Origin of the sequence: Actinophytocola sp., from assembly GCF_036378875.1 — a bacterium.
In the GTDB taxonomy this organism is placed as follows: Bacteria; Actinomycetota; Actinomycetes; order Mycobacteriales; family Pseudonocardiaceae; genus Actinophytocola.
The window spans coordinates 1-44,210 of sequence record NZ_DASUVO010000009.1; the positions used below are offsets into that span (position 1 = coordinate 1).

Annotated in this window: 31 protein-coding genes and 2 pseudogenes; 16 read left to right on the top strand and 17 right to left on the bottom strand. The window is 69.5% G+C overall.

The genetic code is table 11. The annotated features are described in order from the left end of the window. Together VF106_RS02800 and VF106_RS02805 are read left to right on the top strand one after the other, a co-directional pair. Nucleotides 1-2,309 (top strand): magnesium transporter CorA family protein (locus VF106_RS02800; protein ID WP_524535843.1); only part of this gene is annotated, 2,309 nt, incomplete at its 5' end. A 2-nt stretch (nt 2,310-2,311) separates the two neighbouring features. Then, the gene (locus VF106_RS02805) at nt 2,312-3,058 is read left to right on the top strand and encodes a hypothetical protein (protein ID WP_330837945.1); all 747 of its coding nucleotides are present in this window, start codon (nt 2,312-2,314) and stop codon (nt 3,056-3,058) included. Between the two features lie 519 nt (nt 3,059-3,577). Here the strand turns inward: VF106_RS02805 and VF106_RS02810 are convergent. From VF106_RS02810 to VF106_RS02830, 5 genes and pseudogenes are all read right to left on the bottom strand, one after another. Beyond that, nucleotides 3,578-3,781, bottom strand: a complete 204-nt coding sequence (locus VF106_RS02810) for a cold-shock protein (RefSeq protein ID WP_330837946.1) — start codon at nt 3,779-3,781, stop codon at nt 3,578-3,580. A 132-nt stretch (nt 3,782-3,913) separates the two neighbouring features. Next, nucleotides 3,914-4,322, bottom strand: a pseudogene (locus VF106_RS02815) (helicase-related protein); the annotation flags it as partial. A 203-nt stretch (nt 4,323-4,525) separates the two neighbouring features. Then, nucleotides 4,526-4,861 (bottom strand): hypothetical protein, encoded by a 336-nt coding sequence (locus VF106_RS02820; protein WP_330837947.1) that lies wholly within the window; start codon nt 4,859-4,861, stop codon nt 4,526-4,528. A gap of 231 nt (nt 4,862-5,092) precedes the next feature. Next, nucleotides 5,093-5,449, bottom strand: coding sequence for an HPF/RaiA family ribosome-associated protein (locus VF106_RS02825; protein WP_330837948.1), 357 nt, complete (start codon nt 5,447-5,449; stop codon nt 5,093-5,095). 493 nt (nt 5,450-5,942) lie between these two features. Further along, the gene (locus VF106_RS02830; RefSeq protein ID WP_330837949.1) at nt 5,943-6,605 is read right to left on the bottom strand and encodes a TetR/AcrR family transcriptional regulator; all 663 of its coding nucleotides are present in this window, start codon (nt 6,603-6,605) and stop codon (nt 5,943-5,945) included. Between the two features lie 101 nt (nt 6,606-6,706). Here VF106_RS02830 and VF106_RS02835 point away from each other — a divergent pair, with 101 nt between their 5' ends. The 4 genes from VF106_RS02835 (at nt 6,707) to VF106_RS02850 (ending at nt 9,772) form a co-directional block, all read left to right on the top strand. After that, nucleotides 6,707-7,387: a DsbA family oxidoreductase gene (locus VF106_RS02835; protein WP_330837950.1), complete on the top strand. Its 681-nt coding sequence runs from the start codon at nt 6,707-6,709 to the stop codon at nt 7,385-7,387. A 47-nt stretch (nt 7,388-7,434) separates the two neighbouring features. After that, nucleotides 7,435-8,115: an SDR family NAD(P)-dependent oxidoreductase gene (locus VF106_RS02840; protein WP_330837951.1), complete on the top strand. Its 681-nt coding sequence runs from the start codon at nt 7,435-7,437 to the stop codon at nt 8,113-8,115. A 325-nt stretch (nt 8,116-8,440) separates the two neighbouring features. After that, nucleotides 8,441-9,352, top strand: coding sequence for a S1 family peptidase (locus VF106_RS02845; protein ID WP_330837952.1), 912 nt, complete (start codon nt 8,441-8,443; stop codon nt 9,350-9,352). 252 nt (nt 9,353-9,604) lie between these two features. Further along, nucleotides 9,605-9,772 carry a hypothetical protein gene (locus VF106_RS02850; protein WP_330837953.1) on the top strand — a complete coding sequence of 56 codons (168 nt, stop codon included), beginning with the start codon at nt 9,605-9,607 and terminating at the stop codon, nt 9,770-9,772. A gap of 20 nt (nt 9,773-9,792) precedes the next feature. On the opposite strand, the gene VF106_RS02855 is transcribed toward VF106_RS02850, so the two are convergent. The 8 genes from VF106_RS02855 to VF106_RS02890 form a co-directional block, all read right to left on the bottom strand. After that, nucleotides 9,793-9,972: a hypothetical protein gene (locus VF106_RS02855; protein WP_330837954.1), complete on the bottom strand. Its 180-nt coding sequence runs from the start codon at nt 9,970-9,972 to the stop codon at nt 9,793-9,795. 306 nt (nt 9,973-10,278) lie between these two features. Beyond that, entirely contained in the window at nt 10,279-11,688 is a 1,410-nt protein-coding gene (locus tag VF106_RS02860; protein ID WP_330837955.1) for an amidase, read from the bottom strand. Further along, nucleotides 11,685-12,854 (bottom strand): MFS transporter, encoded by a 1,170-nt coding sequence (locus VF106_RS02865; RefSeq protein ID WP_330837956.1) that lies wholly within the window; start codon nt 12,852-12,854, stop codon nt 11,685-11,687. Before VF106_RS02865 ends, VF106_RS02860 begins: the two co-directional genes overlap by 4 nt. Then, the gene (locus tag VF106_RS02870; RefSeq protein WP_330837957.1) at nt 12,851-14,359 is read right to left on the bottom strand and encodes an amino acid adenylation domain-containing protein; all 1,509 of its coding nucleotides are present in this window, start codon (nt 14,357-14,359) and stop codon (nt 12,851-12,853) included. Before VF106_RS02870 ends, VF106_RS02865 begins: the two co-directional genes overlap by 4 nt. After that, on the bottom strand, nt 14,353-18,828 hold the full coding sequence (locus tag VF106_RS02875) for a condensation domain-containing protein (RefSeq protein WP_330837958.1): 4,476 nt from the start codon (nt 18,826-18,828) through the stop codon (nt 14,353-14,355). The genes VF106_RS02870 and VF106_RS02875 overlap by 7 nt, the downstream gene beginning before the upstream one ends. After that, nucleotides 18,825-24,860, bottom strand: coding sequence for a non-ribosomal peptide synthetase (locus VF106_RS02880; RefSeq protein ID WP_330837959.1), 6,036 nt, complete (start codon nt 24,858-24,860; stop codon nt 18,825-18,827). The genes VF106_RS02875 and VF106_RS02880 overlap by 4 nt, the downstream gene beginning before the upstream one ends. A 79-nt stretch (nt 24,861-24,939) precedes the next feature. Continuing rightward, nucleotides 24,940-25,926 (bottom strand): 3-oxoacyl-ACP synthase III family protein, encoded by a 987-nt coding sequence (locus VF106_RS02885; RefSeq protein WP_330837960.1) that lies wholly within the window; start codon nt 25,924-25,926, stop codon nt 24,940-24,942. Between the two features lie 23 nt (nt 25,927-25,949). Then, the gene (locus VF106_RS02890; protein ID WP_330837974.1) at nt 25,950-27,326 is read right to left on the bottom strand and encodes an FAD-binding oxidoreductase; all 1,377 of its coding nucleotides are present in this window, start codon (nt 27,324-27,326) and stop codon (nt 25,950-25,952) included. Between the two features lie 181 nt (nt 27,327-27,507). Between VF106_RS02890 and VF106_RS02895 the strand changes: the two genes are divergently transcribed. The 10 genes from VF106_RS02895 (at nt 27,508) to VF106_RS02940 (ending at nt 36,105) form a co-directional block, all read left to right on the top strand. Then, nucleotides 27,508-28,524, top strand: coding sequence for a beta-ketoacyl-ACP synthase III (locus VF106_RS02895; RefSeq protein WP_330837961.1), 1,017 nt, complete (start codon nt 27,508-27,510; stop codon nt 28,522-28,524). Nucleotides 28,525-28,554: 30 nt separating this feature from the next. After that, nucleotides 28,555-28,815, top strand: a complete 261-nt coding sequence (locus VF106_RS02900) for an acyl carrier protein (protein WP_330837962.1) — start codon at nt 28,555-28,557, stop codon at nt 28,813-28,815. After that, a complete protein-coding gene (locus VF106_RS02905; protein WP_330837963.1) occupies nt 28,815-30,029 on the top strand; it encodes a beta-ketoacyl-[acyl-carrier-protein] synthase family protein in 1,215 nt (404 codons plus the stop codon). The genes VF106_RS02900 and VF106_RS02905 overlap by 1 nt, the downstream gene beginning before the upstream one ends. An 18-nt stretch (nt 30,030-30,047) precedes the next feature. Further along, nucleotides 30,048-31,883 carry an acyl-CoA dehydrogenase family protein gene (locus tag VF106_RS02910; RefSeq protein WP_330837964.1) on the top strand — a complete coding sequence of 612 codons (1,836 nt, stop codon included), beginning with the start codon at nt 30,048-30,050 and terminating at the stop codon, nt 31,881-31,883. 1 nt (nt 31,884) lies between these two features. Continuing rightward, the gene (locus VF106_RS02915; protein ID WP_330837965.1) at nt 31,885-32,295 is read left to right on the top strand and encodes an acyl-CoA thioesterase; all 411 of its coding nucleotides are present in this window, start codon (nt 31,885-31,887) and stop codon (nt 32,293-32,295) included. After that, nucleotides 32,295-33,167: a fumarylacetoacetate hydrolase family protein gene (locus VF106_RS02920; protein WP_330837966.1), complete on the top strand. Its 873-nt coding sequence runs from the start codon at nt 32,295-32,297 to the stop codon at nt 33,165-33,167. The genes VF106_RS02915 and VF106_RS02920 overlap by 1 nt, the downstream gene beginning before the upstream one ends. Then, on the top strand, nt 33,164-34,228 hold the full coding sequence (locus tag VF106_RS02925) for a branched-chain amino acid aminotransferase (RefSeq protein WP_330837967.1): 1,065 nt from the start codon (nt 33,164-33,166) through the stop codon (nt 34,226-34,228). Before VF106_RS02920 ends, VF106_RS02925 begins: the two co-directional genes overlap by 4 nt. Before the next feature lie 73 nt (nt 34,229-34,301). Further along, on the top strand, nt 34,302-35,021 hold the full coding sequence (locus tag VF106_RS02930; RefSeq protein ID WP_330837968.1) for a beta-ketoacyl-ACP reductase: 720 nt from the start codon (nt 34,302-34,304) through the stop codon (nt 35,019-35,021). Nucleotides 35,022-35,089: 68 nt separating this feature from the next. Further along, nucleotides 35,090-35,773, top strand: coding sequence for an AzlC family ABC transporter permease (locus tag VF106_RS02935; protein WP_330837969.1), 684 nt, complete (start codon nt 35,090-35,092; stop codon nt 35,771-35,773). Beyond that, nucleotides 35,770-36,105: a branched-chain amino acid transport AzlD family protein gene (locus VF106_RS02940; RefSeq protein WP_330837970.1), complete on the top strand. Its 336-nt coding sequence runs from the start codon at nt 35,770-35,772 to the stop codon at nt 36,103-36,105. The genes VF106_RS02935 and VF106_RS02940 overlap by 4 nt, the downstream gene beginning before the upstream one ends. Before the next feature lie 126 nt (nt 36,106-36,231). On the opposite strand, the pseudogene VF106_RS02945 reads toward VF106_RS02940, so the two are convergent. The 4 genes and pseudogenes from VF106_RS02945 to VF106_RS02960 all read right to left on the bottom strand — a co-directional run. Then, a pseudogene (locus VF106_RS02945) lies at nt 36,232-36,459 on the bottom strand (response regulator transcription factor); the annotation flags it as partial. Nucleotides 36,460-36,839: 380 nt separating this feature from the next. Beyond that, a complete protein-coding gene (locus VF106_RS02950) occupies nt 36,840-38,015 on the bottom strand; it encodes a cytochrome P450 (RefSeq protein WP_330837971.1) in 1,176 nt (391 codons plus the stop codon). Between the two features lie 68 nt (nt 38,016-38,083). Next, a complete protein-coding gene (locus tag VF106_RS02955) occupies nt 38,084-38,278 on the bottom strand; it encodes an MbtH family protein (protein ID WP_330837972.1) in 195 nt (64 codons plus the stop codon). Beyond that, nucleotides 38,278-44,193, bottom strand: coding sequence for a non-ribosomal peptide synthetase (locus tag VF106_RS02960; RefSeq protein WP_330837973.1), 5,916 nt, complete (start codon nt 44,191-44,193; stop codon nt 38,278-38,280). The genes VF106_RS02955 and VF106_RS02960 overlap by 1 nt, the downstream gene beginning before the upstream one ends. Between the last annotated feature and the right edge of the window lie 17 nt (nt 44,194-44,210).

A 44,210-nucleotide genomic window follows, 5' to 3' on the forward strand; every position in this document is an offset into this window, starting at 1 on the left:
TCATCAAGGATCTGGTGTCCTACCTGTTGCCGACGATCATCATCGCCGGGATCACGTGGATCGTCTCGCTGCTCAACCCTGCCTCGGCGTTCATCCGCGCCTGCAAGATGATCATCGACATCATCCGGTTCATCGTCACCCAGGGGCGCCAGATCATCGAGTTCGTCAACGCCGTTCTCGACGCGGTGATCGCGATCGCGCGGGGCGGCGCCGGTGGCGTGCCCGCGCTCGTCGAACGCGCCCTGGCCAGGTCGATTCCGGTGCTGATCGGGGCGCTGGCGGCGATCCTCGGCATCGGCGGCATTGCAGGCAAGGTCCGGCAGATCTTCCAGAAGCTGGCGAAACCGGTCAACCGAGCCGTGGACTGGGTGATCGACAAGATCGTCGGCCTGGTCAAGAAGCTCTGGTCCAAGCTGAAGGCCTCGCTGGACAAACGGCGGCCGAGGGACAGGCGCAGACCAGGCCAACGCGGACCCGGGGACACACGGAGGCCCACGGCCAGACGGAGGCCGGAGAGGCGGCGGCCAGACGCCGCGCGCCGCAAGGAGAAGGACCGATCGAACAGGCTCGACGAGGCCATGGCGGCTGCCAGGCGTGTCATGGCGCGCCACGCCCGCAAGCCCGTCGGTCGAGACGAGGTGACCGGACCGCTGTCGGCCATCCGCAGAAAGTTCCGGGTCCGTCGTGTCGACCTGGTCGACGCCGGCCAGGTGTGGGCGGTCGAAGCCGAGGTCAACCCGAAGAAGACGGAGAAGACCGACGCTCTCGTACCCGGGCCGAAGCGTGGTGATCACATCTTCGCCCTGGCCTTCGGGAAACAGCTTGGCCGAGCGCACACGAAGTCGGCGGCCGCTGTCCAAGCGCTTGACCTGAACCGCTCGCCGGCGGCACGGATCCTGGTCGACGGTCTCGCGATAGCCCGCGCCAAGGCCGCGGCGATCCCCGAACTGGTCGTACGCAAGCCACGGCAAGCGAGCGGTTCGGACGCCCATTCCATGATCTACGGCAATGCCTCGCGCGACGCGCTGCTGGCCATCGACACCGTCGCCGTCGCTGTGGCCCGGTACTACCAGCACCGGGACGAGGCCGACCTGCTGGCACGACATCTCGCCGTCAGCGCCATACAGGCCCGTCTTGCCGTCCACCACTGGATCGACGCGGTCATCGACAAGGAATCGTTGCCGTTCGTCCAGGACAAACGCCGCGAACTGGCCCTGGGGCAACGACTTCTCGATCAGATCCGCGCCGATCTCAGCGCCGTGTTCGGCCAGTTGTCGGGCCGCGGCATGGAAAAGGACCGGAGCGCCGAGGCGACTCCGCCGGACGACGACCTGAAACGCCTGGACGCCGCGCTCCGTGACGCCATCGCCCTGGTCCGTACCGGTATGCCGGTTGACGAGATCCAGGCCCGCCTGCCGGCTGTCCAACGCCGCCACCGGTTGACCGCGCTGTCCCTGGTCGTGGAACGCCTGGCCGGTGACCACTACGTGATCCACTTCGTCGCGACCATCAACCCGTCGAAGACGAGCCGTGCGGAGAACTCGCCGTTGAGCCGGAAGAAGGCGCAGGCCGACTACGGGGTTCTCATCAAGAACAGCCGAAAATTCCAACGCTTCGCCGACGCCAACAACGTGATCATCGAGGTGCGGCCCACCAACCCGGATTCGGTGCGCCACCTGATGCGCGGCGCCTGGTACAAACCGGTGGACATCAAGGCCAAGACCATCAACAACGCCGACACTTTCCTGAGTGTCGAGCCGGAGAAGAAGGGTCTGGTCGGATTCTTCGTCAACTCGGTTCCCCAGCCGAAGCGCGGGAACCTCGGGAAGGAGGACATCGAAGCGGGTCGGAAGCGGTACCGCATGCGAGTCGAGGAGCGCCGCGAATACGGTCAGAAGATGCGGAAGCTCGCGCGTAAACACCCGGGTCCCGGCCGGTTCGAGGTGATCGGTTACGTCGTCCACGGCTACGACAAGAACAAGGTCCGCCATCCCATCGCGGGCGATCACGACCTCTATGACATCCGGCGGCCGGATGGAACCGAGATCCCGCAGGACGAGTACGACCTGCTCATCCAGGACATGCGGGACGGCAAGTTCGGCGTGATGCACGGGGCCGTCGTGCGCTGGGACCCGGACGACCCACACGAGAAGGACATGCGCGACAAACTCGTGAGACAACACCAGCGTGGCGGCGGCGAGGGCCTGGTGCGGTTCACACCCGGTCAACCCATGCGGTTCGTCGTGGCGGAGACACCACTGTGGACAGACCGCCGCCCGTGGGTGCCACCCGCGGGAAGGCCGGACTAGCGATGCCGGGTGACCCCACCGCCGAGCGAGCACGGCTGATGGCCGAGAGCTTCCGATTGCTCGCGCAGGACTCGCCGGACCCCAACCGCGTCCGCGACGTCAACCACCGGTACCGGGCACTGCTGCCCGAGGTCGTCGTGGCGCGTAGCCCGGACAGCGGCGAGCCGGTCCGCTGGCCAATCGACGTGTTCGGCCTCGACGGTCGTTTCTGGGACTACCTGAACTCGATCCGCCGCCCGCCGCAGGCGCTTCCTCCGGGCTGGTTGGCGATGACCGGTGCGTTGCGGCCGGCCGACGAACTGGAGCACCCGCCCTTCGCGGTCGTCCCAGGGCCGGACGTGCCGTTCGTGGTGCCCCGGATCCTCGACAACCCGGGCGTACGGGCAGTGATCGCCGAGGTGCGCGTGGGTGGACACACCGGTTGGACGATCAGCTACTTCGGCCCAAAGCCCGAAGGCGTCCCGCTCGTGAACCTCTGGGGAGCCAACACATATCCGGTGTACCGGGATGGGGTCAACCGTGGCTGGGCCAGGGATCGGCCGAGGGTCTCGCAGTACGACTTCGGGCTCGCACCGTGGCTCCGCGCGGGCAAGGTGCTGTGGCTCGAGCCCGGCGACGAGTCGCTGACCTTGCGGGAGGGACTGGAGGGATGCCCGTTCGTCGGACTGGATGGTCGCCGACTGATCACAGTCATCGCGAACGGCGTGATCGAGCATGTGAGTGCTTTCGCTGGGCACGGCGCCGGCTAAGGACCTCAGTGGATGAGGGCGGTGGTGAGGGCTGCCAAATGGCCGGGGTGAGAGTTAGGGTGCCGCGGTCGCGGTCGCGGCCACCTCGACGCAGTTGCCGCCGTTAAATGCTGGACGTGCGCTAGCGAATCAGGAGTTGGTCAGTTCCTGCCATTAATATCACGCCACGGCGTCGTAGGTGGGCGGTCTCGTCGGGTGCGTCGCGAGTGAGATCGCAACGTAGCCAGGTGATCACGGTCGGGTGCCGGAGTTCGCTGGAAAGGCGTACGACCGGTGGAGCGTAGGGTGAGGTGGTAGGTACCCCAGCCCCCGGCGTGGCGCCAGGCGATCGAGGGCCTTGTTACAGCTAAGGAATTCACAGGTTAAAGATCAAGCTTAAGGGCTGTGCTCACATCACCCGTCACCGGGGTGTGCGGAAGCGACCACTGCAAGGCTTTCCTCTGCGCTTTCACAGCCACCGCCGAGCAAGTCGAATATGGGTTCGCATCCGGCGGATGCGAACCCATATTTCAGCTGAGATCAGATGGCGCGGACGCCCTGGGCCTGCGGCCCCTTCTGGCCCTGGCCGATCTCGAACTCCACGCGCTGTCCCTCGTCCAAGGACTTGAAACCGTTGCCCTGAATCTCAGAATAGTGCACGAACACGTCGGCACCACCGCCGTCCTGCTCGATGAAGCCAAAGCCCTTTTCCCCGTTGAACCACTTCACAGTGCCCTGCGCCATGCTGTTCTGACTCCCTGTACTAGAGCCGGGTCCTCACATCGAAGACCACGGTCTCGGTACCCATCCTGCCACCACCTTGCTCGTTCCCTCATCTGCGTCCGCGGTCGGTTCAGAGGCGGGGACGCTGGGCCGTGCGGACCTCCGCGCCGGGTTCGTGTTCGGGGCGATGTGGGTGCGCTCACCAGGCGCGAGTTGGTTGAGCAGCGGATGACCGGGGCGCAGGCGGGTGACGGTGGCGCTGACCCCGGCTTTGCGGGTGAGGTCGCGGACCTCGGCGACCTGCGCATCGGCCATCAAGGTGACGACCGCGCCAGACGCGCCGGCTCGTGCGGTGCGGCCTGAGCAGTGCAGATGTGCCTTCTACTCCATGGGTGGGGTCGGCGTGAATCACCAGCGTGACGTCGTCGACGTGGATGCCGCGGGCGGCAATGTCGGTAGCCACCAGGGTGGCCGCGCTACCTTCGGCGAAGGCGAGCAGGTTGCGGGTGCGCGCCGACTGACCGAGGCTGCCGTGCAGTCCGACGGCGGGCTCAGCAGGTGCTGGCCGCGCTCAACGACCCGTCGGCCCACTCGCTCACCGTGCCGCTCACCCCGGGCGACGCCCAGCAGTTCCTCGTCGCTCAAGCCACCGCCGCATCTCGGCCTCCGCCGTGACCAAGATCGCACCCCGGCACGCCACGTGAACACCCGGAGTTTCGTCGTCGCGCTCACTCCGGCCGGGTAAGCGCGCTGGGCGAACGCGCCTCATGGGATGTCGAAGGGAACTCTCTTCCTAACCTGGGGGAAGCTGGCGCTGATCGGGTTGTTCCAGCTGCTGCGCAGCGAAGTGAGCGGCTGTGCGGACGTCACGATCAGATACGGGTTGCCGGGGAAGATCGCCATGACAGCCGCACTGTCCTGCACCCTCGGTGTCGGCTCGACGCGGACAAGCAGTTCACCGACAGTGGCTTCCCACACCTCACCGTTGTGCTCCCACTGGACCGCCCAGAGCCGCGCTTCCGGCACCGGCACGGACGCTCCGGCGAACCGGGCCAACTCCACGTACCGCTGCTCGTACTCGTCCGCGGATGTCACAGGCAAGAAGAACTCCATAGCCGTCAGCCTCCCACCTTCAGAAACCCAACCTTTGCTCCTCCGACATGCGAGCTACATCAGAACCTGGCTGCACGAACTCGCCACCGCGCCAGCCGTTGTGACTGGACAATCGCATTCTTTGGCACTACCACCCTGGACACCACGGTTTGTCACCCATCCGAACACAAAGGACCGTCGCGTAGCTGATCAATACGCGACAGCCATCAAGCCATGCGGTTAGTTCGAGTCGTCGACGGATTCCATGTGGCGGATGGTGTCGCCGCCCTTGTGGTCGTGCGCGCGGGTGTACTTGGTGTCCAGCACTCGTTCCATCTTCTGCACGGCTCCGTTGTACGCATCATCCACCGAGCCCGCGTGGTGGGTCACCGCGACGGACTGGGCACCTGCTGGGCGGGCCTCGATCACGCAACGCTTGTCGTCGGTCCGCCCGGCCGCGTCCACACTGAAGTGCACCTCCACCCGGGTCAGCCACCGGTCGAACCGCGACAGGCTGGACGCCAGTTCGGTCGTCACGTAGGCAACCAGCTTCGCGCCACCATGGATGTTGTGGTCGGTGTTGACCTGGATCTGCACGTGCAACCCTCCAACGAACTACTACATGTGGATCACGCCACACTACGCGGCCGCAGACCACCTTGCCTGTTGCCAGGCGCACACGTCGCCGCTGCTTCCGGCGATGGCGGTGGCCTTAACAGGGCCTGGGCAATGGTGCGAATACGTCGCATGACGACTTCATTTCCCGGAACACTTCGCCCCGCCCGCCCAGCGACACAACCGGGGCCGGCAGCGGTACGCCATTCCGCACCGGGGCCATACGGGTTGTGGCCGCGTGGGTGAACAGCAGCCGGTCCGTCCTGGCCGCCGCGAAGACCTGGCGCCGCGCGGCGACGGGCCTGGTGCACCCGCTCCATTCGGGCGCGTCGGCGTGGGCGGTGGCGTCTCGGCTGATGTTGATCACCTCGGGGCCGGCACGCACCAGCCGGGGACGAGGAATGTGCCGATATGCCCGCTCCCGCCGACAACCCGACGCGCATGAGAAGCCCATCAATGGCGCATGGCACTGCGGCTATGTCCGCTGGGTGCGTTGCAGAGCCCGCACGAGGGCCTCGCGTGCGGGTGGTGCCGGCAGAGGTTGAGAGTTGTCGGCCGCGAAGGCTTGCAGCATGTATTCCACGTGGCGTTGCCATGCGTCAGGTGCGGTGCCGGCGGTGGCGGCGACGACGCCGGCGTTGGCCATCAGCAGCACGACGAGGTCGTCGGGGTGGAAGTCAGGGCGTAGCCGCCCGGTCGCCCTGGCTTTCCGGACGATCGTGATCCAGTCCCGGAAGGCGGCGTCGCGTCGTAGCTCCAGTTCCTCGACCGCGGGGTTGGCCGCGGCGAAGGTGATGGTGAGCAGGTCGGCGAAGCCACGGTCGCTGGCCTGCATGGCGCATACACGACGCACATAGCCGCAGAATCCTTTCCACGGGTCCGGCTCGGCGAGCGCTTCGGCGGCGGCGTCGGCGTAGCTGGTCATCTTGTCGCAGAACGCGGCGGCGATCAGCGAGGCGCGGTCCGGGAACCGGCGGTGCACGGTGGCCTCACCGACCCCGGCCAGCCGGGCGATCTCGTCGAACGGCACCTGCAGGCCACCCTCGGCGAACGCGCGCTGCGCCGCCGCGACGATCGCCGTGCGGTTACGCGCCGCGTCGGTACGCAGGGGGCGGTCGGAGACCGTTCGCTTTGTCACACACCCACCATCCCACAAGTGGAGGAAAGGCACCACTTCCGTGCTACCTTGAAGTGAAGGAAGGACTCCACTTCCGGTGGAACCGATCGTTGGAGGGCGCCATGTCGAGCGCACATGCTGCTGAAGTACCGCGAGCGGACACGGTCCGGCTCCGCGTCGACGTGTGGACCGATCTGGGCTGCCCGTGGTGCTACCTGGGGATCCACCGGCTCCGCCGGGCAGTGGACGAGGCCGGCCTGACAGCCGAGACCGACCTGGTGCCCCGGTCGTTCGAGCTTGACCCGGGCGCACCGACCGAACCGGTGACGATCACGGAGATCGTCACCCGCAAGCACGGCGTGTCCCCGCGCGAGGCGTTGCAGGCGGAGGCCGGCATCCAGAAGCTCGCGGTGGCCGAGGGGTTGCCGTTCACCAGCGACCGGCCGCACGCCAACTCCTTCGACGTGCAGCGGGTCCTGCAGTTCGCGAACCGGCAGGGCCGCGGCGTCGACTTCTTCGAAACGGTCCAGCGACGCTACTTCGCCGGGCAGATCAACCCCTACGAGCACAACAGTCTGATCGCCGTCGCCGTCGAGACCGGCCTTGACGGCGACCAAGTCCGCGGCGCGCTGACCGGCAACGCCCACTCCAGTGACGTACGCCGCGACGAGGACGCCGGACAGCAACTCGGCATCACCGGCGTCCCGTTCGTCCTGCTCGACCAGCGCTACACGATCGCCGGCGCGCAGTCCCCCGAGGCGTATGCGCGAGCCATCGAACAGGTCATGGCACAGAAGCGATGACCACAAGTTCGCCGTCACCGTCAACTGATCTCCGGAAAGGACGATTCATGCCCACCATCGCCATTGTCGGTGCCGGCCCCGGGCTGGGGCTGTCCATAGCAAGAGTATTCGGCCGCAACGGATTCTCCGTCGCGCTCGTGTCGCGGACCCAGGACAAGCTCGACCGGCTCGCCGCGGAACTGGCGGAGTCAGGCCTCGACGCCGCCGGGTTCGCCGCCGACGTCATGGACCGGCCATCCCTGGCCGCCGCGTTCACCCGCATCAAGGAACGCTTCGGCGACATCGACGTCCTGGAGTACTCACCTGCCCCGCACAACCCGGTCCCCGGCATCACCATGACCGCCGCGCTGGACGCGACCGTCGACAACATCCAGCCCCAACTGGACTACTACCTCTACGGCGCACTCACCGCGGCACAGCAGGTCCTCCCCGAAATGATCAAACGCGACACGGGCACCCTGCTGTTCACCACCGGCGGATCCTCCATGGACCCACACGCGGCGCCACCCGAGTTCGGCACCATCGCCATCGCAGGCGCCGCCCTGCGCGCCTGGGTACTGAAACTGCACGAGTCGACCGCCGGCACCGGTGTGTACGCGGCCCACGTGCCGATCTTCGCCTGGATCGGCGCCGGCGGCCCGGAAACCCACCCGGACACCATCGCCCAGCGCTACTGGGACATCCACACCAAGCGCGACGGCGCCGAACACCCCTACGCCGCCCCCTGAGGTGGGCCGCGTCATGACCATGATTGCGTTTCTCGTCGGATGCCTCACATTCTGACCAATCGCGACCTTGCCGCATTTATGCGAATGTTCAACACAATTCGGATTGATACGCGCCGGCGAGTTGACTGCCGTCGCCGCTTCCTCATTGGCGCGCCGAACTTGGCGGCAACGAAGGGGCCCCGGGCGTCTGACCGCACACGATTCCGGAGAGTGAGACATTCAAGCCGTCATTGTCCCCGAACGGCCGATATCCGAGGGTCACTCGATCATAGTTTGATCAACGCGCTTCCGACTCTCCCACTAGGTAAGAACAAGGAGAACATTAATGAGGCGCAGCACGTTCGCGAGGATGATGAGCGGCCCACTGTTAGCAGCGGGGGTGGCGCTGACCTTGGCCGCACCCGTCAGCGCCGCTCCGGCAGCTCCGACCGTCGCTCAACTCTCCACTGCTCAGGCAAAGCTGGACAACGCGGCCGCCAGCCGCCCGAGTTCCGTCACCGGCTGGTATGTCGACCAGGCGTCGAAGTCGCTCGTGGTGTCGGTGCACGGCAACCACGCCGGAGTCGCGAAATGGGCCGAGAACCTCGGAGCGGGCGCGGTCACGATCGAGAAGGTCGCCGAGGTTCCCCGGCCATACTGGTGGAACTCCATCGGCGGGCAGGGGATCACCAGCACCACCGGCGGCGCCTGCTCCCAGGGCTTCAACGCGATCTCCGGCGGTACTCGGTATGTCATCACCGCCGGCCACTGCACCGCCCTCGGCGGCACCTGGTCCGGCACCGGCGGCGTGATCGGCACCGCCGCGATCTCGTCCTACCCGGGCAACGACTACGGGCTCATCCAGGTGACGGGCCCCGAGGTGGCCTTCACAGCGTGGGTCGACCGGTACACCGCGGGCAGCGACGTCACCATCACCGGTTCCTCCAACGCGACCATCGGCATGGCGGTCTGCCGCTCCGGCGCCGCCAGCGGATGGACCTGCGGCACGGTCACCGCGACCAACACGACCGTCTGCTACCCGGATGGCTGTGTCAGCCAGATGATCCGCACCGACCTGTGCGCCGCACCGGGCGACTCCGGCGGCTCGCTGGTGACCAACCCGAGCGGCAGCGCGAGCGGCAATGAAGTGCACGCGGTCGGCCTGACATCCGGCGGCACCGGCAACTGCACAACCTACTACCAGCCGATCACCGAGGCGCTGGCAGCCGGAACCGCCACCCTCGTCACGGATAGCTGACCCACCCGTGGCGGACGGGCCGGCAGGACGCCGGCCCGTCCGCCGAGCGCTGTGCATGATCGCGCGTGCCGGCCTCAGCAGCCACCGATATAGGCAACCCGCTGCCTCAGGTCGGATTGCCTACGAGCAATTCGGTGGACAGTACCCAAAAGCCGGACGCATACATGCCGGACGTTCAAACGGTGCTGGCGTCCAGTATTTCTCCGTTGCCGCCCGGCGCCGCAAGGATCACGACGCCCTACCGATGGACCAGTGCGTGGCAATCCTGGCCGCGCCGAGCTGCGCGCGGATGCACTGCTGAGACTGGAGGACGTGGCACCGGCCGCAGAGATCGCGCCGTCGCCCCTGTGGGCCTACCTCGCCCGCGACGTAGCCGGCATCCCGGCACCGCAGGCCACCACCGGCGGTCGCAAGCTGTAGTCCCGGCCAGTGGTCAATGACTAGTGGGCTCGGCAGAGGAAACGTGCGCGGAGCTCGGCCCGCGTACGTTCGATGTCGCGATCGTCGGCGTCACTGCTGCCGATCGGCCGCGACGTGAACGTGGGTTGAAGCCGGCGGTTGCGTTCCAGTCCAAAAACGACCGTGGAAACAATGATCAGAACGATGATGTACTCCACCATGAGTTGATGGTGCACCTGTCGCACTGTCCACGCCAGCCCGACGATCGGCTGATATTGAACCGCATCCGCTGTCGCAATAAGTAACGTCGGCGGCCCACTGAATTCACCCTCGCATGGACCACGTCTGCCGTCTCGTCCCATCGCCTGAATGATCAAGATTCAATCGCCATGGACATTCATTTGCTGTTGAATCCGGGATCTCACTCGACGGAACTCGAAGTAATTTGGTCATTGCCATATTCAGTGGTCGGGATTCGAGTTCCTCGAACGACGCGTCCGCGATGCAGTGCTACCGTGTCGTCGGGCTCACCACGTCGGGGGCCTGCGCATGTGCCAGTTCAGTTCCTCTTCCAACTGGTGCGCCAATCCCAGCAGTGTCGCCTCCTGGCGCTGCTTCGCCGCCACCATGACCCCGATCGGCAGGCCGTCCCGGGACCAGTGCGCGGGCACGGTGATCGCGGGTTGACCGGTCAGGTTGTAGAGCGGGGTGAACGGGTTGAACCTCGCCTGCTCGTCGAACTCCTCCTCGGGAGTCGCCAGCGCGCGGAAGTGTCCGACCGGGGCCGGGGGCTGGGCGAGCGTCGGCGTGAGGACCGCGTCGTAGTCCGCCAGGGCGACGGCCACCCGGCGCGAGATCTGCTGCGCGGCCGTGACGGCCCTGGTCAGCTGTACGGCGGAAAGCTGCTCGCCCTGCTCGCGCAGCCACGCCGTGAACGGTTGGAGCGCGCCCACCTGCGCGGGCTCCAACGGGATCGTCGCCGCCCCGGTGGAGAACAGCGTGCGGAAGACCGCCCGCACGTCCGGCGGGAACGGGTTCGGGATGTCCTCCACGTGGTGCCCCAACGCTTCCAGGACCCGGGAGGTCGCCTCCCAAGCCTCCAGGCACTCGCCGTCCACCACCACGTCGGGGATCACCGGCGTCGCGAACCTCGCGATCCTCAGGCGCCCGCGGAAGTTCCTGGCCCGGTCGGCGAAGCCGGGTTCCGCGGGCAGCGCGAACGGGTCACCCGGCATGGGTACGGCGAGCGCGTCCAGCATCGTCGCCGCGTCCAACACCGTCCTAGCCAGGACGCCGTTGGCGAACAGCCCGGTGGTCTCGCCGCTGAGCGGGCCCGAGCTGATCCGGCCCCGTGACGGCTTCAGGCCCACCAGGCCGCACACGCTGGCGGGGATGCGGACGGAACCCGCGCTGTCGCTGCCGTGCGCGAGCGACACCAGGCCGGTGGCGACCGCGGCCCCGGCACCGCCGCTGGACCCGCCCGCGGACCTCGTGGTGTCCCAGGGTGTGCGCGCGGGCGGCGCGACGGCGGTCTCGGTGTAGCAGGCCGCGCCCAGTTCGGCGGTGGTGGTCTTGCCCAGGATCACCATGTTCGCGCGCCGGACCAGTGTGGTCACGTTGTCGTCGAAGTCCGGGACGAAGCCGGGGAACGCCGCCGAACCGAACGCGGCGGGCATGCCCGCGACGAAGTTCAGGTCCTTGATGGCGGTGCAGACCCCGTGCAACGGCGGCACGTCGACGCCTTCCGCGATGGCGCGTTCGGCGTCGACCGCCGCGTTGATGGCCGCGTCGCGCGCGACCGCGGCGAACGCCCCGATCTGGTGGTCGAACTTGTCGATCCGAGCCAGGTAGTGCCGGGCGAGTTCGACCGGGCTCAGCTCACGGGCGCGGATGGCCGCGGCCTGCTCGACGGCGGTCAGTTCATGCGGTTCGGTCATGCCGTCCTCACAGCGCCGGATCGGACAGGGAGCAGGAAGAACAGGGCGCACCACACGACGGCGGCGGCGACCAGGCACAGGACCACGATGCCGTGGCCGTCGACGGCCCACGACCCCACCAGCCCGCCCAGCGCGACTCCGAGGAACACCGACGACGAGTTGAGCGAGGCGACCACCGACCCCTCGGTGGGGTGCACGGCGAAGAGCCGGTGGAGCTGTGTCGGGACGATCGTCCACCCGACCATCCCCCACAGCGACAGCAGGACCAGCGTGGCGACCAGCCCGTCGGCCAGCGGCAGGGCGACCAGGATCGCGCCGACCGCCGTGACGGTCACCAGCAGCAGGGGCCGCCAGTGGAACCGGTCCGACAGCACTCCCCCGCTGATGGTGCCGACCAGCGTGCTGGCGCCGAACACGGTCAGCGCCAAGGCAAGGACGCCGGTCCCCGCGCCGACGTTCTCGTCGACGACCACCGCCAGGTAGGAGTGCACGACGAACTCACCGGTGACCACGACCACCGTCAGCGCGAGCGCGCCGAGCAGGGTGCGGTCGCCCAGGAGCCGCAGCCGGTCCCTGACCGGCACGGGGGTGGGCCTCGGGTTCGCCAGTCCCCCGGTGGCCTGCTGCGCCAGCGCGGACACGAGCCCGAGCACCGCGATGGAGATCAGCACCCACCGCCAGCCCACGAGCGCGGCCAGGTAGATCCCCGCTGGCACCCCGAGCACGGTGGCCGCGGTGACACCCGACAGCACCAACGAGACCGCGCGCCCACTGCGACGTTCCGGTGCCGAGGCCGCGGCGGTGGCCGTGGCGTTGGGCAGGTAGGCGCACGCGCCGAGCGCGGCGACGAACCGGCCGACGCCGAGCAGCGTGATCGTGCCCGACGCGGCCACGAGGTTGCCCAACGCGAACAGCAGCAGGCCTGCCATGCTGATCCGGCGCTGCGACTGGCCGCTCACGAGGGTCGCGACGAGCGGCGCCGCGATCGCGTACGTCAGCGGGAACACGGCGAGGACCTGCCCGACCGCGCCCGGCTCGGCGTGCAGGCCCTCGCTGACCTCCAGCAGGATCCCGGACAGCACGGACGCGTCGACCCCGATCGCGAACGCGCCCGCCACCAGCGGAGAAAGGCGCCACAGCGACACTTCTCGCTCGGACTGGGTCATCGATCACCGACACCCGGGTTCGGCGGCGGCAGTGCGCGGCGGTCCACCTTGCCGTTGCTTGCCAACGGCAGCCGGTCCAGTTCCACGAACCATGTGGGGATCATGTAGGCGGGCAGTCGATCACGCAGGTGTGCGCGCACGGTGTCCTCGGTCCCCGGCCGGTGCGGGACGATGTATCCCGTGATCCACTTCTCGCCGGCGGGATCCGTGTGCACCGCACAGCACGCCTGCCGCACCCCGGGCGCCTCCAGCAGTGCCGCCTCCACGGCGTCGAGTTCGACACGGAAGCCGCGGATCTTGACCTGGTTGTCGCCGCGGCCGAGGAACTCCACCACGCCGTCCGGCCGTCGCCGCACTCGGTCGCCGGTGCGGTAGACGACCGCCGTGGCGCCCGGCACGAGCGGGTCGGGCAGGAACCGCGCCGCGGTCTGCTCGGCGTCGGTGTACCCACGGGCGACCCCACCGCCCCCGATGACCAGCTCGCCCTCCTGGCCGTCGGTGACCGGGCACAGGTCATCGTCCAGCACGTGCACGTACACGCCCCGCAAAGGCCGTCCGATCGGCACCGGTCCCTCGGTGTCGGCCTCGGTGATCCTGCGGTGCACCAAGGTGAAGGTGGTGGCCTCGGTGGGTCCGTAGCCGTTGCTGATCGTCGTGCCCGGCAGTGCCCGCAGCGCGGTCCGCACGTGGCGGTGTGAGAGCACGTCCCCGCCGACGATCAGTTGACGCAGGCCGGTGAGGCCGTCGAGGGCGGTGTCCACGACGACGTTGAACAGGCCCTTGCTCAGGTAGAGCACGGTGACACCGAAGCGCGTGACGAGGTCGGCGATCCGGTACGGATCCAGCAACCCCGGCTTCGGCACGACGAGCCTGCCGCCGGCGCCGAGGCAACCCCACACCTCGAACGTGGCCGCGTCGAACGTCGGCGCCGCGATGGCGCAGTACACCTGGTCCCGATCCGCCAGCGCGAACCCGCCGTCCACCAGGGTGAGCACCGAGCGGTGCTCGACCCGCACCCCCTTCGGCCGGCCGGTCGACCCCGACGTGTAGAGCACGTAGGCGAGATCCGCGCCGTGCGCACCCGTGTCCGGTGGGACCGACGGCAGTCCGGCCAGTTCGTCGCGCACGTCGTCGAGCACGATCACCTCGGTGGAGCGGCCCGGCGCCGACTCCGCCTGGTCGGCAAGCACGAGGGAGCACCCACCGTCGGAGACCAGGAAGTCGTTGTGTTGAGGGGGACTCCCCGGATCCAGCGGCAGGTACGCCGCGCCGGACTGGAGGATCGCCAACTGCGCGATCACCAGCCGCGGGCCGCTGCCAGCGGAGATGCCCACCACGCTGTCCCGCCCCACCCCCCTGCGGACCAGCAGGTGCGCGAGCCTGGCCGCCTCGGAAACCAGCCCGCGGTAGCTCAGCTCGCCGTCCTCCCACACCAGTGCGATGTGGTCCGGCATGGCCTCGGCCAACCCGGCCACCCGCTCGTGGACGGTCTGCCCGGTCACCACGGCGCCGCCTCCGGGTCGGCGAGAAGGTCGGTGAACGCCCGGAAGTACTGCCGGGCCAACGATTCGGCGCCGCCCGCCGGTAGGCAACCCGATCGAGTGTGCAGGGCGAGCACGGTCGTGCCGTCGAGCGGGTCCACGCGGAAGTGCGCCGCGACCGGCTGCGGGAACGGGTCGCGCCCGGACCGCAACCGCACGCCGAACCGCTGCCCGGTGGGCGCGGCGTGCTGGAAGTGCACGAAGTTGAACAGGGCGGTGAAGGGCTCCCGGATGCCCAGCGCTCGCTGGATGTCGGGGAACGGGCAGCCCAGGTGCGGCAGGACTCCCGCCTCGGCCACCTGGACGGCACGCACGAGTCGCCGCCAGGTCGTCGGCTGTTCGCGAAGCACCAGCGGCACCACGTTGAGGAAGTTGCCCACCGCGTCGTATGGCACGTCTTCGGTCCGCCCGTGCAGCACGAGACCGGTCGCCACGTAGGGCGAGTTCCCGATGGACGGTGGCGTGACCACGCTGATGTGCGCGGCGAGCAGCAGCAGCCTGGTGGACACGTGCTCTGCCCTGGCCAGCGCGGTCAGCCGGGCGACCAGGTCGGGGGGCAGCACGTGGTCCACGGCCTCGCTGCGCCCGCCGTCCCCGGGAGAGGCGATCAGCGGAACCCGTTGCGGCACCGCCGACGCCAGCTCGTCCCGCCAGAACGGGAGCGCCTGGGGCAGCCGTGCCTCCTGGCGGGCTGACTCGACGAACTCCGGGTAGGTTTTGTCCACGGCGAGGGCTTCCGGTTCCGTGCCGCGCAGCCGTGTGCCGTACCGCTCGAGTATCTGCGCGAGCAGCGACGACAGCGACATCCCGTCGATGATCGCGTGGTGGACCACCACACCGAACCGGACGCGGTCGGTGCCCGTTCGAACCAGGTGCCAGCGGATGAGACCCGGCTCGCCGACGTCGAATCCCCGGTAGCGCTCGGCGGCCCACCAGAGGTCGTACCGCTCGGGTGTGAGTTCCCGCGTGGTGAACGCCGGTGCCACGTCGGCAGCCACCTGCTGGCTCCACGAGCCCAGCGCGTCGCGCCGGAACCCGGTGCGCAGCGCGGGGTGACGGGCCGTCACGTCGGCCAGCACCCGCCGCAGGACCTCCGGCTCGTAGGGCACGTCGGCCTCGTAGTCCGCCGAGACGACGTAGGTCGCGTCCGCGGACTCGCGGTCCGCTTCGTCCAGCATCCGGCACTGTGTACCGGTCGGCGGCGGAAGGCCGACGGGTTTCGCGGAGCTTGCGGAGCGAACATCAGGCACAGTCGGCTCGGTGGGCACGGCGTCGCCGAGGTCGCCGAACCGGGGGTTGGCGTAGAGCACATCCAGCGGCACGTGGTATCCGGCCGCCGCCAGCCGGGACCGCACCCGGACGAGGCTGATGGAGTCGCCGCCCAACGAGAAGAAGTCGTCGCCGTCGAATACCTCGTCCACACCGAGCACCTCTTGCCACGCCGCGCGCAGCGCGTCGGCGGGAACCAGCACGGCCGGTGCCGTCACGACATCCGGAACCCGGGCCCGCACCGGGTCGAACCGGCTCAGCGCGTCGATCCGGGAATCGAGCCGGTCCGGCAACGCCTCCAGCACTGCCACGAGGTCCGCGGTGAACCCGACCACTGTGTCGGCGTCGTACAGGTCGAGCGCGTACTCGACGCTCCCCCGCACCGCGCCGTCCTCGACTCGCGCGCGGACGCACAGGTCGAACTGGGCGCTTCGCCCCGCCACGTCCAGCCAGTTCAGCTCGAGGCCGTGCATGGTGTGCGCGGGTGGCAGCATCTCGTGCAGCGCCACGAGCACCTGGAACAGCGGGTTGCCCGAGGACGCCCGGCTGTCGGGCAGCGCCTCCACGATGCGGTCGAATCCCGTGCCGGCGTGGGCCAGCGCGCCCACGACGGACGCGGCGACCTCGTCGACCAACTCGGCGACGCCACCGCGCGGGTCCACGTCCACCGCGAACGGCACCGTGTCGACCATGAGTCCCACCAGCGGTTCGAACTCCGGCTCCGGGCGCTGGGCGACCGGTGTGCCCAACGCGAACCGCCGTGCGCCTGACCGTGCCGCGAGCACGACGGACACGGCGACGGCGAGCACCGCGAACAACGTCGTCCCGCGTTCCTCCGCCACGTCGAGCAGCCGCTTCACATCGGTCTCGTCGACGCTGAACCCGACGTCGGCACCCCTGAACGTCGGCCTGGCCGGACGGGTCCGCCTGCCCGGCAGCGCCACATCGGCCGCGACACCGTCGAGCGCGGTGCGCCAGTACTCCGCGTCATCGTCCCCGAAGGGCCTTTCCCATTGGTAGCGCGCGTAGTCCACGTACCTGTGGGTCAGCTCGACCAGGTCGGCCGGCCGCCGCTGCGCCGCCGCTTCGTACAGCTCCACCAGGTCGTCCAGCATGACCTTCATCGACCACTCGTCCGCGACGAGGTGGTGCAGGCACAGCTGCACGACCGCGCGGGCCGGCGCGAGCCGACAGCACGTGACGCGCAACGCGGGCTCCACGCTGAGGTCGAAGCGGCGGCATGCCTCGTCAGACAGCAGCGCCGGCAGGTCCTCCTCGGACACGTCCCGCACGTCCCACCGCACGTCGGGAACGGGGTGGACGACCGCCCGGGGCGTGCCGTCGACCTCCGGGAAGGTGGTGCGCAGAACCTCGTGCCGCATGACAAGCGCGGTCACCGCGTCACACAGCAGGGCCAGGTCCAGCGGCCCGTCGATCCGCACGGCCGCGGACACCAGGTAGGCCCCGCTGTCGGGGAACAGCTCATCGAGGAACCAGAGCCGTTGCTGGGCGGGGGAAAGCCCGTACGCGGGCAGACCGTTGTGCTCGCCGACCGGTTCGGTCCTCGGGACGGCGGGCGCGGTACCGACACGCACCTCGTCCACGCGTGCCGCGCAGTCCGCCAGCACCGGCGCGGCGAAGACCACCTCGACCGGCAGGGGCACACGGAGTCGCTCGCGCACCTTCGACGCCACCCGCATGGCCATCAGCGACTGCCCGCCGATCGCGAAGAAGTTCGCGTGTGCCGAGGTGACCCGCACCCCGAGCAGCTCCGACCAGATGTCGGCCAGGACCCGCTCGGTCCTGGTGGTGAGCGATGTCTCCGCACCCGTCCCGCGGGCGGCACGGACCTCCCGCTGCCCGCGTACCGCCAAGCGCGGCATGGTGTCGCGCAACGATTCCCCGGGTTCGGTCAGCAGCCACTCCAGCACGCGCCGGTAGTCGGCGATGACGTCGGTCGCCGCGGTGGGCCCCACATACGCGGTGTCGTAGGACAGGTAGACCACGCCGTCGTCCCCGATGCGTCCACCGGGCACGATCATCATGGACAGCGGCACGTCGGTGGTCTCCACGAAGTCGAGGTCCGAGATCCGCCAGTTCTCCCGTTCCGCCAGCATCTTTCGGTCGAACGGGAAGTTCTGCACGACGAACAGCGCCTGGAACCACGGCTGGTCGGCCGGTCGGTCACACCACTCGTGCAGGGTGATCAGCGGCACGCGGTCGTGCTCCGCACAGGCCGACATCGCCTCGTGGCACACCCGGAGGAAGGTCGTCACCGGCGCGTCCCTGTCGATCCTCGTGCGCACCGGGAGCGTGTTGAGCAGCAGGCCGACCGCGCGGTCCGCGCCCACGAACGCGGAGTTGCGCCCGGAGGAGACGACCCCGGTCACGAGGTCGTCGTCGCCGAAGGCCCCGAGCTGGAGCTGCCAGGCGGCGAAGTACACCGCGGCCGGGGTGGTCCGATGCCGTGCCGCGAAGTCCTTCACCGCGTCGGTGATCCGACCGGGCAGCGGCCGGTCGGCGCGTTCGTAGCCGTGCCGACCGCCCGCGCCGGCCAGGCGAATCGGTTCGACGGCGCCCACTCCCGCCAGGTGTTCGGTCCAGAAGGAACGCGACTCGGTGAGGTCGGCCTCCAGCGCGTTCCGCACGATGGTCCCCGGGTGCGGCCGGGGCGCGAGTCGGGGCACGCCGCCCTCGGCCAACTCGGCGTACACCGCGAAGAACTCCTGGAGCAGGATCGTGGCCGACCAGCCGTCGAGTATCACGTGGTGCATGGTCCACAGCAGGTACCAGCGGCCGGGGGCCTCAGGCAGCACGGTGAGGCGGAACAGGGGCGCCCGGTCCAGCGCGAAGCCCTCGCGGGAGTCGCGCCGTGTCACCTCCGCGCGGTCCTCCCCTGCGTCGAGCACCCGCACCTCGGGCTCCGCGGTGCGGTGCACGACCTGGACCGGCTGGTCGACGCCTTCCCAGTGCACGCTGGTGCGCAGCGCCGGATGGTGGTCGACCAGCAGCCGCCACGACTCACGCAGCAGGTCGACGTCCAGCGCGCCCTCGACGGTGCACGAGCGCTGTTCGATGTAGACGCCGCTGCCCGGTGAGCGCAGGGTGCGGACCAGCATCCCGACCTGACCCGGCAGCAGCGGGTAGATGTCCTCGACGTTCACCGGGCCTTCCCCTCGAGCTGCGCGATCAGGTTGTCGAGACCGGCTTGGGACAGGCCCGCGAGCGGGAAGTCCTCGGCCCTCGGCGCGCTCCCGGCAGCGTCCAGCGCGGCGATCGCGCACAGCTCGGCCACCAGGGCGCCGAGGATGGCGCGGACCCGCGTCCCCTCGGCCTCCGGGTGCAGGGCCCGCAGGCGCAGCGAGCCGTCCACGATCAGCGCGACGATCTCCAGCACGTGCGAGCGGGGGCGACGCGGCGCCCGGTCCCCGTCGGTGTCCGCCCGCACCGCGACCAGCGGGTCGGGCAGCGCCTGCTCGAACCGGCCGAGGTAGTTGACCAGCACGTCCGGGAAGCCGACGCCGGGCTCCGCGGCCCGCAGTGCCAGGTATCCGCGCGGATCCGCGTTCACGGCGTCCTTCACCCGCCGGGCGCGCTCGACCGCGTCGCCGTCGGCCGGGATCGTGGCCGGCACCGGAGCGGCGAGGCAGCCCACCGCTTCGGCGAGCTCCGGCCTGCCGCGGCCACCGGTCATCACGTCCACGGTGACGGCCTGCCCGCCGAGCGCCGTCCCCGTCGCGGCCAGCAGCAGGTGCACGGGACTGAGTCGGGTGTCCCGGGCGAGATCCACGAGTGCCGTGGTCGCCTCGACGCCGAGCGCGGCCTCGACGACTCGCTCGTCCGCCCGCGTGCCCGCGGCCGAACCGCCAAACGCCACCGCGTTCCCGCGGGTCAGCAGGCCGCGCCACACCTCCTGGTCGGACGGCGGGCCCGCGTCGGCCAACACCGCCACCGGGACACCCGCGCCGAGCCGGCTGACCCCGCCGAGGCACGCCTCGAGCAGATCCGCCAGCACGATCTGCAACGACGCCGCGTCGGCGACCGCGTGGTGCGCGACGAGCACGAGCCTGCCCGAGTGCTGCCCCACGCGGAACACCCGTCCCTCGGCCAGCCGCAGCGACCGGTGCAGCCGCGCCAGCCACGTGTCGAAGTCCGGCTCGTCGTGCGTCCACACGGCGTCGGCGATGTCCTGGACCTCCTGCCAGCAGGTGCCGTCCTGGCGCTGTTCGAGCGCTGTGCGCAGCGACTCGTGCCGCGCCAGCACCGCTGCGACCGCGTGCTCGAGGACAGTGGGCTCCAGCGGCGCACGCAGGTCTGCCACAAGCGATACGTTGTCCCAGTCACGATCGTCGCCCGCCAGCACGAACAGCTGCTGCGGCGTCGCGGGCACGGGCCCTCGGGTGACCGCGAACCCACCCGTCGTCCCACCGCTGTGCTCGAGGTGCGCGGACAGTTCCCGCACCGTCGGGTGATCGAACAGGTCCTTCGGCCTGATGCCGTGACCGAGCCGCCTGGCGCGGGCGCAGACCTGGATGCTCAGGATCGAGTCACCGCCCAGGTCGAAGAAGTCGTCGTGCACGTCGATGCCGTCCATCCCCAGCACCGACACCCACACGTCGAGCAGCTCACGCTCCAACGGCGTCGTGTCGTGCGAGGCCATCTCGTGCGACGTCGGGCCGTGGGCTCCGCTGACACGGCTGCCTGCTTCGACCGGCTCGGCTGCCGCCGACGTGTCCGGCGTGACACAGGTCCACTCCTCGCACCGGGACTCCGGCGCCGCCGTCATCAGGCGCAACGCGTCGACCATGTCGTGCGCGAAGGCAAGCGCCTGCGACTCCGCCAGCTCGCCGGTGGCGTAGTTCGCGACGATCGCCAACTCCCCGGTGAGCGGATGCACCCGCGCGTTGACCGTGAGCGGGAAGTGGAACGGGTCGGTGAACCGGCCGTCCAGGTATGTCAGCTCCGGCCGGTCCACAATCTCCTGGTAGACGTGAAAGTGGATGTAGTTGAACGCCGTCTCGAACAGCGGCCTGCCGCGGTGCTTGCGCTGCAGCGCGACCACGGGGTAACGGCGGTGCTCGAAGAGGTCGGTCTCGGCGTCGAACACCGACCGCACGAACTGCGCCCAGGTTCCCGTCACCTCCACGCGCAGCGGCGCGGTGTTCAGGAACTGGCCGAGCACCCGCTCGGCACCGACCCGTTCGGGCCTGCCGCCGCTGACGAGACCGGTGAGCACGTCGCTGATCCCGGTCGCCCGCGCGAGCGCGGCGACGTGCGAGCCGAGCAGCACGGCTTTGGTCGAGACGCCGAGGTCGTTCGCCAGGTCCCTGATCCTCGCCACCAGGTCGGTGGGAACCTGGACGGGCAGGTCGATGCTGCGGCTCGGCCGGTCGGGCGCGGGCGAGCGGCGTGGCAGGCGCAGGAACACCGCGCCCTTGAGCCGGTCGACCCAGAACCGCTCGGACTCGGGGGCGGCCAGCGCGATCTGCTCCTCGACGATGAAGTCGCGGTAGCGCACCGCCCGCTCCCCCGCACCGGGTTCGATCCCGCCGAGCCGGTCGAGGTAGCCGCTGAACAGCTCCGTCAGGAACGTGGCGGCGCTCCACCCGTCGAAGACCGAGTCGTGGAACGAGACCACGAGGTCGAGCACCTCGTCGGACCGGCGCAGCACGACGAGGCGCACCAGCGGCGGCGCGGTCAGGTCGAACGGCGCGCACTGTTCGGTGTCGAAGACCTCCGAGGCCCTGCGCTCCTGCTCGTCGGCAGGCAGCCCGCGCAGGTCCCGCACCGACACCGGCAGCTCCGCCGAGCCCCGCACGTACTGGAACGCGCCCTCGGCGGCGGCCAGATCGAACCGCGTGCGCAGAATGTCGTGCTGCCGCACCAGCGCGTCCACGGTGTCCTGGAACACCTTCTCGTCGAACGGCATCCGCAGGTGCAACAGAAAGGTGACCTGGTAGACAGCGGCGTCCCGCTCGTACTCACTGTGGAAGATCATCCCGGCCTGGAGCGCCGAAAGCGGGTACGCGTCAACGACGTCGTCCGGCAGCACCTCGGGCCGGGCGAGCACCGCGGCGTTCTCCCGCGACACCACGAGGGGGCGGGTCTTCGCCGCCATGGCCGCCAACCGCTGGTTCCGGAACATCTCCGGCACGTCGATGTCCAGTCCGCGTTCGCGCAGCAGCGCGCGGACCCTGATCGACTGGAGGGAGTCGCCGCCGCGCTCGAAGAAGTTGTCCTCCGCCGACAGCGACCCCGCGTCCGTGCGCAGCACCTCGGCCCACACCTCGCGCAGCACCAGCGCCCGCTCCGACAGCGGCTCGGTCGCGGGTTCCCCGCGTCGGCGGACCTCGGGCTTCGGCAGGGCCTTGCGGTCGAGTTTGCCGCTGCTCGTGAGCGGCATCGCGGCCATCGGCACGAACAGCGACGGCACCATGTACTCGGGCAGCCGCTCGGCCAGGTGGCCGCGCAGCTCCGGCGTGTCCGCCGCGGACACGACGTAGCACACCAGCTTCGGGCTCGGGCCGACGTCCTCGCGCAGCACGACCACCGCCTCCTGGACGTCGGAGTGCTCCACCAGCACCGCCTCGATCTCGCCCAGCTCGATCCGCAGGCCGCGCAGCTTGACCTGGTGGTCGATGCGGCCGAGGAACTCCAGGTAGCCCTGCGGAGTCCAGCGGGCCAGGTCGCCCGTGCGGTAGAGCCGACCATCCGCGGTTTCGACGAACCGCTCCGCGGTCAGGTCCGGCCGCCCCAGGTAACCGCGGGCGAGCTGGACGCCGCCGATGTGCAGCTCGCCAGGCGTGCCGATCGGCGCGAGCCCGCCCGCGGCGTCCAGCACGCGCAGCACGGTGTTGGCGACCGGCCTGCCGATCGGCACCACGGGGGCGGTGTCGTCGTCGCGACACGTCCAGTGCGTGACGTCGACCGATGCCTCGGTCGGCCCGTACAGGTTGTGCACCTCGGCGCGGTTGACTGTGCGGAACCTGGCCACCAGCGCGGACGGCAGCGCCTCGCCGCTGCAGATCACCCGGCGCAGCGAGTCGCACCGCGACAGCGCCGGCTCCTCGACGAAGGCGGCCAGCATCGAGGGGACGAAGTGCACAGTGGTGACGGACTCCCGCCGGATCACCCCGGCGAGGTACTCGGGGTCCTTGTGACCCTCGGGCCGCGCCATGACGAGGGTGGCGCCGACCATCAGCGGCCAGAAGAACTCCCAGACCGAGACGTCGAACGTGGCGGGCGTCTTCTGCAGCACCGTGTCGTCGTGGCCGAGGCCGTAGCGCGACTGCATCCACACCAGTCGGTTCACGATTCCCTTGTGCGGCACGGCGACGCCCTTGGGTCGCCCGGTGGATCCGGAGGTGTAGATGACGTAGGCCAGGTCGTCACCGGTTCCGCCGCCGCCATCCGCGTCCCCGCCGGTGCCGGCGCCCACCAGCGGCAGGATCGGCGCGTCGGGAGCCGCGGCCCGCAGGCGGTCGGCCCGCGCCCCCTCGGCGAGCAGCACCGCGGGGCGGGCCTCGCCGAGGATGTCGGCGATGCGGCGGACGGGTTGGTGCGGGTCGAGCGGGAGGTACGCGCCGTCGGCCAGCAGCACACCAAGCAGCGCGACCACGAGCCGCACCGACCGGTCACCGCACACGCCGACCACGACGTCGGGGCCTACGCCGTGACCGCGCAGCTCGGCACTCAGAGTTCGCGCCTTCGCGACCAACTCGGCGTAGGTCAGCTCGCCGTCCTCGTCCCGCACCGCCGGGGCGTGCGGCCTCCGCTCGGCCTGCTCGAGCACGAAGTCGTGCAGCCGCTTGTCGCCGTGCTCCGGACCCGGCACGTCGGTGAAGGCCGCGAGCCGCGCGCGTTCACCGTCGGGCAGCACGTCCAGCAGCGCCACCGGCTGGTCGGGGTCGGCGAGCGCGGACTCGACCAGCACGTGCAGGCGGTCGACGATCAACCGCGCCCACTCCTCGTCGTAGCGCGAGGTCCGGTACTCGATCCAGCCCCGCAGGCCCTCTCCACGCGGTGTCTCCAGGTGCAGCCCGAGGTCGTACTGGGCGGCGCCAGTGTCGACCTGCCCGAGCACCTCGGTGGACAGCCCCGCCATGACAGGCGCGGGCATCGGCGCGCCGAGCAGGTTGACCATCACCTGGCACAGCGGCTGCACCCCCTCGTCTCTGGTGATGCCGAGCCGGTCGAGGATGCGGTCGAACGGGACGTGCTGGTGGCGCTTCGCGTCCTCGACCACCTCGTGCACGTTGCGCAGGTGCTCGCGGAACGTGAGCCCCTCGGGGAACGCGGCGCGCAGCGGCACCGTGTTGACGAACATCCCCACGACGGTCCGCGTCTCCGGCCTGGTGCGGTTGGCCATCGGCGCGGCGACGACGACGTCGTCCTGCGCGGCCAGCCGCGACACCAGCACCTGCACCACCGCGACGAGGAAGGCGAACGGCCGTGCGCCGACCGAGGCCGCCAGGTCCTTCATCCGCCGCGAGGTGTACTCGGGCCACTCGAACGGCACACGCGCGCCAGCGGACTCGTTGGCGTGCCGCGGCACCGTGCTGCCGGGGATGCGGGACTCCAGCGGCGCGCCTTCCAGGTGCCGGCGCCAGAAGTCCTCCGCCTCGTGGTCGAGCCGCGCGTCGCGTTCGTGTGCCGCGCACTCCACCAGCGTCGTCGCCGGCGGAGCGCCCGTGACGAGTCCCTCTCGATAGGCGGTTTCGAGATCGCGGACGAACAGCCGCGACGACCAGCCGTCGGCGACGAGGTGGTGCAACGAGACAAGCAACACGTGGTGCTCGGCGCCCAGCCGGACGAGCGCGAGCCGGACGACCTCCGCGGTGATGTCGAACGGGACGCGGGCCAGCCCGCGCAACACGGCGTCCAGCTCCGCCTCATCGGCGTCCATAATGGACATATGCCGCGGCTTCGCGGCGAGCACCCGCTGACACGGGACTCCCCGCACCGTCTCGAAGACGGTCCGCAACGAGTCGTGCCGCGCGATCACGGCGTTCAGCGCGTTCTCCAGCCGCGCCACGTCCAGCGGGCCGCGCACGCGCAGCCCCACGGAGAGGTTGTAGGCGACCGTGTGGGGGTCTGCCTGCATCAGGAACCACAGCCGCTGCTGCGCGGCCGTGAGCGGACTGGCATTGGCCAGGTCGGTCATCGACATCCCCCCGACGTGTGGCTCGGCGGCCACGCGGTTCAGTTCAGCCGGACTGGCGCGGCAGGTTCGCGGCGGGCTCGACAGGACCAGAACACCGTCACGACCGGCTCGCTCACCAGGTCAGCAGCACGGTTCCCCAGGTCATGCCACCACCCAGCCCGGCGAGGAGCACCCGGTCACCCGCTTTGGCGCGGCCCGCGTTGACCGCGTCGTCGAGGGTGATCGGGATGGACGCCGCGCCGGTGTTGCCGTACCGGTCCACGGTCACGGCCAGTTGCTCCGGCAGGAAACCCATCTCCTTGGACACGTCCTCGAGCACCCGGCCGTTCGCCTGGTGCGGCACGAAAAGGTCGATGTCCGACACCGTGAGGTCGCGGCCGGCCAGCACGTCGTCGACCATCGCGGGCAGGTGTTCCGAGACGAACTCCCGCACCAGCTTTCCGTTCATCTTGAAGAACTGCTCCCCGGCGTTCACACCCTCCACACTGGACGGTCGCCGACTGCCGCCACCGGGGATGTTGACGTAGTCGTTCTTCGTGCCGTCGCTGCCAAGCTTCGTGTACTCGACACGGGCGGCGTGTTCGGACCTGCCGAGCACGACGGCGCCGGCGCCGTCGCCGAAGAGAACGCAGGTCCTGCGGTCACGGTAGTCGAGGATGCGGGAGTAGGTGTCCCCGCCGATCACGAGTGCGTACCTCAACGACGGGTCGCAGCGCATCATCTTGTGCGCCACGTCGAGCGCGTACACGAACCCGGTGCACACCGCGTCGATGTCCATCGCGCACGCGCCGCACGCGCCGAGGTTCGCCTGCACCTGGCACGCGGTCGCCGGGAGCGGCATGTCCGGTGTGGACGTTCCCACGATGATCAGGCCGACGTCGCGGGCGTCGACACCCGCGGCGGCCAGTGCCCGGCGCGCGGCCGCGGTGGCCAGGTCGGATGTCGCCTCGCCGGCCGCGGCTCTGCGACGCTCGCGGACGCCGGTACGGTCTTCGATCCAGTCCGGGCTGACACCGAGCGGGCCGGCGAGTTCCTCGTTCGTCACCACACGAACTGGCAGCCGCGCACCCGTCGCCAGGATGCCCAAGTGACCACCCATCACACCGTCCCCTCGCGAGTTGATCATTCGTCCACCGGGAAAACCTTGCCGGGGTTGAGGATCCCGGCAGGATCGAACGCTTTCTTGACCGCGCGGTGCATAGCGCGCACGGCGGGGCTCAGCTCCCTGGCGAGCCCCCGCATCTTCAGCAGGCCGACACCGTGCTCGCCGGTGACGGTGCCACCGACGTCCACGGCCAGGTCCACGATCCGTTCGAAGGCGATCGCACCCCGTTGCCGTGTGCCCTCGTCGCCCGGTGGGACCACCACCATCGGATGCAGGTTGCCGTCCCCGGCGTGGGCGAGACAGGCGATGTGCACGTCGTGTTCGGCGGCGATGGCCTCGATGCGCGCGAGCACCGTCGTGACGACCGTGCGCGGCACGCAGATGTCCTCGGTGAGCACCGACCCCAGCCGTACCAACGCCGGATACACCAGACGCCGTGCGGCGAACAGGGCGTCGGCCTCCGCCTCGTCGGTCGAACGGGCACTCCACGTCGCGCCGGCCGCGTCGAACGCCGCCAGCACGACCTCGGCATCCGCGTCACCCACGGCGCCACGCGCGTCGCAGCGTGCCAGGAGCAGCACGTTGCCCTCCGCCGTCAGGCCCATGTTCTTCCAGTCGTCCACCGCGCGCAAGCAGAACCGGTCGACCAGCTCCAGCGCGCTCGGCTCCACTCCGGACGCCATCACCTCGGCGACCGCCCGGCCCGCACCGGGCAGGTCGTCGAAGCAGCCGACGACCGTGCGTTCCGGCGCGCGGGCGCCGCGCAACCGCACGGTGACCTCGGTGATGAGGCCGAGCGTGCCCTCGGAGCCGACCATCAGCCCGGCCAGGTCGTACCCCGCGGAGCTCTTGGCCGTGCCCCGACCGAGGCGCACGACGTCTCCCGCGCCGGTCACGACCTCCATACCCAGCACGTAGTCACGGGTGACGCCGTACTTGACACAACACGGCCCACCCGCGTTGGTGGCGACGTTGCCGCCGATCGTCGACCACGGCGAGCTCGACGGGTCCGGCGGGTACCACAGGCCGTGTGCGGCGCACGCGGCGCGCAGGTCGTCGTTGACGACACCGGGCTGGACCCGCGCGAGCCGCTCGCCATCGTCGATCGCCAGGATTTGGTTCATCGCCTCGAACGACACGATCACGCCGCCCGGCACGGCGTTCGCCCCGCCGGACAGACCGGTGCCCGCGCCGCGGGCGACGATCGGGACACCCTCCGCCACACAGTGTTCGACCACGGCCGCGACCTCGGTCGCGGTGGTCGGCCGCACCACCGCGACCGGTGTGGCGTACGGGGCGTCCGCGGCCTCGTCGTGGGCGTAGGCGGCGACGGCGTCGGGATCGGTGAGCACCCGACCCGCGGGAAGCAGCCGGTCGAGCCCGGACAGCAGCATGGTCACAGCAGCGGACACTATGAGCAGTAACCGTATTGTTCATATTGTCCTTTCGACCATGTTCTTTCGGCAGTGTCCTTTCGTCCCCCCGAATTGGACGAAGGGTCAGTTGAGTCCCCCCACCCATGCCATGAGAATCATGTGGGCCGAACACCGGCTCGCACGTTGCGAAAGGATCTTCATGGCTGCGGTAATCACCGGCCTCGGAGGTTGGCTGCCCCCAACCGTTGTCACCAACGACGACCTGTGCGGGACGCTCGACACCTCCGACGAGTGGATCAGGACTCGGACCGGGATCCAGGAGCGGCGGATGGTCACGGGTGGACTGTCCACTCGCGACATAGCGGTCGAGGCAGGGGCGCGGGCGCTCAAGTCGGCCGGCGAGTCGCGCACCGACGCGGTGGTGGTGGCCACCACGTCAGCGGATCGGCTCTGTCCCGCCGTGGCACCGGAGGTTTCCCACCTGCTCGGCCTCGACACGGTGGCCGCGTTCGACCTCACCTCCGCGTGTTCCGGGTTCCTGTACGGGCTGGCGACATCCGCGGGGCTCATCGCCTCGGGTGTGGCCGGCAGCGTGCTCTTCATCGGCGCGGAGGCGTTCACCACGCTGGTGAACCCGGCTGACCGCAACACCGCGCCGATCTTCGGAGACGGCGGTGGCGCGGTCGTGCTGCGGGCCGGACAGCCGGACGAGATGGGTGCGATCGGCCCGTTCGACCTCGGCAGTGACGGCGCGAAGGCCGATCTGTTGGCGATCCCGGCCGGTGGCTCGCGGCAGCGCGCGGCATGCGGGCTCGGCACGGACACGGTCCCGACCGCCGACTGGTACCTGCACATGTCCGGCCGGCCGCTGTACACCCAGGCCGTGGAGCGCATGACGGCGTCGTCGAGGATCGCGCTCGCACGGGCCGGCTGGCAGGTCGGCGACGTCGCCTGGTTCGTCGGGCACCAGGCCAACGCACGCATCGTGGCGGCTGTCGCGGAAGAGCTCGAACTGCCTGGCGAGCGCGTCGCGGTCAACATCGACAAGGTCGGCAACACTCTGTCCGCGTCCATTCCCCTGCTGCTCACCGAATACGCGGCACGCGGCGACCTTCGTCCCGGTGACCGGGTCCTGCTCGCGGCGTTCGGCGCCGGGCTGTCGTGGGGTGCGACCACCCTGGTCTGGCCGAAGATCGTGGCCGACAGCTTTCGTTGAGAACAAACCCATCGAATTGTGAGGAAGACAATGAGCGAGAACTTCGATGCCATCGGCGCCATTACCGAACTGCTCGTCAACCGTTTCGAGACCGAGCCGGACGCGATCACGCTGACCGCCACCTTCGACGACATCGACCTCGACTCGCTTTCCCAGATCGAGCTCGGCACGGCGATCAAGAAGAAGTTCGCCGTGGAGATCACCGACGACGAGCTGGCCGAGATGTCGACCGTCGGCGACGTGGTCAACAGCCTGTCCGAGAAGATGGTCGGGAAGGGCGTGGCGGTCTGATGGCACCCTTCGCCGCCGCCATCACCGGCATCGGGCTGGTGACACCGGCGGGGATCGGCGTCGCCGACAACTGGGCGCGCGTGGTGGACGGCGAGACCGCCGCCGCCGTCGACCCGGCGCTCGAGCACCTGCCGGTGCGCATCTCCTGCCGCGTCCCGGCGTTCGACGCGAAGGAGCACGGCCTGCGGGGTGCCCGGCAGTGGGACCGGTACACGACCTTCGCGATGCTCGCGGCCCATGAGGCGCTGCGCGCCGCCGGACTGTCCACAACGGAGTGGGACGGTACCCGCGTCGCCGTCGTGATCGGTTCCGGCGCGGGCGGCACGCTGACGTTGGAGGAGCAGCACAGGACGCTCCTGTCCGACGGTCCGGCCGACATCTCCCCGCAGACCCTCCCGATGGGGCTGCTCAACATGGCGGCCGGGCAGGTGGCGATCGCGTTCGGCGCCAACGGGCCGTGCCTCGCGCCGTGCACGGCGTGCGCGTCCGGAGCGTCCGCGATCGGGATCGGCAGGGACCTGCTGCGGCTGGGCGCCGCGGACATCGTCATCGCCGGCGGTGCCGAGGCGCCGATCAGTCCGCTGTACGTCGCGTCGTTCGCACGGATGCGGGCGCTGTCGCGCAACCCGGACCCGGCGACCGCGTCACGACCGTTCGACTCCGCGCGGGACGGGTTCGTCCTCGGTGAGGGCGCCGGGGTGATGGTGCTCGAGTCCGAGGCGCACGCGCGGGCCCGCGGGGCCCGGCCCGTCGCGAAGGTGATCGGCTACGGCGCGTCGGCCGACGCGCACCACGTGACGCAGCCCCACCCGAAAGGGCTCGGTGCCCGGCTCGCGATGGCCGCCGCGCTCGCCGACGCGGAGGTCTCCGGGCGAGAGATCCGGCACGTCAACGCCCACGGCACGTCGACGCAGGCCAACGACACCACGGAGGCCGCGGTGATCCGCGACCTGCTCAGCCAGGACGCGCAGGTCACCTCGACCAAGGGCGTGACCGGCCACCTGCTCGGTGCCGGCGCTTCCGTCGAGGCCGCCTACACCGCGCTCGCTGTTCGGGACGCGCTCATCCCGCCGACCGCGAACCTGACCGATCCGGAGCCGGGGCTCGACATCGACGTCGTCAACAAGGCCGCCCGCAAGTCCACTGTAGACGTCGCGGTGAGCAACTCGTTCGGCTTCGGCGGCCAGAACGTCAGCCTGGTGCTCGCTTCCTGACTCAGCAAAGGATCTCCGATGACCATCGCCACCGCGCCGGCAGGGGTGTCCGGCACGCTCGATCGGACGAGGGCCGATCTCATCCGGCTCGTGTACGACGGCACCTTCGAGGACGTGCACGCCGACATCCGGGACAGTCTGTTCGACCCGCTCTTCGACGCCCGCTCCGGCCTCACGCTCCCGGAGGCCGGCCGGCTGGCCTACGAGCGGTCCAGGCACCTGCACGGCCGGCTCGGCCGGCCCACCGAGGTGCTCACCGACCCGCTGCGGCTCTTCGCGCTGGCGGAGTGGCCGTCGCTGCTGGACGTCTCGGTGTTCTCACTGCTGATGGTCCACTACAACCTCTGCTTCGGCACCATCCACGACCACGGGGCCGACCGCGCCGATCTCGCCGACCTCGTCGACGGGCTGGACTCGCTGGCCGCGTTCGGACCGTACATGGCCACCGAGTTGGGTTACGGCAACAACGTCGCGGCACTGCGCACCGAAGCTGTGTACGACCGCGCCGCCGGCACGTTCACGCTGCACACGCCGGACCCGCTCGCACGGAAGTACATGTCCTACAGCGGTTTCACCGACGTCCCGAAGACAGCGGTCGTCCTGGCCCGGCTACGGGCCGATGGGACGGACCACGGCGTGTACCCGTTCCTGGTGCGGATCAGCGACGAGAAGGGGTTGTGCGCGGGTGTGCACGCCGCGCCGTGCCCGGAGAAACCCGTGCAGGGCCTGGACAACGGCCTGACGTGGTTCGACGGCGTGACGCTGCCGCGCCGCAGCCTGCTGCTCGGCGACATGGGCGAGTTCACCCCCGACGGTGAGTTCCGCCCGACCACCGGCAACGCGCGCAAGCGCTTCCTCCGCACGATGAGCCGCATCCAGCCCGGCCGGCTGTGCGTGTCGTCGTCGGCGGTCGGCGCGGGCCGCGCCAGCGTGTACATCGCGCTGCGGTACGCGACGCAGCGGATGGTCAACGCACCGGGACGCCGGGAGATGCCGGTCATCGGCTACCGCAGCCACCAGCGCGCGCTCTTCACCGCGCTCGCCACGACGTACGCGATGTCGTTCCTGCTCAACCGCGGCAAGCGGGCCTTCGTCGCGGCGAACGGGGTGGTGGACAACGAACTGAACGCCCTCATCGCCGTCACGAAGACCACGACGACGTGGCAGATGACCGACGTGATCACGTCGATGCGGGAGCGGTGCGGTGCGCAGGGCATGTTCAGCGTCAACCGCATCGCCGACTACGTGTCGCTGCTGCAGGGGCTCGTCACCGCGGAGGGCGACAACCAGGTGCTGCTGGCGACCACGGCCGTGCAGCTCATCGCGGCGGCGGAGACCGAGCCGGCGCCGTCGCCGCCACGTGGGCACGACATTCTCGACCTCGCGCACAACCGCGCCCTGCTGGCGTACCGCGAACGCACGTTGCGGGAGTCGGCCAGGGCGGTCATGCACGACGACACGGTCGACCGGACATACCTGGAGTCGTGGAACGACACCATGAACACCGCGCTCGCGATGGCACGCACGCGTGGGGTGCGGATGGCCGTCGAGGAGTTCCACGCCGCCGTCGAGGCCGCGGTGGACCCCGACGCGGCGACCGGGCTGCGGCTGCTCGGCGCGCTCTACGCGCTGACCGAGATCAACCGCGACGCCGGGTGGTACCTGGCGAAGGGCTTGCTGACCGCGTTCCAGGTCGAGGAACTGCCGATGACGCTCGACCTGCTGTGCGAGCAGATCCTGCCGCACGCCGAGGCACTCGCGGACGGGTTCGCGCTCACCCCGGAACTGCTGCGGGCGCCGATCGCCGCCGACGACTACGTCGCGGCGTTCCAGTCGGCCGCGGGGGCACACTGACATGACACGCCACCTGTACCGCTGCCCGCTGCGCTGGGCGGACATGGACGTCTACGGCATCGTCAACAACGTGATGTACCTGCGCCTGCTGGAAGAGGCGCGGGTCGACTTCATCTTCCGGATGGCGCCCACCGACGGCGACGCGTTCTTCCGGGACGGCTCGGTCGTGGTCCGCAACGAGATCGACTACCTCGACCGGCTCACCCACCGGCACGAGCCGGTGGACATCGAGCTGTGGGTGTCGGACCTGCGGAGCGCGACCGTCACGGTGTCGTACGAGGTCCGCGACGGCGACCGGCTGTGTGCGCGGGCGTCGACCGTGATGGCGCCGTTCGACTACCGGAAGAACCGGCCGCGCCGGCTCACCGACGCGGAGGTCGGGTTCTTCGAGAAGTATCGCGAGGTCGGCTGATGCGCCTGCTGCGTACAGGACCGAAGGACGCCGAGCGACCGTGTGCGGTGGACCGGGACGGGGTCGTGCGGTGCCTGTCCGACTGGGTGCCGGACTGGACCGGCGACGCACTGGCGCCGGACGCGCTGGCCGAGATGGCCGGCCGGCTCGCCCGCTCGGCGCACGAACTGCCGGAGGTGCGCCTCGACGAGGTGCGGACCGGCCCGCCGGTGCCGGCCGGTGGCCAGATCATCTCGGTCGGCCTCAACTACCGCTGCCATGCCGCGCAGGCCGATATGCCGATCGGCGCCGAGCCGGTGATCTCGACCAAGTCGCCGTGGTCACTCGCCGGCCCGCACGACGACCTGGTCATCCCGCCCGGCGCGAAACGCGTGGACTGGGAGGTCGAGCTGGCCGTGGTCATCGGCGCCGAGGCGCGGTACCTGCCCGACGAGGACGCAGCCACCGCGGTGATCAGCGGGTACTGCACGGCGAACGACGTGTCGGAGCGGTCATGGCTGCTCGACCGGGGTGGGCAGTGGGTGAAGGGCAAGTCGTTCCCGACGTTCGCGCCGCTCGGCCCGTACCTGGTCACGCCGGAGGAGTCGGGCGACGTGACGGCGCTGCGGCTGACCACCCGCGTCAACGGGAAACCGATGCAGGACGCCAAGGCCGGCGACATGGTGTTCGCCGTACCGTGGCTGATCTGGTACCTGACCCAGTTCATGGTCCTGCGGCCGGGTGACGTGGTGCTCACCGGTTCCCCGGCCGGCGTCGCCCTGCGCCGGCCGGACGAGCCGTATCTGCGACCAGGTGATGTCATCGAGGTCGAGATCGAAGGCCTTGGCGCGCAACGGCAACGCTGCCGCGCACATGAGGAGGTGACCGGTTGAGCACACGGTTCTCGGTCGAGGAGGTCGAACCGACGCCCGCCGCCGAGCGCGAGCGGCGGATGACCGGCGCCCCGTTCGGTGAGGTGTTCACCGACCACATGATCACCACCCGCTGGTCGGCGGAGGAGGGCTGGCACGACGCGACGCTGTGCGCGTACGGGCCGCTGGTGCTGGACCCGTCCGCGCAGGTGTTCCACTACGGGCAGGAGATCTTCGAGGGGATGAAGGCCTACCGGACGGCGGACGGGTCGGTGGTGCTCTTCCGGCCGTACGCCAACGCGGAGCGGTTCGCCGCGTCCGCGTACCGGATGGCCATGCCGGAAGTGCCGGCGGACCTCTTCGTCGGCGCGCTGGAGACACTCGTGGCCGCCGATCGCGACTGGGTGCCTGCCACGGACGGCCACAGCCTCTACCTGCGCCCGCTGATGATCGCGACGCAGCCGACGCTCGGCTTCTACCAACCGTCGCAGTCCTTCCTGTTCGTGGTGATCGCCTCGCCGGCTGGCGCGTACTTCTCCGGCGGCCCTGTGACCGTGTGGCTCGAGACCGAGTACACCCGTGCCGCGCCGGGCGGCACCGGGGCCGCCAAGTGCGGCGGCAACTACGCCGGAACGCTGCTGGCGCAACAGAAAGCGGTCAAGCGCGGGTGCGACCAGGTGGTGTGGCTCGACCGCGGCTTCGTCGACGAGATGGGTACCAGCAACCTGTTCTTCGTGCTCGGCGACGAGGTGGTGACGCCGCCGCTGAACGGTACCCTGCTCGCCGGGATCACCCGGGACTCCGTGCTCACCCTCGCCGCCGACCTCGGGTACGGGGTGGCCGAGCGGCCGGTGAGCGTCGAGGACTGGCGGGCGGCCGCGGCGGACGGAAAGCTCACCGAGGTGTTCTCGTCCGGCACGTCATCCATGATCACGCCGGTGGGCCGGGTTCGGTCGGAGGGCGGCGACTTCGTCATCGGCGACGGCACGCCCGGCCCGGTCACCACCCGGCTGAGGAACGAACTGTCCGGCCTCCAGACCGGCCGTCGTCCCGACCCGTACGGCTGGGTCCACAAGATCTGAGAGGTGTCATGAGCGGGGCTTGCGGAACGAATCGTCGGGCGCTGCGGCGCCACGCAGCTGGTGCGGGGGCGTCATGACTCGCTCCGTCCTCGTCACCGGCGGCAACCGCGGCATCGGACGCGCCGTCACCACAGCGCTCGCGCGGGCGGGCGACCGGGTTGCCTTCACCTACCGCACCGGGGCACCGCCGGAGGAGCTGACCGCGCTCGGCGCGCTGCCGGTGCGCTGCGACATCACCGACCCCGAGCAGGTCGAGCAGGCCTACAAGGAGGTCGAGGAGGCGCACGGTTCCGTGGCGGTGCTCGTCGCGAACGCCGGCATCACGCGCGACAACGTGCTGCCCAGGATGAGCGAGGAGGACTTCGCGGCCGTCGTCGAGACCAACCTGACCGCGACATTCCGGCTCGTGAAGCGTGCGACCGAGGGTATGCTCGCCAACCGGGACGGTCGGATCGTGTTGGTCTCCTCGGTCAACGGGATGCGGGGCGCCGTTGGCCAGACCAACTACGCCGCGACGAAGGCCGGACTGATCGGGTTCGCCCGTTCCTGTGCTCGCGAGCTGGGTTCCCGCGGGATCACGTGCAACGTGGTGGCGCCCGGGTTCGTCGACACGGACATGACGCGCGGGCTCGGCGAGCGGGTACGAACCGGCCTGCTCGCCCAGATCCCGATGCGCCGCCTCGCCCAGCCCGAGGAAGTCGCCGCCGCGGTGCGGTTCCTCGCCTCGCCCGAGGCCGCCTACGTCACCGGCGCGATCCTGCCCGTGGACGGCGGGCTCGGGATGGGACATTGAGGTTCGTTCGCTACATCGAACGATCGTTTCGCTTGACGAACGACTGAGTGCACGGCCACCATATGCCCATGCGTTCGTTGTGGAAAGCGCTTGACCGACGCCTCCTGGTCGACGCGACGGTGATGTGCGCGGCCGTCGGCCTGATCGGCCTCTCCTACGGCGCCACCGCGGTCGCGGCCGGGTTTCCCTGGTGGCTGCCGGTGGTGCTCGGCGCGCTCGTGCTGGCCGCCGGATCCGAGTTCCTGTTCATCGGCATCGTCGGCAGCGGCGGCAGCCCGATCACCGCCCTCCTCGCCGGGCTCCTGGTCAACGTGCGACACATCCCGTACGGCCTCGCGGTGCCGGACGTGCTCGGCCACGGCTGGCGGCGCCTGCTGGGCGTGCACCTGCTGAACGACGAGACCGTGGTCATGGCCATCGGCCAGGAGGAGATGGCGCGCAAGCGGGCCGCCTACTGGGCGTGCGGACTCGGCATCCTCGTGGTCTGGCCGCTCGGCGCCGCGCTCGGGGGCGTCATCGGCACCGTCGTGCCCGACACCAACGCGCTCGGCCTTGACGCGATGTTTCCCGCGGTGCTGCTTGCGTTGATCCTGCCCGCACTACGCGAGCGCGCCACGTTGTCCTCGGCGGTGGCCGGTGGGGTACTCGCGCTCGCGACGACCCCGTTCCTGCCTGCGGGGCTCCCTGTGTTGATCGCGCTGGCGGGTGTGCTGCTCAGCGTGCCGAAGTCCCGTGAGGAGGTCGCGCGATGACCGACATGATGGCCGCCCCCGCACTCCTGATGGGCGCGATCGCGGTGCTGGCCGTCGGGACCTTCGCGTTCCGCTTCGCCGGACCGGCTCTGCGCAGCAAGATCACCTTCCCGCCGCGCGCCACGAGGCTCCTCGAGACGGCGTCGGTTGTGCTACTCGCCGCGCTCGTGGTCACCTCCGGGCTCACCGAGGGTGGCGTTTTCGCGGGGATCGCGCGCCCAGCAGGTGTGCTGGTGGGCGGGGTACTCGCGTGGCGCAAGGCACCGTTCGCCGTCGTGATCCTCGCCGCGGCCGCCACGGCCGCCGTGCTGCGCCTCCTCGGCGTCCCGTGACCTCGGCACGGCGAACACCTCCGAGACTTCGGCGACACCCGGCCGGCAGGGTGCGGCCGGGACCGTCACGTGCCAACCGTTCCAGGCGATCACTTGCCAGGCGAACGCCACCAGGCCGGCCTGGAGCCTGGATTCCACGTCGAGCTTCGTGAGAATCTGTGTCACGTGCGCCTTGGTCGTGCGTTCGGTGACACGTAACTCGGCAGAGATCTCCCGATTCGACCGGCCGAGCGCGAGCAGGCGGAACACTTCCAGCTCGCGCTCGGATAACGCCGAGACCCGGTGGAGCACGAGCTGCCATTCCGTGGCCGCCCTGGCTCCCTGCACACACTGAACCAGCTCAACTTTGATCATCAATTTACTTTCCCGTCCGAGAGCAGGCTACATCGGCGCGGGGTGCGAACCCCCTGATACCACCCATACCGCAGGATAGCGGCCGCACCGGCGGTTGGGGCCGCAATCTCCTGCCAAATGTTTCCAGCAGTTTCTTTAGATGGACCAAAAATGAGGTTCGGCACCCTATCGGGAGTAGAACTTTTTCACCACGCCTCCGAACGGGTGAAAGCAGTCGATCGCCGCAGTCACGTTCCGCTAGGCAAGGACCGGACCGGCCGCAGGAATCGATGCCACAATACGAATGTGGAAACAGAAGTTTCCGGTGAAATGAGAAAACAACGCATTTCACACCGCCGTTGAAATGGCCGTAAGCTTGGCTCCCGCCAGGCGTGCTCCGCTCACCGTCGGGTGAGGATCACCGGCACCCGGCTGTACCCGCGCAGGACGTTCGACACCAACCGGTCTGGCTCGCCCACGAGCTCGACCGAGAATCCCGCCAGAGCGCTGATCAGTGACCGCACTTCCAGCCGGGCCAGGAAGGCCCCGAGACAGAAGTGCACACCCAGCCCGAACGTCAGGTGTCGGTTCGGGCGACGGGCGAACCGCAACGAGTCGGGCTCCTCGAAGACCTCCTCGTCCCGATTGGCCGAACCGAGCCAGAGCGTGACGAGCTCACCGGCGCGGATGGTCTCCCCACCGATCTCGTGGTCCAGAACGGCCATCCGCATGACGTGGTTGGCCGGGGAGGACAACCGGAGGATCTCCTCGGCCGCGTGGTCCACCGCCACCTCGCCCGCCCTCAACAGCTCCCACTGTTCCGGCCAGGTCAACGTGCTCAGCGCGGCGAAGCTGCCCGCGTGCCTGGTCGTCTCGTTCCCGCCGGAGATCAGGCCGTGGCAGTTGAGGACGGCGACCTCCTGGCTCATCGGCTGCCCGCCCAGGGTGGCTGTCGCCAGGGCGGTCGCCACGTCGTCGTCGGGTTCGTCGCGTTTCATCCGCACGAGGCGGTCGCAGTAGTCGAACAGCTCGGCGTGCGCGACCACCTGCTCGGTCTCGTCGGGATCGCCGAACGCGGTCTGGGTGACGCGGCTGATCCACGCCCGGTCGGCGGCCGGCACGCCGAGCAGGTCACAGATCACGGTCGCCGGGAGAGGAGCCGAGACCTCGGCGACGAAGTCGACGGGTTCTCCGGTGGCCGCCGACTCGACCAGGTCGCGGGCGATCGCCAGGGTGCTCTCGGTGAGCCTGCGGATCATCTTCGGGGTGAACGCCGCGCCGATGGCCTTGCGGATCTCGCTGTGCGCCGCGCCGTCCGAGACGATGAGCATCTTGCCCGCCGCGGCCTCGGCCGCCATCGCGGCGCTGGTCCGGTCGGCACCGAGTTGCATGCCCTTCTCCGACGAGAACGCGGCAGTTCTTCGGAACACGGACTCCACGTGGGCGTAGCGGGTGAGCACCCAGTAGCCCTCGTCCGCCCTGACCGGCCCGCCCGCGCGGCGCAGGTCCTGCCAGATCCGTTCCGGCTCCTCGCTCGCGTACAGCCGCGAATCCGCGAGGTCAACGTCCACCGTCATGCTCCTTCCAGCGCCGGACCAGGCTCCGGCGACCGCGTTGGTCGCCGGAGCCTGGTGGAGGCGGCGGGTCAGCGGGCGCTCTGCGGCCGCAGGTCGGTCCATTCCTCTTCGATGTGGGCGAGGCAGGTCACCTTGCTGGCCGGTTCCATCACGATGTCCCAGCCCGCCGGGACCGGCGCGAAGTCGGGCCAGATCGAATACTGGCCTTCGGAGTTCTTCAGGACGTAGAACTGGCCGTCTTCTCGGTCGAAGGGATTGGTCATTACTGGTTCCTCACTTCCCTGCCGGTGAGCTTCGCGGAAACGGACTGGACGACGGACTTCATGTGCGGCTCCGTGACGATGTCGTCATGGGAGCAGTGGATCTTCTGGTGCTCGATGTTCCCTGCGACGTAGGGCAGCCAGGCGTTGACGGTGGCGTCCTCCGACACCTCGTCCAACGCCGCGCTGAAGAACAGGACATCGCCGTGGTATGTCTCCGGGGTGTACGCCTTCCACAGTTCGTAGTTCTTCTCGTATACCTGGCGGGTGTTCACGTAGAGCTCCGCGACCAGCGCCTCCTCGTGGACGGTCCGCGTTCCGGCCGCCCGCACGAAAGTCTCCAGTTCGGCGCGGAAGTCGTCGGTACTCATCTCGAGCTGCCCGGTGTCGGGTCCGTCGACCGTGGCGCCTATGTGGCTGTCCAGCATGCACAGCAGGGAGACCGTCTCGCCCTTGCCGGTCAGCTTGATCGCCATGAGTTGCGCGATGACCCCGCCCAGGGACCAGCCCAGGAGCCGGTAGGGTCCGGTCGGCTGGACTTTCTCGATCTGCGAGAGGTAGTCGTCCGCCATGGCTTCGATGCTGTGCAGCGGTACTTCGCCCGTCCCTGCCCCGCGGGCCTGGAGTCCGTAGACCTTGCAGGTCGCGCTCAGCTCCTGGGCCAACGGCACGTAGGGCCACACGTTCCCGGCTCCCGGGTGGACGCAGAAGAGGGTGACCTCGCTGGTGGACTGGTTCAACGGAACCAGTCCGGGCGTGCCGCTTCCGGCGCCGTCGTCGAGACGGCGCGCCAACGCCTCCACAGTGGACGACTCGAACAGCGCCCGTGCGGAGAGCTCGACGTCCAGCAGCGACCGGACACGGCTCACGAGACGTGTCGCGAGCAGCGAATGGCCGCCGAGGTCGAAGAAACTGTCGTCGACGCCGACCCGGTCGAGTCCCAGCACCTCGGCGAAGACGCCACACAGCAGCTCCTCCGTCGGAGTGCCGGGTGCCCGGTGGGACCGTCCGGCTGTGAAGTCCGGATCGGGCAGCGCTCTGCGGTCCAGTTTTCCGTTGGGGGTCAGGGGTATCGCGGCCACGACCACGACCGCCCTCGGCACCAGGTAGTCCGGTAGCCGTGCCGCGGCGAAGTCCCTCAGCCGCGCCGGGTCCACCACGGCGTCGGCGGCGGGCACCACGTAGCCGATCAGACGGTCCTCGCGGACCAGGATCACGGCGTTGGCGACCGCGGGGTGACCAGCCAGCACGGACTCGACCTCGCCGGGTTCCACTCGGAAGCCACGGATCTTCACCTGCTGGTCGTTCCGGCCGAGGAACTCCAGTTCCCCGTCGGGAAGCCACCGGACCACGTCGCCGGTGCGGTACATCCGTTCGCCGTCGCCGAACGGGCACGCGACGAACCGCTCGGCCGTGAGACCGGACTGACCCCAGTACCCGCGAGCCAGCTGCGTCCCCGCCACGTACAGCTCTCCTGGCGCACCGACCGGAGTTGGGCGCAGGCCGCCGTCCAGCACGAACACCCGCGTGTTCGCCACCGGACCGCCGATGGGGATCTTCTGCCCGCTCTCGGGTGAACCGAGCACGTGCCTGGTCACCACATGCGTCTCCGACGGGCCGTAGTTGTTGATGAGCTGGATGTTCCCGTTGTCGCGCAACAGGGATGCCAGTGCGGGACCGTACTTCAGCTCCTCGCCGGCCTGCATGACTCGCTTCAGGGAAGGGAACCGGACCTCGCCACCCGCCGTGGCCAGGGACTCGAGCACCGAGTTGGGGACGAACAGGTCGGTCGCGTCGACTTCGGCCAGCCAGGAAACGAACTTCTCCGGATCGGAGCGTGTTTCGTCGTCGACGAGTCCGACGACGCGGCCGAGTACGAGCGAGACGAAGATCTCCTGGAACGAGACGTCGAAGCTGGTGGAGGTGAACTGAGCGGCCACCGCGCCCGCTTCGCCGTGCCATTCCCGGCGATGCCACTGGATCAGGTTCGCCAGGCTCTCGTGGGTGAGGACCACACCTTTGGGCCGCCCGGTGGATCCGGAGGTGTAGATGACGTAGGCCGGGTTGTGCGGGGTCAGTGGCGCGATCCGGTCGATGTCGGCCAGGTCGTGCGACGGCTGGTGCGAGACCCGGGGGTCGTCCACCAACACCGCGGGGCTGTTGCCCGGAAACCGGTCGGCCAGCGCCCGCGTGGTCAGCACCAGCAACGGATCGGCGTCGGCCAGCATGAACTCGATGCGGTCGACCGGGTAGTCCGGGTCGACCGGCACGTACGCCGCGCCGGACTTCAGGATCGCCAGGAGGCCGACGACCATGTCCACCGAGCGTCCGATCGCGACTCCCACCACGGTCTCGGGGCCGGCGCCGTGCTCGACCAGGACTCGCGCCCACCGGTTGGCGCGAGCGTTGATCTCCTGGCACGACACCTCCGTACCGTCGTGGACCACCGCGACGGCGGCACCGTCACGGCGGACGCGGTCCTCGAACAGGTCGGGCAGGGTCGCCGAGGGGACCGGCCAGTCGACAGCGGTGTCGTTCCACCCGACGACGACCCGGTCCCGTTCGACGGGCGAGAGCAGATCCACCTCGGCCATCGGCCTTTCGGGACCGAGGACGAACTCGCGCAGCACGCGCAGAAAACGGGCCACGAGCAGTTCGACGGTGGTGCTGTCGAAGAGGGCCGGCTGGTAGCCCACCCGCAGCCGGAAGCCGTCTCCGGGCAGCACCATCAGGCTCAGCGGGTAGTGGGTGGCGTCCTTGACCTGGACACCGCTGATGGTCAGGCCGGTGCCGTCGGTGAGGGAGGCGGCAAGCCCACTGTCCACCGGATAGTTCTCGAACACGACGACCGAGTCGAACAGTGTGCCCATCTCGATGGTCTGCTGGATCTCCGTGAGTCCCAGATGGTGGTGGGCCATCATCGCGCCCTGCTCCGCCTGCAGCCTGGCCAGCATGTCAGTGACCGTCTCGGCCATCCGCAGCCGCACCCGAACCGGGACGGTGTTGATGAACAGGCCGATCATCGACTCCACACCGGGGATCTCTGGCGGGCGGCCGGCCACCGTCGCGCCGAACACCACGTCCTCGCGCCCGGTCATGGCGCCCAGCAGCGTGCCCCACGCGGCCTGGACCACGGTGTTCACCGTGACCCCGCAGCGACCGGCCAACTCGGCCAACTCTCCGACCAGGTCCTCGGGGACCGCTGCCACGAGCTGTTCGGGAGCCGAGACCTCGCCAGGCCGGTCCGGCGACAACAACGTCGGTTCGTCTACACCGGACAGTGCCTGCGCCCAGGCGGCCCGGGACCTGTCCCGGTTCTGCCCGGCCACCCACGCGAGGTAGTCGCGGTACGGTCTGCCGGCGGGCACCTCCGCGCCGGACCGGTACGACGCGAACAGTTCCCTCAGTACCAAGGGAAGCGACCAGCCGTCCACGAGGATGTGGTGGCAGGTGAGCACGAACCGGTACCGCTCGTTCTCCAGCCGGACGAGCATGAACCGCACCAGCGGAGGACAGGTGACGTCGAAACGTGCCTCCGCGTGCTCTGCTTGGAGCCGCGCCAGTTCGGCCTCGCGCTCGGCCGGCGCCATTCCGCTCAGGTCGTGTTCCACCCAGGGAACCGTGACATCGGGCAGCACCACCTGAACGGGAACATCGACCCCTTCGCTCCAGAACGCTGAACGCAGGTTCGCGTTTCTGTCCACCAACCGCGCAGCGGCCAGTCGCAGTGCGGCGGCGTCGACCGGGCCGTCGAGATCCAGGCCCAGTGTCACGACGTAGACATCGGTGCCCTGTCGATCGAACAGGGCGTGGAAGAGCAAGCCCTCCTGGAGGGCCGACAGCGGCAACACGTCGACCAGGCCCGGGTAGCGGGCGGAGACCGCTTCCCACTGCTGCTCGTCCAAGCTGACCAGGTCGAAGTCCGATGGGCTGTGTCCGCCGGCTTCCGGGTCCTGGACGTGCTCGGCCAGCAGAACCAGCACGCGCTCCCACAGCTCACCGAGTCTGCGGACCTCGTGTTCGGGGAGGACTCCGTCATCCCAGGTCCAGACGGAGCTCAGCTCCGGGCCGGCCGGAGTTTCCAGGGTGGTCGCGTTGATCTCCAGCGCATGCGTCAGGTACGCCGAACCATCCGCACCGGCCAGGGAGGGATCGTTGACGATCTTCCAGTCGCCATCGCCCGTGGCCGGCTCGCCGCTGGTGTTGCTGGTGAAGCGGCCGAGGTAGTTGAAGCCGATCTGCGGGTCCGGGTACTGCCGGAGGTGCGCGCCGGTCTCGTTCTCGAGGTACCTCAGCAGGCCATAGCCGATGCCGCGGTTCGGTACCGCACGCAGCTGTTCCTTGATCCGCAGGAGCACCTCGCCGATGGCGTTGCCACCCGACCAGATCTCCGGCCAGTCAAGCGACCCGGGGCGCAGCCGAACGGGGAACAGACTGGTGAACCATCCCACGGTTCGAGTCAGGTCGACCTCGGGGAACAGCTGGTCCTCCCGGCCGTGGCCTTCGAGGTCCAGCAGCAGTGTCCCGTCACTGTCCTGTTCGGACTCCTGACGCCACTGTTCGACCGCGAGTGCCAGGGCGGTGAGCAGGACTTCGTTGGTGCCGCAGTGGTAGGCCGCCTGGATCCGGCCGAGGAGGGACTCCGTCCAGGTGCTCGGCAGGGTGAACGCCATGGCCCGGACGTTCGGCTGCCCTGAGGAACGCTCCGTGAACGTGCGGCCGGCTCCTGCCAACACTCCAGTCCAGAACGGGATCTCGTTCGTGATCTTCGGCGATCGCGCCTCCTGCGCGAGGAGGTCGGACCATCGCCGGAACGAGGTACTGACCGGCGCGGGCGCCGGCACGCGGCCCTGCGCCAACTGTTCCCACAGGGCCGAGAGGTCGTCCAGCAGGATGCGCCAGGACACCCCGTCGACCGCGAGGTGGTGGACCGTGATCAGCAGCGTTCCTGGTTGACCTTCGCCTGCGTCGAACCACACGCACTGGACCATCCGCCCGTTTGACGGGTCGAGACGTTCGACCGATTCGGCGAGGTGTGCCGAGTACAGCTCGGGCCAGGTGGCGTCGTCCAGGCCGGCGACATCGCACCGTCGAACACAGTCGGACGCCGCGATCGAGCCCGCTGGCTGGACGGTCGGCCGCCAGGGATCGACGTCCAGGTCGACTCGCAGGCGCAGAACGTCGTGTGCGTCGAGCACGGTCTGGAGAAGTTCGACGAGCCGGTCCAGGTCGGCGGTCGCGGGGGTCTGAACCAGCATGGATTGGTGGAAGGTCCGGGCCGCACCCAGCCGCTCCTTCATCCACGCGATGATGGGGGTGATCTCGACCGGTCCCACGCCGTCGTCCGCTGTGGGGCGGGACTTCCCACTCAGCGTGGCGTGCTGGGCGATACGCCGAATGGTCTTGTGTTCGAAGATGTGTCTGGGTGTCATGTCCACGCTCAGGCCACGGGCCCTGCTGACCACCTGGATCGACACAATGCTGTCGCCACCGAGGTCGAAGAAGTTGTCGTCGATCCCGACCTGCTCGAGCCCCAGCACGTCGGCGAACACGCCGCACAACAACTCCTCCACCGGGGTGTTCGGCGCCCGATACCCCTGCTCCCTTGTGAAGTCCGGAGCAGGCAACGCCCGACGATCAAGCTTCCCGTTCGGGGTCACCGGCAACGCGTCCAACACCACCACGGCCGCCGGCACCATGTACTCCGGCAACCGCTCCGCCACAAACCCCCGCAACTCAGCAGAATCCACGTCACCCGCGGCAACAACATAACCGACCAAACGTTTGTCCCCCGGACGGTCCTCACGCACCACCACCACCGCATGCGCCACCGCCGGATGCCCGGCCAACACCGCCTCGATCTCACCAGGCTCAACCCGGAACCCCCGAATCTTCACCTGCTCATCAACACGACCCACAAACTCAAGCTCACCCG

What these genes read in the sequence shown, in the direction of transcription:
- VF106_RS02805 (WP_330837945.1), top strand. Translation starts at nt 2,312, where the DNA reads ATGCCGGGTGACCCCACCGCCGAGCGAGCACGGCTGATGGCCGAGAGC.
- VF106_RS02810 (WP_330837946.1), bottom strand. Translation starts at nt 3,781, where the DNA reads ATGGCGCAGGGCACTGTGAAGTGGTTCAACGGGGAAAAGGGCTTTGGC.
- VF106_RS02835 (WP_330837950.1), top strand. Translation starts at nt 6,707, where the DNA reads ATGTCGAGCGCACATGCTGCTGAAGTACCGCGAGCGGACACGGTCCGG.
- VF106_RS02840 (WP_330837951.1), top strand. Translation starts at nt 7,435, where the DNA reads ATGCCCACCATCGCCATTGTCGGTGCCGGCCCCGGGCTGGGGCTGTCC.
- VF106_RS02845 (WP_330837952.1), top strand. Translation starts at nt 8,441, where the DNA reads ATGAGGCGCAGCACGTTCGCGAGGATGATGAGCGGCCCACTGTTAGCA.
- VF106_RS02855 (WP_330837954.1), bottom strand. Translation starts at nt 9,972, where the DNA reads ATGGTGGAGTACATCATCGTTCTGATCATTGTTTCCACGGTCGTTTTT.
- VF106_RS02860 (WP_330837955.1), bottom strand. Translation starts at nt 11,688, where the DNA reads ATGACCGAACCGCATGAACTGACCGCCGTCGAGCAGGCCGCGGCCATC.
- VF106_RS02865 (WP_330837956.1), bottom strand. Translation starts at nt 12,854, where the DNA reads ATGACCCAGTCCGAGCGAGAAGTGTCGCTGTGGCGCCTTTCTCCGCTG.
- VF106_RS02885 (WP_330837960.1), bottom strand. Translation starts at nt 25,926, where the DNA reads ATGGGTGGTCACTTGGGCATCCTGGCGACGGGTGCGCGGCTGCCAGTT.
- VF106_RS02890 (WP_330837974.1), bottom strand. Translation starts at nt 27,326, where the DNA reads ATGCTGCTGTCCGGGCTCGACCGGCTGCTTCCCGCGGGTCGGGTGCTC.
- VF106_RS02895 (WP_330837961.1), top strand. Translation starts at nt 27,508, where the DNA reads ATGGCTGCGGTAATCACCGGCCTCGGAGGTTGGCTGCCCCCAACCGTT.
- VF106_RS02900 (WP_330837962.1), top strand. Translation starts at nt 28,555, where the DNA reads ATGAGCGAGAACTTCGATGCCATCGGCGCCATTACCGAACTGCTCGTC.
- VF106_RS02905 (WP_330837963.1), top strand. Translation starts at nt 28,815, where the DNA reads ATGGCACCCTTCGCCGCCGCCATCACCGGCATCGGGCTGGTGACACCG.
- VF106_RS02910 (WP_330837964.1), top strand. Translation starts at nt 30,048, where the DNA reads ATGACCATCGCCACCGCGCCGGCAGGGGTGTCCGGCACGCTCGATCGG.
- VF106_RS02915 (WP_330837965.1), top strand. Translation starts at nt 31,885, where the DNA reads ATGACACGCCACCTGTACCGCTGCCCGCTGCGCTGGGCGGACATGGAC.
- VF106_RS02920 (WP_330837966.1), top strand. Translation starts at nt 32,295, where the DNA reads ATGCGCCTGCTGCGTACAGGACCGAAGGACGCCGAGCGACCGTGTGCG.
- VF106_RS02930 (WP_330837968.1), top strand. Translation starts at nt 34,302, where the DNA reads ATGACTCGCTCCGTCCTCGTCACCGGCGGCAACCGCGGCATCGGACGC.
- VF106_RS02935 (WP_330837969.1), top strand. Translation starts at nt 35,090, where the DNA reads ATGCGTTCGTTGTGGAAAGCGCTTGACCGACGCCTCCTGGTCGACGCG.
- VF106_RS02940 (WP_330837970.1), top strand. Translation starts at nt 35,770, where the DNA reads ATGACCGACATGATGGCCGCCCCCGCACTCCTGATGGGCGCGATCGCG.
- VF106_RS02950 (WP_330837971.1), bottom strand. Translation starts at nt 38,015, where the DNA reads ATGACGGTGGACGTTGACCTCGCGGATTCGCGGCTGTACGCGAGCGAG.
- VF106_RS02955 (WP_330837972.1), bottom strand. Translation starts at nt 38,278, where the DNA reads ATGACCAATCCCTTCGACCGAGAAGACGGCCAGTTCTACGTCCTGAAG.